At 61.4% G+C, this 57191-nt stretch carries 49 protein-coding genes, 3 tRNA genes and 2 pseudogenes (2 of these 54 only partly in view); 26 read left to right on the top strand and 28 right to left on the bottom strand.

Going from position 1 to position 57191, the window contains the following annotated elements; translation table 11 throughout:
• The 5 genes from uvrC to AHA_RS14000 form a co-directional block, all read left to right on the top strand.
• On the top strand, positions 1–1772 hold the 3' portion of the coding sequence (gene uvrC / locus AHA_RS14020; protein WP_011706578.1) for an excinuclease ABC subunit UvrC. The gene continues 79 nt to the left of window position 1, outside the view; only the last 1772 of its 1851 coding nucleotides appear in the window; the start codon falls outside the window, past its left edge; its stop codon occupies positions 1770–1772.
• Positions 1773–2075: 303 nt separating this feature from the next.
• Complete coding sequence (gene pgsA / locus AHA_RS14015; protein ID WP_011706577.1) at positions 2076–2630, top strand: CDP-diacylglycerol--glycerol-3-phosphate 3-phosphatidyltransferase; 555 nt, start codon at positions 2076–2078, stop codon at positions 2628–2630.
• 181 nt (positions 2631–2811) lie between these two features.
• Positions 2812–2887 (top strand) — tRNA-Gly (locus AHA_RS14010).
• Between the two features lie 34 nt (positions 2888–2921).
• Positions 2922–2995 (top strand) — tRNA-Cys (locus AHA_RS14005).
• Between the two features lie 41 nt (positions 2996–3036).
• Positions 3037–3123, top strand: a tRNA-Leu gene (locus AHA_RS14000).
• Between the two features lie 230 nt (positions 3124–3353).
• Here the strand turns inward: AHA_RS14000 and AHA_RS22055 are convergent.
• Positions 3354–3746, bottom strand: a complete 393-nt coding sequence (locus AHA_RS22055; RefSeq protein WP_370511043.1) for a methyl-accepting chemotaxis protein — start codon at positions 3744–3746, stop codon at positions 3354–3356.
• 132 nt (positions 3747–3878) lie between these two features.
• A pseudogene (locus AHA_RS22050) lies at positions 3879–4565 on the bottom strand (PAS domain-containing protein); the annotation flags it as partial.
• A gap of 632 nt (positions 4566–5197) precedes the next feature.
• Between AHA_RS22050 and AHA_RS13990 the strand changes: the two are divergent.
• Positions 5198–7279, top strand: a complete 2082-nt coding sequence (locus AHA_RS13990; protein ID WP_011706575.1) for a methyl-accepting chemotaxis protein — start codon at positions 5198–5200, stop codon at positions 7277–7279.
• A gap of 155 nt (positions 7280–7434) precedes the next feature.
• Here the strand turns inward: AHA_RS13990 and AHA_RS13985 are convergent, their stop codons facing one another.
• Genes AHA_RS13985 through AHA_RS13975 form a run of 3 tightly spaced genes read right to left on the bottom strand, consistent with a single transcriptional unit; the run spans position 7435 to position 12580 of the window.
• Complete coding sequence (locus AHA_RS13985; RefSeq protein ID WP_011706574.1) at positions 7435–9426, bottom strand: MtrB/PioB family decaheme-associated outer membrane protein; 1992 nt, start codon at positions 9424–9426, stop codon at positions 7435–7437.
• Positions 9427–9437: 11 nt separating this feature from the next.
• A complete protein-coding gene (locus tag AHA_RS13980) occupies positions 9438–10409 on the bottom strand; it encodes a DmsE family decaheme c-type cytochrome (RefSeq protein ID WP_011706573.1) in 972 nt (323 codons plus the stop codon).
• Positions 10410–10465: 56 nt separating this feature from the next.
• Positions 10466–12580: an OmcA/MtrC family decaheme c-type cytochrome gene (locus tag AHA_RS13975; RefSeq protein WP_164927685.1), complete on the bottom strand. Its 2115-nt coding sequence runs from the start codon at positions 12578–12580 to the stop codon at positions 10466–10468.
• 247 nt (positions 12581–12827) lie between these two features.
• On the opposite strand from AHA_RS13975, the gene pdsA reads away from it, so the two are divergent.
• From pdsA to netD, 4 genes are all read left to right on the top strand, one after another.
• Entirely contained in the window at positions 12828–13439 is a 612-nt protein-coding gene (pdsA, locus tag AHA_RS22005; protein ID WP_011706571.1) for a periplasmic diheme shuttle PdsA, read from the top strand.
• 149 nt (positions 13440–13588) lie between these two features.
• On the top strand, positions 13589–14218 hold the full coding sequence (netB, locus tag AHA_RS13965; RefSeq protein ID WP_011706570.1) for an Nrf-like electron transfer protein NetB: 630 nt from the start codon (positions 13589–13591) through the stop codon (positions 14216–14218).
• Positions 14215–14883, top strand: coding sequence for an Nrf-like electron transfer protein NetC (gene netC, locus AHA_RS13960; protein ID WP_011706569.1), 669 nt, complete (start codon positions 14215–14217; stop codon positions 14881–14883). Before netB ends, netC begins: the two co-directional genes overlap by 4 nt.
• Positions 14884–14931: 48 nt before the next feature.
• Entirely contained in the window at positions 14932–15885 is a 954-nt protein-coding gene (gene netD, locus AHA_RS13955; RefSeq protein ID WP_011706568.1) for an Nrf-like electron transfer protein NetD, read from the top strand.
• An 86-nt stretch (positions 15886–15971) separates the two neighbouring features.
• On the opposite strand, the gene lpxH is transcribed toward netD, so the two are convergent.
• From lpxH to AHA_RS13940, 3 genes are read right to left on the bottom strand one after another with little or no spacing between them, the layout of a single operon-like run.
• Positions 15972–16697, bottom strand: coding sequence for a UDP-2,3-diacylglucosamine diphosphatase (gene lpxH, locus AHA_RS13950; protein WP_011706567.1), 726 nt, complete (start codon positions 16695–16697; stop codon positions 15972–15974).
• On the bottom strand, positions 16694–17389 hold the full coding sequence (locus AHA_RS13945) for a DUF4269 domain-containing protein (protein WP_011706566.1): 696 nt from the start codon (positions 17387–17389) through the stop codon (positions 16694–16696). Before AHA_RS13945 ends, lpxH begins: the two co-directional genes overlap by 4 nt.
• Positions 17379–17876, bottom strand: a complete 498-nt coding sequence (locus AHA_RS13940; RefSeq protein WP_005302674.1) for a peptidylprolyl isomerase — start codon at positions 17874–17876, stop codon at positions 17379–17381. Before AHA_RS13940 ends, AHA_RS13945 begins: the two co-directional genes overlap by 11 nt.
• Before the next feature lie 190 nt (positions 17877–18066).
• Here AHA_RS13940 and cysS point away from each other — a divergent pair, with 190 nt between their 5' ends.
• Positions 18067–19443: a cysteine--tRNA ligase gene (gene cysS, locus AHA_RS13935; protein WP_011706565.1), complete on the top strand. Its 1377-nt coding sequence runs from the start codon at positions 18067–18069 to the stop codon at positions 19441–19443.
• A gap of 60 nt (positions 19444–19503) precedes the next feature.
• A pseudogene (locus AHA_RS13930) lies at positions 19504–19720 on the top strand (CysS/YqeB C-terminal domain-containing protein); the annotation flags it as partial.
• Positions 19721–20120: 400 nt separating this feature from the next.
• Here AHA_RS13930 and AHA_RS13925 read toward each other — a convergent pair.
• Positions 20121–21650, bottom strand: coding sequence for an HD domain-containing protein (locus AHA_RS13925; RefSeq protein ID WP_011706563.1), 1530 nt, complete (start codon positions 21648–21650; stop codon positions 20121–20123).
• A gap of 186 nt (positions 21651–21836) precedes the next feature.
• Positions 21837–22457 (bottom strand): hypothetical protein, encoded by a 621-nt coding sequence (locus AHA_RS13920; RefSeq protein ID WP_139348844.1) that lies wholly within the window; start codon positions 22455–22457, stop codon positions 21837–21839.
• Positions 22458–23606: 1149 nt separating this feature from the next.
• On the opposite strand from AHA_RS13920, the gene AHA_RS21905 reads away from it, so the two are divergent.
• Positions 23607–23801, top strand: a complete 195-nt coding sequence (locus AHA_RS21905; protein WP_237701898.1) for a hypothetical protein — start codon at positions 23607–23609, stop codon at positions 23799–23801.
• 686 nt (positions 23802–24487) lie between these two features.
• Positions 24488–25501 (top strand): GGDEF domain-containing protein, encoded by a 1014-nt coding sequence (locus AHA_RS13910; protein ID WP_011706561.1) that lies wholly within the window; start codon positions 24488–24490, stop codon positions 25499–25501.
• Positions 25502–25562: 61 nt separating this feature from the next.
• On the opposite strand, the gene AHA_RS13905 is transcribed toward AHA_RS13910, so the two are convergent.
• From AHA_RS13905 to AHA_RS13875, 7 genes are all read right to left on the bottom strand, one after another.
• Positions 25563–26309: a substrate-binding periplasmic protein gene (locus AHA_RS13905; RefSeq protein WP_011706560.1), complete on the bottom strand. Its 747-nt coding sequence runs from the start codon at positions 26307–26309 to the stop codon at positions 25563–25565.
• Between the two features lie 101 nt (positions 26310–26410).
• Complete coding sequence (locus AHA_RS13900; protein ID WP_011706559.1) at positions 26411–27157, bottom strand: substrate-binding periplasmic protein; 747 nt, start codon at positions 27155–27157, stop codon at positions 26411–26413.
• 73 nt (positions 27158–27230) lie between these two features.
• The gene (locus AHA_RS13895) at positions 27231–27728 is read right to left on the bottom strand and encodes a GDYXXLXY domain-containing protein (protein WP_011706558.1); all 498 of its coding nucleotides are present in this window, start codon (positions 27726–27728) and stop codon (positions 27231–27233) included.
• The gene (locus AHA_RS13890) at positions 27725–28732 is read right to left on the bottom strand and encodes a DUF4401 domain-containing protein (RefSeq protein ID WP_011706557.1); all 1008 of its coding nucleotides are present in this window, start codon (positions 28730–28732) and stop codon (positions 27725–27727) included. The genes AHA_RS13895 and AHA_RS13890 overlap by 4 nt, the downstream gene beginning before the upstream one ends.
• The gene (locus AHA_RS13885; RefSeq protein ID WP_024945953.1) at positions 28725–29663 is read right to left on the bottom strand and encodes a DUF2157 domain-containing protein; all 939 of its coding nucleotides are present in this window, start codon (positions 29661–29663) and stop codon (positions 28725–28727) included. Before AHA_RS13885 ends, AHA_RS13890 begins: the two co-directional genes overlap by 8 nt.
• A 202-nt stretch (positions 29664–29865) precedes the next feature.
• Positions 29866–30423, bottom strand: a complete 558-nt coding sequence (locus tag AHA_RS13880; protein WP_010633534.1) for a TMEM165/GDT1 family protein — start codon at positions 30421–30423, stop codon at positions 29866–29868.
• A 256-nt stretch (positions 30424–30679) separates the two neighbouring features.
• Positions 30680–31009: a translation initiation factor gene (locus tag AHA_RS13875; protein ID WP_043123987.1), complete on the bottom strand. Its 330-nt coding sequence runs from the start codon at positions 31007–31009 to the stop codon at positions 30680–30682.
• A 119-nt stretch (positions 31010–31128) separates the two neighbouring features.
• Here AHA_RS13875 and AHA_RS13870 point away from each other — a divergent pair, with 119 nt between their 5' ends.
• The 3 genes from AHA_RS13870 to AHA_RS13860 are packed head-to-tail and all read left to right on the top strand — an operon-like array spanning position 31129 to position 33924.
• Positions 31129–31356 (top strand): FeoA family protein, encoded by a 228-nt coding sequence (locus AHA_RS13870; RefSeq protein ID WP_005302641.1) that lies wholly within the window; start codon positions 31129–31131, stop codon positions 31354–31356.
• A gap of 55 nt (positions 31357–31411) precedes the next feature.
• The gene (feoB, locus tag AHA_RS13865) at positions 31412–33685 is read left to right on the top strand and encodes a Fe(2+) transporter permease subunit FeoB (protein WP_011706554.1); all 2274 of its coding nucleotides are present in this window, start codon (positions 31412–31414) and stop codon (positions 33683–33685) included.
• On the top strand, positions 33682–33924 hold the full coding sequence (locus tag AHA_RS13860; protein ID WP_011706553.1) for a FeoC-like transcriptional regulator: 243 nt from the start codon (positions 33682–33684) through the stop codon (positions 33922–33924). Before feoB ends, AHA_RS13860 begins: the two co-directional genes overlap by 4 nt.
• A 114-nt stretch (positions 33925–34038) precedes the next feature.
• Here AHA_RS13860 and AHA_RS13855 read toward each other — a convergent pair whose 3' ends face one another.
• From AHA_RS13855 to AHA_RS13840, 4 genes are all read right to left on the bottom strand, one after another.
• A complete protein-coding gene (locus AHA_RS13855; protein ID WP_164927684.1) occupies positions 34039–34518 on the bottom strand; it encodes a WbuC family cupin fold metalloprotein in 480 nt (159 codons plus the stop codon).
• A gap of 135 nt (positions 34519–34653) precedes the next feature.
• Complete coding sequence (gene glgC / locus AHA_RS13850; RefSeq protein ID WP_011706551.1) at positions 34654–35925, bottom strand: glucose-1-phosphate adenylyltransferase; 1272 nt, start codon at positions 35923–35925, stop codon at positions 34654–34656.
• Between the two features lie 283 nt (positions 35926–36208).
• Positions 36209–37348, bottom strand: coding sequence for a type IVa pilus ATPase TapW (tapW, locus tag AHA_RS13845; RefSeq protein WP_011706550.1), 1140 nt, complete (start codon positions 37346–37348; stop codon positions 36209–36211).
• A 60-nt stretch (positions 37349–37408) separates the two neighbouring features.
• On the bottom strand, positions 37409–37765 hold the full coding sequence (locus AHA_RS13840; protein ID WP_005302630.1) for a DMT family protein: 357 nt from the start codon (positions 37763–37765) through the stop codon (positions 37409–37411).
• 113 nt (positions 37766–37878) lie between these two features.
• On the opposite strand from AHA_RS13840, the gene AHA_RS13835 reads away from it, so the two are divergent.
• The 3 genes from AHA_RS13835 to AHA_RS13825 all read left to right on the top strand — a co-directional run bounded on the left by AHA_RS13835 (position 37879) and on the right by AHA_RS13825 (position 40490).
• Entirely contained in the window at positions 37879–38610 is a 732-nt protein-coding gene (locus AHA_RS13835) for a substrate-binding periplasmic protein (RefSeq protein WP_011706549.1), read from the top strand.
• A gap of 100 nt (positions 38611–38710) precedes the next feature.
• Positions 38711–39718 (top strand): vitamin B12 ABC transporter permease BtuC, encoded by a 1008-nt coding sequence (gene btuC / locus AHA_RS13830; protein ID WP_011706548.1) that lies wholly within the window; start codon positions 38711–38713, stop codon positions 39716–39718.
• A complete protein-coding gene (locus AHA_RS13825; protein WP_164927683.1) occupies positions 39705–40490 on the top strand; it encodes an ATP-binding cassette domain-containing protein in 786 nt (261 codons plus the stop codon). The genes btuC and AHA_RS13825 overlap by 14 nt, the downstream gene beginning before the upstream one ends.
• A 21-nt stretch (positions 40491–40511) precedes the next feature.
• Here AHA_RS13825 and aac(6') read toward each other — a convergent pair whose 3' ends face one another.
• Together aac(6') and AHA_RS13815 are read right to left on the bottom strand one after the other, a co-directional pair.
• Positions 40512–40970: an aminoglycoside 6'-N-acetyltransferase gene (gene aac(6'), locus AHA_RS13820; protein WP_011706546.1), complete on the bottom strand. Its 459-nt coding sequence runs from the start codon at positions 40968–40970 to the stop codon at positions 40512–40514.
• A 6-nt stretch (positions 40971–40976) separates the two neighbouring features.
• Positions 40977–42041 carry a 3-deoxy-7-phosphoheptulonate synthase gene (locus AHA_RS13815; RefSeq protein ID WP_011706545.1) on the bottom strand — a complete coding sequence of 355 codons (1065 nt, stop codon included), beginning with the start codon at positions 42039–42041 and terminating at the stop codon, positions 40977–40979.
• A 155-nt stretch (positions 42042–42196) separates the two neighbouring features.
• Here AHA_RS13815 and AHA_RS13810 point away from each other — a divergent pair, with 155 nt between their 5' ends.
• Positions 42197–42577: a diacylglycerol kinase gene (locus AHA_RS13810; RefSeq protein WP_011706544.1), complete on the top strand. Its 381-nt coding sequence runs from the start codon at positions 42197–42199 to the stop codon at positions 42575–42577.
• A gap of 206 nt (positions 42578–42783) precedes the next feature.
• Here the strand turns inward: AHA_RS13810 and serA are convergent, their stop codons facing one another.
• The 4 genes from serA to AHA_RS13790 form a co-directional block, all read right to left on the bottom strand.
• Entirely contained in the window at positions 42784–44016 is a 1233-nt protein-coding gene (gene serA / locus AHA_RS13805) for a phosphoglycerate dehydrogenase (protein ID WP_024946386.1), read from the bottom strand.
• A gap of 451 nt (positions 44017–44467) precedes the next feature.
• Positions 44468–45121, bottom strand: a complete 654-nt coding sequence (gene rpiA, locus AHA_RS13800; protein WP_011706540.1) for a ribose-5-phosphate isomerase RpiA — start codon at positions 45119–45121, stop codon at positions 44468–44470.
• A 185-nt stretch (positions 45122–45306) separates the two neighbouring features.
• On the bottom strand, positions 45307–45906 hold the full coding sequence (locus tag AHA_RS13795) for a 5-formyltetrahydrofolate cyclo-ligase (RefSeq protein WP_011706539.1): 600 nt from the start codon (positions 45904–45906) through the stop codon (positions 45307–45309).
• Between the two features lie 132 nt (positions 45907–46038).
• Positions 46039–47373: a Na+/H+ antiporter NhaC family protein gene (locus tag AHA_RS13790; protein ID WP_011706538.1), complete on the bottom strand. Its 1335-nt coding sequence runs from the start codon at positions 47371–47373 to the stop codon at positions 46039–46041.
• Positions 47374–47683: 310 nt separating this feature from the next.
• Between AHA_RS13790 and dapB the strand changes: the two genes are divergently transcribed.
• The 5 genes from dapB to AHA_RS13765 all read left to right on the top strand — a co-directional run bounded on the left by dapB (position 47684) and on the right by AHA_RS13765 (position 57064).
• Complete coding sequence (gene dapB / locus AHA_RS13785; protein ID WP_011706537.1) at positions 47684–48496, top strand: 4-hydroxy-tetrahydrodipicolinate reductase; 813 nt, start codon at positions 47684–47686, stop codon at positions 48494–48496.
• Between the two features lie 688 nt (positions 48497–49184).
• Positions 49185–50321 carry a glutamine-hydrolyzing carbamoyl-phosphate synthase small subunit gene (gene carA / locus AHA_RS13780; protein WP_011706536.1) on the top strand — a complete coding sequence of 379 codons (1137 nt, stop codon included), beginning with the start codon at positions 49185–49187 and terminating at the stop codon, positions 50319–50321.
• Between the two features lie 16 nt (positions 50322–50337).
• Complete coding sequence (carB, locus tag AHA_RS13775; RefSeq protein WP_011706535.1) at positions 50338–53574, top strand: carbamoyl-phosphate synthase large subunit; 3237 nt, start codon at positions 50338–50340, stop codon at positions 53572–53574.
• Positions 53575–54059: 485 nt separating this feature from the next.
• Complete coding sequence (gene leuA / locus AHA_RS13770) at positions 54060–55718, top strand: 2-isopropylmalate synthase (RefSeq protein ID WP_011706534.1); 1659 nt, start codon at positions 54060–54062, stop codon at positions 55716–55718.
• A 92-nt stretch (positions 55719–55810) separates the two neighbouring features.
• Positions 55811–57064, top strand: a complete 1254-nt coding sequence (locus AHA_RS13765; RefSeq protein WP_011706533.1) for a DUF1615 domain-containing protein — start codon at positions 55811–55813, stop codon at positions 57062–57064.
• A gap of 56 nt (positions 57065–57120) precedes the next feature.
• Here AHA_RS13765 and AHA_RS13760 read toward each other — a convergent pair whose 3' ends face one another.
• Positions 57121–57191: the final stretch of a hypothetical protein gene (locus tag AHA_RS13760; RefSeq protein WP_077392284.1), read on the bottom strand. 493 nt of this gene lie beyond the right edge of the window; 71 of the gene's 564 nt are visible here — the last part of the coding sequence; its start codon lies off the right edge, out of view — the gene reads right to left on this strand; it ends in the stop codon at positions 57121–57123.

The following is a 57191-nucleotide window of genomic DNA, read 5'->3' as shown; positions in this document are numbered from 1 at the left end:
ATGACAGCGGTGGCACCGTCATCTACGTGGGCAAGGCCAAGGATCTGAAAAAACGGCTCGCCTCCTACTTTCGGGCCAACGTCGACAGCATCAAGACCCGCACCCTGGTGCGCCAGATCGCCGACGTGCAGGTGACAGTCACCCACACCGAGACCGAGGCGCTGATCCTCGAGCACAACCTCATCAAGCAGTACCAGCCTCGCTACAACGTGCTGCTGCGCGACGACAAGTCCTACCCCTGGATCATCATCACCGCCCACCAGCACCCGCGCATCGGCGTCCATCGCGGTGCCCGCAAGGTGAAGGGGGAGTACTTCGGCCCGTACCCCTCCGGCGGTGCGGTGCGCGAGAGCCTGCACCTGATGCAGAAGATCTTCCCGGTGCGCCAGTGCGAGGATGCGGTCTATGCCAACCGCAGCCGCCCGTGTTTGCTCTACCAGCTTAAGCGCTGCGCCGGCCCCTGCGTGGCCGGGCTGGTGAGCGAGGCCGAGTATGCCCAGCAGGTGGAGCTGGCCAAGCTGTTTCTGGCGGGCAAGAACCAGCAGGTGATAGGCGAGCTGGTGGGCAAGATGGAGTCCGCCAGCGGCGATCTGCGCTTCGAGGAGGCGGCCCGCTACCGGGATCAGATCCAGGCGCTGCGCCGGGTCACCGAGCAGCAGTCGGTGAGCGGCAACGTACTGGACGAGCTCGACGTGGTGGGGGTGGCCTTCGAGCAGGGGACTGCCTGCATCCACGTGCTCTTCATCCGCCAGGGCAAGGTGCTGGGCTCGCGCAGCTACTTCCCGAAAGTGCCGGCAGATACCCAGCTCGACGAGGTGGTGCAATCCTTCCTGCTGCAGTTCTATCTGTCGGGACAGGGGGGGCGGCAGATCCCGAGCGAGGTGCTGCTGGACGTGGCGCTCGAAGACGAGAACGTCATCGCCGAGACCCTGAGCCAGACCGCCGGTTACAAGGTGCGGGTGGTGAGCCGTACCCGCGCCGAGCGGGCCCGCTTCATCAAGCTCGCCTCCATCAACGCCCAGACCGCGCTGCGCTCGCGGCTCGCCCACAAGAGCACCACCACCGCCCGCTACGACCAGCTGGAGGAGCTGCTGGAGCTGGAGCGCCCCATCGCCCGCATGGAGTGCTTCGATATCTCCCACACCATGGGTGAGCGCACCGTGGCCTCCTGTGTGGTGTTCAACCGGGAGGGGCCGCTCTCATCGGAGTATCGCCGCTTCAACATCGACGGCATCACCGGCGGCGATGACTACGCCGCCATGGAGCAGGCGCTGGAGCGGCGCTTTGGCAAGCAGCAGGAGCCGGACAAGGTGCCGGACGTGCTGTTTATCGACGGCGGTCTCGGCCAGCTGCGCCGTGCCGAGGAGATCCTGGCCCGCCAGCTGGAGTTTCTGGGGGGCAAATATCCGCTGCTGGTGGGCATCGCCAAGGGGGTGACCCGCAAGGCGGGGCTGGAGACCCTGATCCTGGGGGAGAGCCACGAAGAGCTGCATTTACCGGCAGATATGCCCGCCTTGCACCTGATTCAGCACATTCGCGATGAATCCCACCGTTTTGCCATCACTGGCCACCGCGCCAGACGGGCGAAAGCCCGCACCACCAGTACCCTGGAGGACATTCCGGGGGTGGGGCCGAAACGGCGGCAGGCGCTGCTCAAGTACTTAGGCGGGCTGCAGGAGGTGAAAAAAGCCGGGGTGGAGGAGCTCGCCAAGGTGCCCGGCATCAGCCAGGAGCTGGCCCAGTCCATCCACGACGCCCTGCACTCGCTCTAGCCATTGGTAGCCGAGACGGGGTGAATACGCCTCGTGTTGCCCCTGTTTGCCCTGACGGCGAACAGGGGCTGTCGCCCAAGGAATCGGCAAGGGGCGAGTTGAGTCACATCATTCACTCTGGGTTCATTCACTTCGGGGATCCCGGCACACAAGAGCCGTGACGCAGGGGGGCCGTAAATGCCATAATGGCCCGCATCCTGAGGTTGTTGATGGATTCATAGACCAAGGCGGGCGCCTGTCCGGTTGCATCCGTGATCGGCTTGGGGCTACCATGTAGCGGCATACAAGAAGTGGCTGAAAATAATGACAAATATTCCTAATCTGCTGACGTTTTTTCGGATCTTGCTCATCCCCGTCTTCGTCATCCTATTCTACCTTCCCTATCAGTGGTCCTATCTGGCGGCGGCCATCGTCTTCATCCTGGCGGCGGCGACCGACTGGTTTGACGGCTACCTTGCCCGCAAGCTGAATCAGTCCACTGCCTTCGGCGCCTTCCTCGATCCGGTGGCCGACAAGATCATGGTGGCGGCGGCGCTGGTGGTCATCGTCGAGCACTACAACACCATCTGGGTGACCATTCCTGCCATGACCATGATTGGCCGCGAGATCATCATCTCCGCCCTGCGCGAGTGGATGGCCGAGCTGGGCAAGCGCTCCTCGGTGGCAGTCAGCTGGATTGGCAAGTGGAAGACCATGATCCAGATGGTGTCGCTCACCGGTCTCATCTGGCAGTACGACATCTGGATGGTGTGGCTAGCCTATGTGCTGCTCTATGTGGCCACCGTGCTCACCTTCTGGTCCATGTTCCAGTACATGAAGGCCGCCTGGGGCGATCTGACCTACCACTCCCGCTTCTAGTCTGCGTTTGTACTAAGCATCGTTTCCCCGCACTTGGGGCAGGGAAACGGTCGTGAACGTTGAAAATGCAGGAAAAGGGCAAAAAACACCCGAACGATCAGGGTATTAAACATTTTTGGTTGACTGGGCGAGGAACATCGCTAGAATGCGTCCTCGTAGTCAGGCAGTCAGCCAGACCATTGCGGGAATAGCTCAGTTGGTAGAGCACGACCTTGCCAAGGTCGGGGTCGCGAGTTCGAGTCTCGTTTCCCGCTCCAAATTCAGACAATAGAGAGTTTCTCTCTTTTGCATGGCGCGTTAGCAAAGCGGTTATGCAGCGGATTGCAAATCCGTTTAGTCCGGTTCGACTCCGGAACGTGCCTCCATATTGACAAGCCCGCGGCGCGAGCTTGATACCGATTACGGTGCCCGAGTGGTGAAATCGGTAGACACAAGGGATTTAAAATCCCTCGACGTTCGCGTCGTGCCGGTTCGATTCCGGCCTCGGGCACCATTAAAATCAAAGACTTACAAAGGCCGCTAGCAATAGCGGCCTTTTTGTTTTTGGTCAATGTCCACATTTTGTCCACGCAGTTTTATTCCGGTAGCTCGTCGAGTTTCACCTCGAGCTGCAGGCGGTTGGTGCAGCCCTGGTTGGTGAGGTCGTGCACCACCTGGGTGAGTAGCCAGTCTGCCTTGTCTACCAGAGGGGTTGAGCTCCTAAGGTGACCCTTGTTGCTTTCTCTAGAGTTCCGAGATGATGGTCGACACTTCTTCGGCGCCATTCCTTATCTCTTGCATCACTTTCGCGACGTCGTCGATCTGCCTTTGTCCATGGATGGCGCCATCAGCCGCGGACTGGATCTGTTCGCTGACCTGATGGGTGAGCTGCTGGTTTTGGCTGACCACGCTTGCGATCTCGTTGGTGGATTGAGAGGTTCTTGCCGCCAGTTGACGGACTTCATCGGCCACGACGGCAAAGCCTCTGCCTTGTTCACCGGCTCGCGCGGCTTCGATGGCGGCGTTGAGTGCCAGCAGATTGGTCTGATCTGCAATGCTGCTGATGGTGGAAACGATGGCGGTGATATTTTGAGATTGGGCATGCAGCTTGCTCATCAGCGTACTGGCATTTTCCATCTGGGTGACGATGTTGTCCGAGGTGGAGACGACGGTGGTCAGCATGTCCTCACCCTTGATGGCGGAAGCCTTGGTGGTGACGGAGGTTTCGTTGGCTACTTTGGCCACATTTTGCACGGCCTGATCTTTTTTGATTTGCGAGGTGATGTTGGAGGCAAATTTGATGACCTTGATCACCTTGCCATGGCTGCCCCGCACTGCGTTGTAGGTCGCTTCCAGCCAGATTTCATGACCTTGCTTGTCAAAGCGCTGAAAGCGCCCTGATTTGAAGGTTCCCTGAGCCAGTTCCTGCCAGAAATCGGGGTGTTCCCGATAAAACAACTCATCACAGAACATGCGATGCTGACGACCTTTTATCTCATCGAGTCGATAGCCCATGGTGTCGAGAAAATTGCGGTTGGCGTTGATGATGACGCCGCTTGGCTCAAACTCGATGACCGCAAGGGAGCGATCCAGCGCTTCGAATATCGCTTTCTGCGTCATGAGCTGATCATGTTGCAAGGTCACGTCGGAGGCGATTTTAACGACTTTGCTGACCTTGCCATCCTGGCTGACCGGGAAGTAGGTTGCTTCCAGCCAGATTTCCTGGCCGTGTTTGCCGACCCTTTGAAACGTGCCGTGCTGGTTGTGGCCATTGGCCAGCTTCCTCCAGAATTCCCGGTAGGAGGGGGAGTCTGAGTCCTCTTTTCGACAGAAGATGGCATGGTGCTGCCCCACGATCTCCTTGAGGCTGTAGCCGACGGTACTCAGAAACAGCGGGCTGGCATCGAGGATATGGCCCTCGGGAGTGAATTCTATCATGGGGAGATGGGCATGCATGGCGTGGTTCAGCGCCTCGCTCTGCAAGGCTCTTGCTCTCTCTGCAACCAGCTCTTGTTTCAGTTTCGTGTTGAACATAAGCACTCCCCAGCCAGGTCGAAATTGTGCAATGAGCCTATTTAACTTTATCCACTCTTTTTGTGTGGTTTAGACTCTGCTTATGAGTGTAATGCATGCCGACTACTTAACTCAGATTCCCTCCATACAAAAACTAGGCCTAATACGCCATGGTGCGCCAACGGATGGTCTTGACCCCTGAGCTGGGTACCTGCCAATAGTGTGTTGATCATCAATATGGCCGGGCGTTGGCGGTGGCTCACCCCAGACCGGGAAGCCGCGTCCGTGAGCCGGGCATGGTAAAGGGAGTTGGGTCGATCAGGGCAAGGCGTAATGGTCCGAGGGGGTGGCTCGGGCAGAAAATACCGCTTTTATTGCAGTTTGCATCGCATTTTGCGCGCCTTGAGCGGACCTTGTGGCAAGTTGCTCGCTTTGGGGGGCGGGAGAGGGGGCAAACCAGGTCGTTTTTCCTGGCTTGGGTTTTGCTTGGGTCGACAAAACGGATCGGCTCTTTGCAGCTGAATGCCTTGCTGCGATGGCCCAATGACGCTCTGCTACCAGGATGAGGTGATGCCATGGCTACTGCACAAGGACTCTTGCAGGACACCGCCTTCGACCATACCGAGGCACATGCGGTGTCGCATGCGCCCCGAGGAAGGCATTCGGTCAAACGGATGATGATCCTGGGGGGGATCCTGGTGGCGGTGCCGCTGATCGTGGCATCCATCGTCTCCTTGTGGAGCAGCCAGGCCCAGCTGCGTGCACAGGATAAGGTCGAGCGCTTCAATCAGGCTCACCTCATCTTCAAGGAGACGCGCTATGACCTGGTGCAGATCCAGCAGTTCATCACAGATGCGGCGGTGACCGGCAACACGGAAGAGGGCCTCGCCGAGGCGGCCACGTTCCGCGATACCGCCTTGCAGAATCTCGATACCCTGATGCGCAGCCTGCCGGACTTGAGCGACGAACTGCTGCCGATGCAGGAGACGGTCAAGGGGCTGTATGAGAAAGGGGCGACCATGGTGGATACCTACAGTCGCCAGGGTCAGGCGGCGGGCAACCTGATGATGAGCAGCCAGGGTGGCTTTGATCACATGGTGATAAGCATCAACGAGCGGCTTGAGCGCATCAATCATCAGCTGGACAGCCAGGTCACCCGTGCCGTCGCCAGCCGCGACGAGGCCAAGGAGCTGGCCCTGCTGATGGGGCTGGTGGCCGGACTGGTCTCCCTGCTGTTCGTGGTGCTGGCCTATTTCATCCAGTACCGTCACCTGATGCGCACCCTGGGCGGCGAGCCGGATTATGCCGCGCGGGTGGCGGCCGAGATTGCGGCGGGCAACCTCACCGTCACCATCCAGACCCGTTCGGCAGACAATCACAGCGTGCTCGGGGCCATGCGGCTGATGGCGGCGCAGCTCAGCCGCCACATGCGCCAGATAGACCTGCGGACCCGGCAGCTGGCCCAGTCCTCCTATCAGATCTCCGATATCTCGAGAACCATCACCGACGCTTCCCAGCTGGAACAGCACCACTCGACGGAAGTGACCCGCGCCAGCAACGACCTCTCCTGCGCGGCCGAGGCGGTTTCCGGCCTGGCAAGCCAGGTGGGGCAGCAGGCCGAGCTTGCCTATCAGAGCGCCCATCGCAGCACCCGGGTGATGAGTGAAAACATCGAAGAGATGCGCCACGCCGTGACCGAGGCGCAGCAGGCGGAGCAGAAGACCCGCCAGCTGAGCGAGGCGAGCCAGCGCATTCAGGTGATCACCCAGTCCATCACCGCCATCACCGAGCAGACCAACCTGCTGGCTCTCAACGCCGCCATCGAGGCGGCCCGGGCCGGGGAGTATGGCCGCGGCTTTGCGGTGGTGGCCGACGAGGTGCGCAAGCTGGCCAACAATGCCGGTCAGGCCACCAAGGAGATAAACGAGATCGTCACGACCCTGAGCCGGCTCATCGGCGAGAACGAGTCCTCGGTGAAGAGCGTCATCGCCCGTACTCACCTGACCATGGACAAGGCGCACGAGGCGAGCCAGTCCATCAACGGCCTGATGACGGAGATCGAGCGCAGCGTCGGCGCGGCGGATCAGATCCGCGGCACCAGCGACGAGCAGATGGGCAAGCTCTCCTCGCTCAATGCCCATCTGCACGATCTGCTGCATGCGCTCGCGGAAAACACCGAGAAGGTGCAGACCACCGGGATCATCAGCCGCACCCTCTACCAGGAGTCGAGCCAGCTGCGCGACATCATGGAGCAGTTCCGCTTCGAGGCCGAGAGCGGGGCGGATCGCAGCGAGCATGAGCTGCGCCGGGCGCCGCGCATGTACCAGCACATGATGGTGAAGGTACAGGCCGGGGGCGGGTTCCACGAGTCGATCACCGAGGATTTCAGCGTCACCGGCCTGCGGCTGCGCACGGTGCAGCCCCTGGCTCTGGACAAGCGCGCCGAGGTGGAGCTCAAGATCTACACCCCCAAGCCCTCCATCGATCTGTATCGCAACCAGACGCCGCTGGCGATCAAGGCCAGGGTGATGTGGTCCCGTCAGGCGGAAGAGGGCGAGGTATACGGGCTGGAGTTCATCGAGGTGGCACCGCAGGCGCGCAGCCAGCTGGAGGCCTGCTTCAAGCACTATGCGCTGGAGCCGACCTATACCGGCTGATGCCGTGCCGAGCCCGACTGGTGGATGGCGACAGGGTGCTGAGGGCAATTTAGAGAACAAAGACGAGATGATGAAAGAGGGGAGCCTGGGCTCCCCTCTTTATTGTTGGGCTGACAACACAGGGTGTCTGCCCTTATCGGTGTGCAATCGTGCCTTTAGAACTTGTAGAGCCAGGAGACGGCGGTGAAGTAGCCGTTGTAGTCCTGGTTCAGGTTGCCAAGGTTGCGCTCTTCGCCGGTGTAGAGGTAATCCACATCCTGGAAGTATTCGTAACGCACATCCCAGCGCAGCGAATGCTGCTTGGTGAGCTGATAGAGGGCGTAGCCTTCCAGCCGGTGCTGCTTGCTGGTTAGATCCGGGTAGTCATAGCCCTTGCTGGCGTCGGTTTTGCCGCGGCCATAGGCGAAGCTGTAATCGAGCCCGAGCTCGAGATCCCGGTCAAACGCCTTCTTCTGGGTGAGCCCGAGCCCGAGGGTGGTGATCTCGTCGCGCACCTCCGTGCTGTAGGGATCCCAGTCCGGTGCGCCTGTGTAGGCGTGGTTCTGGCTGGAGGTGATCCACTGCAGGTTGCTGAACAGGTGGCCGCTCAGGTTGTCGTCGAACTGCTGGTTGAGGGTCAGGTCGATGCCATAATCCTTGCCCTCGCTGCGCCCTATGTCCGGCTCCTTGTAATCATCTCTTGCCCACCACCCTTCGAGGCGGGCATCCATCCCCTCGCTGAACTGATAGCCGAGATCCCCCCTGAGCTCGACCCTGTCCCTGTCCGCCAGATAGAACTGGCGCAGGGTCGGGCTGCCGTTGCCACCGGCGCTGTCGTGGCGCCAGTCCGAGCCGTCGCGGGTGCTCCAGGCGAGCTTGCCGCCCAGTTGCAGCGCCCCGGCCGGGCGGTAACGCCCCTTGAGGAACAGGGTGTGCTCGTCGGTATCCTGCCGGTCGGCCTGTTCGCGCTGATCGGCCTTGTACTGATAGCCGGTGGTGAGCTTGACCGAGCGGCTGAGCCGGTAGTCGGCCGCCAGATCCGCCTTGCTGCGGGTGCGATCGCTCTTGCCGCGCAGCTTGCCGACCACCGCGTATTCATCGGACTTGTCCTTGCGGTCCCGATACTCGCCGCCGGCGCGCAGGGTGAGATCCCGGCCAAAGCGGCCTACCCACTTGGCATCGGCCTGCAGGGTGCTTACCTCGCCGTGGAAGTCATCCTGGGTGATGGGGGCGTTGCGAAACGCGGTCAGGCTGCCGTTGGAGGTGGCCTGGCTGGTGAGCACGCGGCCGGTCAGGCTCTGCCGATCCCAGTTGTACTGGCCGGAAAGGCTCAGCTGGTGGAAGTTGTTGTCCGGCTCGTAGGCGCGCTCGTTGGCGTAAGGATCGGCGACGCTGCCATAGTAGAGCGCCGTATCATCGGTACGGTAGAGGGAGCCGTTGTAGGCGAGATCGACCAGCCAGCCTTCTCCCAGGTAACTGACGCCGCTCTTGACCAGGGTGGTCGAGCTGCCGTCGACGGGCTTGGGCAAAAGGCCTGGCCCGCTACCGATGCCGGGCACGCTCGACTGGTAGTAGGCGAGGGTGGCCTCTTTTTTCTCATGAGAAAAATCGGCGTAGGGGCGCCACGGGCTCTTCGGGGTATAGGCGAGCCCGGCGGTCAGCTTCTTGCGCACCACCTCCTTGTCGAACTCGGCCAGCGACCCCTGGGTCAGCGGGCTCTCGCCCGGCTGATAGACGCTGCGGCCGTGGCTGTTCCAGTAGAAGGGGGACTCCGAGTAACCCAGCCGGGCGCGCATGCCGTCGTAGTGGCCCTGTTCGGTCGCCAGGCTGAAGCGCTCCATGCCGAGGTTTTTCACCTCCAGGCTGCCGTAGCGGGAGCCTTCCCCCCGGTATTGCAGGTCGGCGTTGAAGATGCCGAGCATGCCGCTGTCCTGCTGGCTGGGAACCCAGTTGCGAAAGCGGGTGGCGCCATCGTCGTTGGCATAGCCGGCACCCAGCCCCACCTCGCCAAACCAGCCCTCATCGCGCTCGCAGGACTTGCAGCTCCAGCGTTCGGTCTTGGCCGGTTTGCTCTGCTGCAGGGCGTAATCCCCGACTGCCAGCGGCTCCTCGGCCGCCTGGGCCGAGCAGACCGCCAGCAGGGAGAGCCAAAGTGTTGAGTATTTCATGACTTCTCTCCTCAGCGCCGCAGTGATTGACCGTTGGGATGGTTGGTCCCGTGGATCTGGTTATGACAGTTCAGGCAACTGCCGCCACGCACCTTGAGATCCCCCTCGGGGATGGAGACGTTGGCATGGGGCACGCTGTGGCACTCCTGGCACAGCTGGGGCACCCGCTTGTTGAGCAGCGCCTGGTTGATGGAGCCGTGCGGGCTGTGGCAGAGAGAGCAATCCTCGGTCACCGGTTCGTGTTCCCACAGGAAGGGGCCCCGTTTCTCGGCGTGGCACTCGTAGCAGCTCTCGTTGAGGCTGGGCTGCTTGAGGCTGGCCTCGTTCTGCGACTGGTGCGGGTTGTGACAGCTGGAGCAGGGCAGCTCGCCATTGAGAATGGGGTGGCTGGTGCGCTTGTGCAGATCGGCTTTTTGCTGGGCGTGGCAGCTGGTACAGGTCTCCACCTGCAGCTTGCTGTCCATCACCGGATCCTTGGCCTGGTGCAGGCTGTGGCAGCTGGTACAGGAGACATCCTCCACCGCGTGAGCACTGGCATGCCAGCCCATCCGCTGGGTATCGGTGTGGCAGGAGAGACAGACGCTGTTCTGCTTCTCCACCGGCACCGGCGAGTCGGGGCCGAAGGTGATCATGGGCTCCCGCTGCTGCCCCTTGCGGGGATTGCGCGGGTGGTTGCCGGCGGGGCCGTGGCAGGCTTCACACTGCTTGTCGGCCATCGGCCCGTTCTGGTTGCCGAGGTTGCCGTGCACATTGTGGAAAATGCCGGTGGCGGGCTTGCGCGAGTCGGCATCGTGGCACTTGAGGCAGGTATCGGCCCCCTTGGGGGAGTATTTGCCCTGGTCGAATTTCTGGTCGAGGGTGGCCTCGACCTGCAGGCGCGGATCGGCATCGGCCGCCGGCTGGGCATCGCTCTTGGCCCAGACCGGCAGGCAACCGAGTGCCAGCAAACCCGCCAGGAGCCACTGCGGGGTGATTCTTTTCATATCGTGTCCTTCAACGGCAAAGGGCCGGGGGGAGGCATCCCCCCGGCCTGGTGGTCTCAACGGAAGTCATACACCTTGTGAACCTTGTCGACGCCCTGCTCCTGCCCGACGGCATGGCAGGACGCGCACTGTTCAACTCCGGTGGCGGCCTCTATCGTCTCTGCACCAAAAATGGCGCCGTTGTTCTTCATGTGGGTGGCCCACTCATCCCCGGCGACCGGGCTGTCCGGCTTGACCAGTCCCAGCGGCGACTTGAGGTGGCAGCTGGCGCAGACCACCAGGGTCGGACTGAAGAACTTGGGCTGCTTGTTGTCCGCCGTGGTCGCCACCAGCGAGGGTCGTTCGTTCTGCTGGTTGGGCAGGTTGTACTGACCCTTGGTGTGGCAGGACTCGCAGTTGTTCAGCTTGCCCGGGAAGGTGGCATCACCGCTGCGATGGGAGCCGAAGGCGTGGAAGGAGTGCACGTGGTACTTCAGATCCCCCGGCACACCCGCATAGAAGGAGGTGCGGGTGGCGTTGTGACAGCTGGTGCACTGGGCGAAGTCCTTGGAGGCGTGAGCCGAGCCCGCGTTGCCCTCGGTGTGGACTGCCAGATCCTTGTGACAGCCGTTGCAGGAGGCCAGATCCGCGCCTGCCTTGAGCACATAGCTGCCGTCGACCCCGCCCTCGACCCGGAAGTAGGCCTTGACCGGGTTGATGGCCACGTAGGAGAGGGCGCTGGCGGTGCTGCTGCAGGGGAGCAGATCCCCGGCGGCGAAGGCGCCGTTGCGATCTGCCTTGCGGGCCACGCACACCTGCAGTTCGGCGACCGTGGCCGCCAGGGTGCCGGTCACCTCGTTACCCACCTCTTTGCGGCACAGGAAGCTGCCGCCGCCCTGGCTTTCGCACTTGGTGAAGTCAATCTTGTTGCCGGCGACGAAGGTCTGCGGGTTGGTGTAGCCCAGCTCGAAGCCGCTGCCCTGATCCCAGTTGACCAGCACGTAGGGAGCCTTGGCCAGATCGCCGTACTTGATGTACTTGAGCACCCCGTCCATGGTCTCGACCGGCGTGCCGTTGGCGGTCACGGTCAGCTCGACCTCGATGTTGGGCGCGGCGTAGCGCACGTCGTCAAACTTGAACACCAGCTTGTCGCGACCGGCGGCCTCGTTGGCGAGGTAGCCCATGTGCACGCTGCTGGGGGACTTGGTGTTGCCGGGCGTTTCGGCGTGGCACTGGGTACAGAGGGTGCCGCTGTTGATCTTGCCGTTGATGTGGCTGACGTAGCCGGTCGCCGTGGTGGAGTCCGCGTGGCAGGCGCCGCAGGGTTTCTCCTGGGCGTGCTGCCAGTTGTTGGCATCCGGGGTGGTCGGGGTGACGCCCTTGTGGCAGGTGTCGCAGTTGCGCGGATCCTGCGGGAAGTGGCTCACCAGCTTGGTGGCGGTCGCATCCAGGTTGCCATGCAGCTTGTGCACCAGGGTGGTCAGATCGCCCCGTCCGCTGCCGGGCACGCTCTCGTTGTGGCAGGTGACGCAGAGCTTGGGATCGGCCCGGTTGCTGTGGTGGATCGGCTGCTTCATGTGGCAGCTGTCGCAGCTCTGCTGCTCCAGGATGTCGCGGGTCAGCAGTGGCGGCGTGCCGGCCGGTACCCAGTCCAGCACGTAGTCGGTGACCGGAATGCCGTTGCTGCCGCCAAAGTAGATGCCGAGGCGGTGGGTCGCTGCCTCATCCCAGCGGATCAAGCCGTTGTTGTCCTGCGAATCGCTCGGATAAGGGTCGCGCACCGTGGTGGCATTGAAGGAGAAGGTGTAGCGGTACTGGCCATTGCCAAGCGCTTCCAGCTTGCCGCCGTTCTCGCCGGTGGGCCGGTTGTTCTTGGTGCTGTAGATGAAGCTCTTCCAGATGACAGGGTCTTCCCGTTTGGCGTCGCGGCCGGGGATCACCTTGGCCAGGGTGAAGGAGGGAAGGGTGGTTCCCAGCTCATAACCCTTGCCTTGCTTGTCGGTTACTTTGAATTGCACCGAGAGCTGACCGCTCTCGCCAAGTTGTGGGGTGGAGGCCGAGATCACCAGCGAATCTGGGGTTCCCGGAGGGGGGGGAGGTGGATCCGTCTGGTCATTGCCATCACCGCCGCCCCCACAGGAGGAGAGGGTGAACACCATTGCTGCAGCCACCAATACTTTCCAGTATTTCATTGTTTTATCCTTTTTTATCGGACTTATTGTTCCATATATGAGCCAGCTCAAAAAATTCCCAAAAAGATACCACTTAAGGGTCAAAAGAGGACTAAATACGGTATAAATCATTTCCATCTTAATTGTAAGGTTTATATATTAGACGGCGTTGATCTAAGTCTCAAAAACGGATCGAAAATCAACCTTGAGTATAAAAATGTCTGTTTTTACTGGGGTTTATAGACCTTTTCTGGAAGAGGGATAAGAAATGAAACGCAGTGTGAAGCTGGAAATACTGGGACTGTCGTTGCTTTTGGGCTCTATTGGCACCGCACATGCCAGCCTGGACTCATTGGTGGATACATGTAACTCATGTCATGGAAATCAGGGGATCAGCACCCAGAACGATATTCCGACTATTGCAGGGCTGGCAGAATCAAATCTTGCCGAGCAGATGCGCACCTACCTGGACGGCCGGCCGGCCAAGACCGTTAATCATGTCACCGGTGATACCAGCAAGAAGGGGAACATGACCGACATTGTTAAGGGCCTTAGCGACGAGCAGATCGACGAGTTGGCGGTGCACTATGCCGAGCTGCCCTACAAGCCGATGAAGCAGCCGTTCGATGCGGCGCTGGCCAAGGCGGGGCAGAAACTGCACGACGACTCCGGCTGCAAGAAGTGCCACTCCGAAGGCGGTTCGGTGGCCGAAGACGAGGCCTCCATCCTTGCCGGCCAGCCCAAGGGCTACCTGCTGACCTCCCTGCAGGAGTTCAAGGCCGGCAAGCGCAGCAACGACGAGAAGATGAACAAGGCCATCATCGCCATGAGCGATGCCGACCTCAAGGCGCTGGCCGAGTACTACGCAAGCCAGCAGTAACGTCGCTGCCCCTCCCGTTGACGCAGCCACCCCGCTTCTGGCGGGGTGTGGTCTCGTGTTCATGACCGTCAAAGGAGCTGTCACCAGCTCCTTTTTGTTGCCAGGCGGGCAGACGGCACCCGGCGGGTGCCACCGTTTCGGAGTTTCCTATGAAAAAGATCATCAAGTGGCTGCTGCTCGCCTCTCTCGCCCTGGGGGCGGGTCAGCTGGCGCTGGCCAGTGCGCAGGCAGCGGATGCGACGCCAACCGCGCCGAGTGCCACATCCAGTGCCGAGCAGGCAGCGCAACCCACCCTGGCCGAACGGCAGGCCAAGGCGGAAAAAAAGAAAGCCGCCGCCAAAAAAGCCGCAGCCCGTTTCGCCAAGTGCGAGAAGTGCCACGACGGGGAGGAGGGGATGCACGGCAAGCATGGCCAGGTCACCAACCCCAACACGGGGGAGCAGGTCACCTGCACCAACTGCCACGGCAATGCGTCGGCCGATCACCGTAAACAGCGCGGCGGCATGGTCGACGTGATGCGCTTTGGCAATGACGCCTTCCCGCTGAGCCAGCAGAACGGCGTCTGCATGAGCTGCCATGAGCCGGATGACTTGCGCAAGGCCCTCTGGGCCCACGACGTGCACGCCACCCGGGTCAGCTGCACCAGCTGTCACCAGCTGCACCCGGCCAAGGAGCCCATGGTGGGGATCCCCGAGAAGTCGCGCATCAAGCTGTGTGTCGACTGCCACCGCAAGCAGCACGAGGCCGGCCTGGGTGGCGCCGTCAAGGAGGGCGCATGAGCACGACCCGCCGCGACTTCATGGTGGGCATGAGCGCCGGCGCCCTGATCCTGTTGACGGGGGCCCCGCGCGCCCTGGCCAACAGCATGACCATCAAGGGCGTGCGCTACGGCATGATCCACGACGAGACAGCCTGTATCGGCTGCACCGCCTGCATGGACGCCTGCCGCGAGGTGAACCAGGTGCCGGCAGGGGTAGCCCGCCTGCAGATCCTGCGCAGCGGCCCGGTGGGGGAGTATCCGGCGCAGGAGTACCGCTTCTTTCGCAAATCCTGCCAGCACTGCGACAACGCCCCCTGCGTGCACGTCTGCCCGACCGGTGCCTCTCACATCCGGGCGGAGGATGGCATCGTCGACATCAACCCCGACCTCTGCGTCGGTTGTCGCTATTGCCTGGCCGCCTGCCCCTATCAGGTGCGCTTCATCAACCCGGTTACCCGCGTTGCCGACAAGTGCGACTTCTGCCGCAAGACCAATCTGGCGGCGGGCAAGCAACCCGCCTGCGTCGAAGCCTGCCCGACCAAGGCGCTGGTGTTCGGCAATCTGGACGATCCCAACAGCCCCATCGCCAAACGGCTGGTGCAGGAGACCACCTATCGCTACAAGCAGTTCCTCGGTACCTCGCCCAAGATGTACCGGGTGCCGAAAGGGGAGGTGAAGTCATGATCCCATCTCATGTGTATGACGCAGACCGGCTGGCGGGAGGGAGGCACCATGTGGCATGAAGCGTTTCACTTCGACTCGCTGGTGTGGGATGGCCCCATCGCCATCTACCTGTTCCTGCTCGGTATCTCGGCAGGCTCGGCCACCCTCTCGGTGCTGCTGCGCCGGCAGGGGGCCGGCAGCGAAAGCGGTATCATCAAGGCGACCGCCATTCTGGCGCCGGTGAGCGTTGTGTTGGGGCTGCTTATCCTCATCTTTCACCTGGCCCGTCCCTGGACCTTCTGGAAGCTGATGTTCCACTACCAGTTCGACTCCGTGATGTCGATGGGGGTCATGCTGTTCCAGGTCTACATGGCGGTGCTGTTTGCCTGGCTGGCGGTGGTGTTCAGAGCCGAGATCGAGGCCCTGCGCCGACGGCTGCTGGTGGACAAGCTCGCCTTTGTAGACGGCCTCATCGGCTGGCTCGCCCGCCTCGAGCGGCTGCTGGCGCCGCTGCTGTTGCTGCTGGCCGTGCTGCTGGGGGCCTACACCGGCTTTTTGCTCTCCGCCCTCAAGACCTACCCCATGCTCAACAACCCGATCCTGCCGGCGCTGTTTCTGGTCTCCGGCATCAGCTCGGGGGTGGCCTCCACCATCTTGCTGGCGGTCACCCTGTTTCGGGAGGATGGCCACAGCCGCGGGGTGAGCTTCGTGCACCGCTTCGAGCGGCCCATCGTCGCCATCGAGCTGTTCCTGCTGCTCTGCTTCTTCACCGGGCTCTACTTTGGTGGCGGCCAGCGGGAAGCGGCCATGTGGGCGGCCATCGGCGGCGGTTTCTGGTCCCAGGTGTTCTGGTTCGGGGTCATCGGGCTGGGGATCCTGCTGCCCCAGCTGCTGGGGCGGGTGGGCAGTCCGGCCAAGGCTCATCAACCGGCCCGGCTGGCGCTTATCTGCAGCCTGAGCCTGGTGGGGATATTGCTGCTGCGCTACTTCATCCTCTACGCGGGGCAGATGACGGTGATGTAGCCGTTGTGCGAGTAGATAGCAGGCAAATCGCAGGCAAACAAAAGGCGGGATCTTCCCGCCTTTTTTATTGCTGCTAACCGACTAATTCAGATCAGCGCGTGCTGCTCGAGGCGCTGCTCGCCGGGGCGGCAGATCAGCACCGAGCCCTGCTCGAACCAGTCCCCCAGCACGATGCGCCGGGCAGGCGCGCCATCGAGTTGGAAGTCGTGGATGGCCGGTCTGTGGGTGTGGCCGTGGATCATCATCCGGCAGTCGTGCTGGCGCAGCATCTGGTCCACCGCCGCCGGGGTCACGTCCATGATGGTCTGGCTCTTGTGGGCATTTTCCATCTGGCTCTGGCCGCGCATCTTGTGGGCGATGGCCTGGCGGCGCGCGAGCGGCAGGCGCAGGAACAGCCAGCGCAGCCATTTGAGCTGGGTGATGCGGCGAAACTTCTGGTAGCCCTCATCCAGGGTGCAGAGCAGATCGCCGTGGCTCAGCACCACCCGCTCGCCGTAGAGCTCGATGACGCACGGATCCCCCAGCAATGTCATGCCGGCGCGCTTGGCAAAGGCCTGGCCCAGCAAGAAGTCGCGGTTGCCATGAATGAAGTAGAGGGGCACCCCCTGCTGGCTCAGGGCCGCAAAGGCGTCGGCCACCTCGCCGTGGAGGGGATTGGGATCATCGTCGCCAATCCAGAATTCAAACAGATCGCCCAACACGTAGAGGGCATCGGCGCCGGGGGCGTCGTGCGCCAGAAAGCGCACCAAGGCGGCGGTCATGTCGGGCCGCTGGGCACACAGGTGAATGTCGCTGATAAAGAGGGTGCTCATGAGAAAGTGCGCTGGGCCCTGTTGAGGTGGCTGGAAGTAGAGGTAGAAAGGGGGCTCATCGCCCCCGGCTGCCACGCCAGTGGGGCAAGCTCGCCGCCCTCCAGGGTGAGCAGCGCGGCATACGGGTCGCCGGCAAGGCCCAGCAAGTGGCACATGGCGGCCTCTCCTTTGAGCCCTTCCTCGAGGCGCAGGCGCAGCACTTGGTGATAAAACGTTGCACCGAACTGCTCAAGCAGGGCGGTCATCAGGCTGAGGTGGCGCCAGCCGTTGAGGCGCTCGAGGGGATCCGGGGTGAGGTAGAGCTCAAGGGGCCAAGGGTGGCCATCGGCGCCGGTGACGGTCTGCTCGGCGAGCCAGATGTCAGCGCCCTTTTGCGCAACCTGCCAGCCTTGGGCGGCTAGCGCCGCGGCAAACGCGGCCGGGTCCGGGTGGCGGCAGACGATGTCGAGATCGCTGCCGGGCCTGTCGAGCCCGATGGCGACCGTGCTCACCAGCGCCAGATCGCTGCACTGGGCTGCCAGCGCATCCCACACCCCGGCGGTGAGCAGGGCATGGGCCGAGCGTTGGCGCGGGTTGCCGTGGGCCAGGTAATCGAGACGGCGCCAGTCGATGGGGCCGGCCTTCGCAGATGGAAAAACTGCGGCCGGGGCCGCAGTCAGTTCATCTCGCAGAAGGCAGAGATCACTCGGCAAGGGTCACCTTGGTGATCACCACGTCTTCGGTCGGCACGTCCTGGTGGATGCGGCCGTAGTTGCCGGTCTTGACGCCCTTGATCTTGTTGACCACGTCCATGCCGGCGGTCACTTCACCGAACACGCAGTAGCCGAAGCCCTGGGTGGTGGCGGATTTGAAGTCGAGGAAGTCGTTGTTGTTCACGTTGATGAAGAACTGGGCGCTGGCAGAGTGCGGCTCCATGGTGCGGGCCATGGCGATGGTGCCGACCTTGTTGGACAGGCCGTTGGCCGCTTCGTTCTTGATGGGGGCGCGGGTGTCTTTCTCTTCGAAGCCCGGGGCATAGCCGCCGCCCTGGATCATGAAGCCGTCGATGACGCGGTGGAAGATGGTGTTGTCGTAGTGACCGTCACGGCAGTATTGCAGGAAGTTGGCCACGGTTTCCGGGGCTTTTTCAGCGTTCAGGGTGAGGGTGATGTCGCCGTGATTGGTGTGCAGAGTGACCATGATATGTCCTTTCATTTGATGCGGGCGACGAGGTGCCCGCAGGTGTATGGCATAAAGTGGTGGCAATTCTAGCCCATCAGGGCCCTGCGGCATAGATGGTGCGCCTGATCCGGCACGTTTTCTGCCTCGTTTTCTACGCGCGATGCGGGTAGAATGGCAGGCCATTTTACTCACAGGCAGTGGTCATAAGATGCTGAAGATATACAACACACTCACTCGTCAAAAAGAAGAATTCAAACCTATCCACCCGGGCAAGGTGGGCATGTATGTGTGTGGCGTCACTATCTACGATCACTGTCATATCGGCCATGGCCGCACCTTCGTCGCCTTCGACGTCGTGGCCCGTTACCTGCGCTACAGCGGCTATCAGCTCAACTACGTGCGCAACGTCACGGACGTGGACGACAAGATCATCAAGCGTGCCGCCGAAACCGGCGTCACCTGTGACGATCTGACCGCGCGCCTGATCGGCGACATGCACGCCGACTTCGATGCCCTCGGCATGGTGCGCCCGGACGTCGAGCCGCGCGCCACCCAGCACATCGGCGAGATCATCGAGCTGGTGCAATCCCTGCTGGATAAAGAGCACGCCTACGTGGCGGACAACGGCGACGTGATGTTCATCGTCGACTCCTACGCCGACTACGGCAAGCTCTCCGGCCAGGATCTGGAGCAACTGCAGGCCGGCGCCCGCGTTGACGTGGTGGATGCCAAGCGCAATCCGCTCGACTTCGTGCTGTGGAAGATGTCCAAGCCGGGCGAGCCGACCTGGGACAGCCCCTGGGGCCCGGGCCGTCCTGGCTGGCACATCGAGTGCTCCGCCATGAACTCCAAGCACCTTGGCAACCACTTCGACATCCACGGCGGCGGCTCCGATCTGCAGTTCCCGCACCACGAGAACGAGATTGCCCAGTCCTGCTGCGCCCACGGTGGCGACTACGTCAACACCTGGATGCACAGCGGCATGGTGATGGTGGATAAAGAGAAGATGTCCAAATCCCTTGGCAACTTCTTCACCATCCGTGACGTGCTGGCCCACTACGATGCCGAAACTGTCCGTTACTTCCTGATGTCTGGCCACTACCGCAGCCAGCTCAACTACTCGGAAGATAACCTGAAGCAGGCCCGCGCCGCGCTGGAGCGTATGTACACCGCCCTGCGCGATCTGCCGGCTGCTGCTGCGGCCGGTGGCGACGAGCAGGTGGCTCGCTTCAAGGAAGCAATGGACGATGACTTCAACACCCCGGAAGCCTACTCCGCCCTGTTCGACCTGGTGCGCGAGATCAACCGCCAGAAGGGTGAAGACATGGCCGTTGCTGCCGCGCTGGGCGCCCGCCTGCGTGAGCTGGGTGCCGTGCTCGGCATCCTGCAGCAAGACCCCGAAGCCTTCTTGAAGGGTGACGAAGCGGATGAAGAGGTTGCCGAAATCGAGCAACTGATCGCCCAGCGCAATCAGGCCCGTGCCGACAAGAACTGGGCTGCTGCCGATGCCGCCCGCAACCGTCTCACCGAGATGGGCATTGTGCTGGAAGACAGCGCCGGCAAGACCAGCTGGCGCCGTGCCTAAGGCCGGTGGCGCTGCTCGCGCCAACAGGTTGAGCTAATAAAAAACCGCAGCCTTAGGGCTGCGGTTTTCGGCATACTGCAGCAAGACCCGGACGCCTTCCTCAAGGGCAATGAGGCCGATGACGAAGTGGCCGAGATAGAGCAACTGATCGTCCAGCGCAACCAGGCCCGCGCCGACAAGAACTGGGCCGCCGACGCCGCCGCCCGCAACCGTCTCACCGAGATGGGAATAGGTGCTGGAAGACAGCACCGGCAAGACCAGCCGGCGCCGTGCCTAAGGCCGGTGGCCTTGTTGGTGCCAACCGGTTGAGCCAATAAAAAAACCGCAGCCCTGGGGCTGCGGTTTTTTTATGCCTTTTCCCTTTATGCCTCGGTTGCCTCCGCTCTGATCCCCTCTCCCCTTGTGGGAGAGGGGCAGGGTGAGGGGCGCTAGCGTCATTCCTCGGCAAACCGCCCTTATCCCTGATGGCGCTCCTGACCCGTTTAGCTCGACTCGGCGGTTTGCAGGGGGAAACAATACCGTGCCCGCCCGTGGTATCAGTTTTAATATTGACAGCCTATCCCACTGCAAGGAAATTGAAGTGCACTGTACTGGCTAAATAACGTTCTTGTTTAGGTGCGGACTGTTTGGCAGATAGAAATTAAAAACCGCATCCCTTGGGCTGCGGTTTTTATATGTTATAACTCGAAATGTTCATGTGCAATATTATTCTTCAGCATTTCAATTTCTGATATTAAATCATTCGATACATAACCTTCGTATTCTTTATATATAAATATTCTAATTAAATATTTAATTGACTGATACTTGTCGAGTTTGTCACCACTTTCGGATAGCTTTTTAATATCATAGCTTCCATGTAAATTTTTCCTTAGAAGTTTTATTTCTGTCTTATCTATATCTTTGAATGCATTGTCAGTCATTATGTCTATAGAAAAATGATATTTAGGGATAGTCTTTGAAATTAATTCAAGTAAATCACACTTGAGTTTTGATACGAATTCTTTCTTTGTGATGTCTGTTATTTTTAAGTTTTTCGGGTATATTTTAGATTCGTATTTTTTTGACCAAGGATTTCTATTTATAATATCGTTGAGTATTTTTTTGCCAAGTTCATGGTGTTTACTTTCCTCAACGAAGCTTGGCAGCTGTTCATTTAAAAAAAAGTCATCTGAATTATCTAAATAAAAGGCCTCTAGTTGTTCCAACTTACTCTCTGGGTTAGCCGCATCTGGTTCCTCAAGTTTAAATAGGCTCAAAGTCTCTCCAGATGTACTTTCTTTTGATATTTCACAAACATTGCCTAACATTGCTGAAAATGCTCTATTTGTTTTGTGGTAATAAACTTGCCCAAATAGACTTGATCTAGCATTTATAAACTCAACAATAGAGTCAATTCCACTTTCTTTATATGCCAAAAACACTTTGTTATTATCTATAACAGGTACAATAGACATAAAGAGCCTATTGTAATCATAGATACCACATTTCACACCGGAAAAATAACTGTCCCTTAGAAGATAATCCATTCGGTCAGCATCAATAGGGCAGGATGATATTATAGATGTAAATAGAGGGAGGATGTCTAAGCTTTTATCACCAAAACTTACTATAATTCTATTATTTTTATATTTGCTCTCGATTATACTAATAACATTGTTAATATCTATTAAGTTGCGTAACTCATCATTCAAGCTATTATAAATAATTTTTATGAAGATCGCAGACATATGCTCATGGTCAATGGTGGCACCACTGGAAATAATCTTGAAAATATCACTAAAGTCCTGTCCAAGATGTTCTGATAAATCCTCTTTTTTGCACATAAATGAATCAAACTGATGAGACATTGGACCATGGCCAAGATCATGTAATAGAGCTGCCAATCTCAGCTCCCGAATATTCTTTAAAGGAAGGTCCTCAATATTATTAAAAATTCTACCATCACTATACTTATTTTGATATCTATATGAATTTAAATTTAAATTCTTTAATATTTCATATGATAGATGCATAACGCCGAGAGAGTGTTCAAACCTACTATGCATTGCTGAAGGAAAAACTTTATATAAAAAAGTATTCTGCTTTATATTTCTTAGCCTCTGAAATAGAGGGTGATCAATGAATTTTATTTCCAATTCGCTTAAGCGGATTATGCCATGAATTGGGTCTAATATTTTACCAAGTAATTCTTTATCAAATTGCATATATAAGTCCCTTTATTTTCATCGTGGGTTGGAAATGTGAGCAATGTTAATGTTGTTGGCTAATGGGGAATGTTTTTTGTTAAGATTGACTTTTATATAAACTTACATAAAATTAACAATTGGTGTGGGATTATTAAAAACTTTATCTATCAAGCTATATATTAATTGTTTTTAAGAGAAGTGGCATTAATCCATGGGATTCATTTTTTGTATTAGTTTTTTCACTCTATTGGCAGACATTATTGGAAATGTTTGAGTGAGCATGAATAATGCTGTAGTGATAAAAATAAACCCTAGTCCTATTTGTGAAAACAGCTCTATCCATGTAATAGATCTATCTGTTGGTAATACCATGAGAAATAACCCTGAAAATATCAGAGCAATTCCAAAAAATAGATTGAAGACGAATAATGAATATTCAATAAAACTAATTTCTACGACAATCCTTTTGTTTTTATAAAAAATATGAGGCAGCCCTCTTTTAAAGTGAGCAAACGATATCTCTCCATGGCTTTTCTTATGTAGATTAATTAATGATTCTCGCATTTCTTTTTCTAATCGCATTCCGGTAGTTATTTTGAAATGCTCTGCAGCAAGTTCATTTTCTAAATGAGACTTAGTCGAACCTACGATTTGAGGACATTGTATAGCGGCTTCTAGCTTTATTATTCTAGCTTTTTGTCTCTCCTCAAAGAAACTAAATAGAGTTCGCAAATTAAAAATAATCGCAACGGCTACGACTGTTAAAGCTACCCATACATTACCTTTTTCTACAGCCTCAATAAGTTTGTTAACAATATCGCTCATATAGTTGAATCCATTATAAAGTTGAAGTGGTTAAAGTGTGCTCACATTTAAGGTTGAGTTAGGAGGAATAGTCACTATTTTTTCCTTGGTATATGTGAGAGCAGCATTCTGCTGTGCTCACACGTTACTTTTTAACCTATGCAATCAAGTTGATGTGACTTGCTGTATAGATACGACAAAATTGCTTTGCTATGAGGTGGGCTAAGAGAAAATTCAGAAATAATTATTCTTCCATTCATTGCCCCAAATATGCAACAGACGGTTGTTAACTAACCTCGGGGCTACGGGTTGGTTCTGGCCCCCTGTTGTTTGCCGAGGCGAGACCGTTTGTCCAAGCCGCGAGGCAGGACGCCGAGCGAGCGCCGATGGGCCATGGGCCAAACCGGAATTAGACGAGCAACGCTCGGCCCGGTTTGGCGCAAGGACATGGATGTCCGCAGCGGACTTTGACCGACGCCAGGGATGGCGAAGGTCAAAGCCCATCGGCGCGTGCCGTTGGACAAATGGGTGAGCCGAGGGAACCCGACGCAGGAGGGCGAACAAGTGGGTGAATAGACCTTTGGTGACTTTTGGTCTTTCCAAAGTCACTCGCCAAGCCGCGCAGCGGCGGTGAAACCCCGTCGAGGAAGGAGTCCTCGTGTCCTACATGGCTGAGCCGTGCCATTTAGACGGCGATATTTAGCCCAAGCAAAGACGTTACCGAACCCCTCACCCTAGCCCTCTCCCGCAAGGGGAGAGGGGACCGTTCCCCGGTGCAATGCGCTTCGCTTATTGGCACCCTACCTGTCTCCCACATGGGCAGAGGGGATCATTTACCCCGGTGCAATGCGTTTCGCTTATTGGCACCCTACCTCTCTCCCGCAAGAGGGGAGGGGATGGTTACCGCGGACGATTACGCTGCGCTAATCGACCCTACAGGCTTATTGCACCCTGCGCCTAATCCCGTGGTGGGAAAGGCGACCCTCCCGCTGCTTGGTGCGCCATCCTCTGGAATGCTAGGATGCCCAACCGTCCTTTATCCAACCCTTATCAGTTATGGCAAACCGGCTCGTTGGCAGTAAAAACAGGATCACTCGGGCAGGGCGCTGGCTCGCAACCCGTGGCGCTGCGCTTTTTGCCGAACTCTCGGAGTTTCAGCAGCGCATCTGGGTGGTCAGCATAGTGAACGACACCTACACGGATACCTTTATCGTCAACGAAGGCAGCTTCGAGGAGCCCATGCAGTGGATGCGGCGCAAGCAGTACAACGCCGACATGCTGCAGCGGGTCGATGCCATGCAGCGCTCCCAGGTGATCCAGGTCGAGCTGGGTGACGTCCGCCATCGCCTGATGCGGGTCAAATAACCCGGAGAGCGCCGAGTCGTATCGGGTGTTGGGCCAAACAGGGCGGCGGGCTCACAGTCCGCGCGCTATCCGCCAGAGACGCTGCCGCCCCTGACTGTCGCCGCCACCTTGCGCCCTTGACCATCCATGAATACTCGGGGCCAACAGGGGCCGATGGTCATCTTACGGAACCCGCTTCGGCGGGGCCATCCAAATCCATGAAATTAGTGATGCAACTATCAGAATTAAATGGTTTTTCTCCTTTGCTGCAAAGTGGCAACCGGCGATTGACCCGCGGCCGGGGTGTGATGGAAGATGAGCGCCGCGTCTGGCTGATAAGCAGACAAGCAGGATAAGCAGAGAGCCGGGCAGAGACAGAGCAGCGGGACAGCGCCATCCACAAAGGCGATGAGCACCTGGGGCCAGCATGGGCCCAGCCCTCGACGGCATTCACAGCGAAGCCGCCGTAGCCAATAACGCCGCACGACAGGCGCTGCTGCCCTCAATAGGGGGCGCTCACCACGGCTCAGGTCGGGCCGCCCCGCGTTGGCTGCAAACGGAGCGCGTTGCCGGACAATCGAGGGTCGTTCGACGACAAAGGCCGCCAAAACCGCAAAATTTGTGCCACGGCGGGGGCACGCGGCTTGTGAATGGCCCCCGGGGTTGGCTATCGTTTCAGGAATAGACATGCAAGCAGGGAGGTGTGCATGGACAGAATATTGCAGGCGTTGTCGCTGCAAGTGACCGGGGCGCGGGATCTGGAGAGCCTGACCCGCCCGCTGCTGGAGATGCTCGAGACGGTCACCGGGCTTGAATCCACCTATCTGACCGAAATCGACCTTGGTCACGACACCCAACATATCCGCTTTGCCCGCAACAGCGCCGACCTGCAGATCCCCGAGGGGGCCTCGGTGGCCTGGGGCGATGCCCTCTGCCGACGGGCCCTCGACGAGGGGCGCTTCTACACCGAGGATGTGGCGAGCTGCTGGGGGGATTCCCAGGCGGCGCGGGCCCTCGGCATTCGCACCTACCTGAGCTGTCCGGTGCAGACCCCTTCGGGCTCTCTTTATGGCACCCTGTGCGCCGCCAGTGCCGAGCAAAAGCCGCTGACGGCGGGCTCGGATCACCTGATCGCCTTCTTTGCCCGCTTGATCGCCGAGCAGGTGGAGCGCGAACAGCTGCTGCAGCAGTTGCAGCAGGCCAACCACGAGCTGTCACGCCAGGCGCTGAGCGACCCGCTGACCGGGCTGCCCAACCGGCGGGCGCTGATGCACGAGCTCAACCGGCTGTTTTCACTGGCGGAGCGGGTCGAGCATCCGCTGCTGCTCGGCTTCATCGATCTCGACGGCTTCAAGGCCATCAACGATACCCACGGCCACGACACCGGCGACCTGCTGCTGCAACGGGTCGCCGCAGCGCTGTCAACCGTGCTGCGCGGCAGCGATCTGCTGGCGCGGGTGGGGGGCGACGAGTTCGTGGCGGTGGGGATGGGGCCGCAGTGCGGCGAAGAGACGCGGGAGGCGGCGGTGCAGGGCTTTCAGCGCCGGTTGTTCGAGGCGAGCCTGGTGCCTCTCGAGGTGCCCGCCGGCCTGCTGCACTACCCCGGTGCCAGCGTGGGGGTGGTGGCCATCGATCCGGCCAGCAGCACGGTGGACGAGGCGCTGAGGCTGGCCGATGCCTGCATGTACGAGGTCAAGCGCCAGCGCCGTCGGCCGAGCTGACTGCGCAGGCGAGACAGACAAGCAAAAGGGGCCCCGGCGGGCCCCTTTTTCATGCCGCCCCTCAGCGGGCGGGGAAGTACTTGGCCTGGATCTGCTGGAACTCGCTGCTGGCCAGCACCTGGGTCAGGCCGCTCTGGAACTCCTTGACCAGCTCGTCGCTCACCGGGTGACTGAAGGCGAAGCAGAACTGCTCCGAGCTCAGCATCCAGAACACCTTGAACTGGGCGGGATCCAGCTGCTGGGAGGCGATCAGATCCAGCATGGTGGTCTTGTTGGTAGAGATGAGATCGACCCGGCCCGAGGTGAGCATCTTGAGTGCCTGGGGCAGGCGGTTGGCGGTCATGATCTTCTGCTCGTCAAAGCCGTTGTTGAGCAGCAGCTGCTCCCCCACGTCGGCCCGCACCGCCCCTATGTTGTACTTTTCGGCATCTTCCAGCTTGGCGATGTTGACCGGGCTCTTGGCCAGCCCCATCAGCACGATCTCGGCATAGCCGATGGGGCAGGCCCATTTGAACAGCGGATCCCGCGCCTCGGTGCGGGCGGTGGAGAAGAGCACCACGTTGGGTTTCTGGGTCAGCAAGTAATAACCCCGCGCCCAGGGCATGATGGTGATGGGTTGCTGCGGGGTGTTGGTCTTCTGCCAGACCTGCTGCAGCAGCTCGACGGCGAGCCCGGTGGGGGCGCCGGATTCGTTGGAGAAGTTGTAGGGTTTGTACTCTTCGGTGAGGTAGTGCAGCTTGCCAAGCTCCGGGCTGGCCTGGGCGAGGGTGACAAACGCGAGTGCGGCGAATCCAATCCATTTTTTCATGTTGGCCATCCTGGTGGGGTGTAGCGTCATTCTCAAGTGTTATCAAAGCCCGCCAAATCGCCACTCGCCGTGCACTGGCGGTGAGAGGTAGCGGGCCTTGCTCAGGGGGCGGGCAGGTATTTGAGCCGCAGCCCCTGATATTCCGAAGAGGCGAGCGCCTGGGTGAGGGCACGCTGGAACTGCTTGATGACGCCGTCATCCACCTGGCGACTGAAGGCGTAGCAGAGCTCCTCGGCATCCAGCACGAAGGCGACCGTGAAGTCATTGGCATCGAGCTGCAGCGCCTTGATGGCGTCATAGCCTGCCAGCTTGCCGGTGGCCAGCAGATCGGCGCGGCCCGACACCAGCATCTTCAGCGCCTGGCTCAGCCGGTTGGCGGAGATGATGCGGCTCTCGTCCATGCCGCGGTTGAGCAGCAGCTGTTCGGAGGCATCGGCGCGCACGGCGCTGATGCGGTAGTCGTTGATCTGCTCGACCGCGCTGAGGGTGAGGGGGCGGCGCTTGTGGGCCAGCAGCACGTACTCGGAGTAGCCGATGGGGCACACCCACTTGAACAGGGGGTCGCGGGTGTCGGTGCGGGCGGTGGAGAAGAGCACCACGTTGGGTTTCTGGGTCAGCAGGTAGTAACCCCGCGCCCAGGGCAGGATGCGAATGGGCTGGGCGGGGGTCTGGGTGCGCTGCCAGATCAGCTGCAGCAGCTCCACCGCCAGCCCGCCGGGCTGACCGGTCTGGTCGGTGAAGTTGTAGGGGGGATAATCCTCGGTCAGGTACTCCAGCTTGCCGAGCTCGGCCTGCGCCGTGCCAAGGCATGACAACAGCAGCAGGCAACCGCAAAACCTTATCCTCATGGGCATTCCTTGGCGTAGCGCGGGCGATCCATCTTGCCCTAGTGTGGGCAAAAAAGCCTGATATTGCCAGTAGTTACCAGCGCGCTCTGGTATTTCCCACCGGTTTCAACTGCTCATCGCGAAGCCCCACCAAGAGCGCCTTGCCGCTCTCCTGCAGACGAAACTCGCCGTAGCGCGCCGCCTCGTACTGCTCGCCGGTGCCCTCTTCGAAGAAGTAGGCATCGGGGCCGATGAGCCACTGGCCGTCGCTGCGGCGCACCTGCAGCCGCCGCTCATCGCGGGCCAGCTGATCCGGCTTGCCCCCTTCCACCCAGCTGGCGACCTGCTGCTCGTCGAGGCGGATCACCAGGGTGTCGGCGGGGGCTTCATCTTGCTGCCGGTTGCCAAGCTGGCGGACCAGCTCGTAGTTGAGGCGCATGTAATCCCCCTGCATCAGGGAGCGCGGGTCGACCGGGGCGAGGCGCAGCAGCACCACCTCGCCGCTGCTCATGGCGCGTTCGTAGCGCCAGACGGTGACATTGATGGCCGCCAGGATGGCGAGGCCGGTCAGCAGCAGGGCGAGTCGTCTCATGAGGGGCTCCGCAGGCTCAGCCGTTTGAGCAGCTGGCGGGCGCCGAGCAGCAGGGCGCCCGAGCCCAGCAGCAGCCAGGATTTGGTCATCAGGGTCAGCCCCAGATCGTAGTAATAGAGGGAGCCAAAGCCGACCAGCAGCAGGCCGGCCAGGGTCATCAGGCCGACGCTGCCGGCATAAAAGCCGAGCACCAGCACCAGGGCGCCGGCCCCCATGCCGGGGATGAGGGCGCTGATCAGCACCAGCGGCAGCCCGTACAGCAGCGGCAGTTTCAGCCGGACCATGAGCCCCAGCAACAGGGCGGCGCAGAGCAGCGGGTTGAGCCAGAGCGGCAGGCGGGAGTGGCCCAGCTCGTCGAGCATGCTGGCGCCGCCGTCCCACAGCGGGTGGTGCAGACGCCCCAGCACCAGCAGGGAGAGCGCCAGCCCCAGGGTGAGGGATTCATAGAGTTGATGGCGCAGTGGATCGCGCTCGGCCTGCAGCCAGCAGAGGGCCACCGCCGTCATCACCAGCGGCAGGGCCAGCAGTTGCAGGCCGAGGCAGGCGAGGCCAAGGGTGAGCAGGATGGCGGCGGCGAAGCTGTGAAACAGCCGGATCAACCAGTGCTCGAACAGGGCGGCGATGGCCAGTGACAGCAGGGCGAGGCCGAACCAGAGCGGAGCCGAGTGCAGATCCAGCCGATCGAGCAGGCCGTAGAGCAGCCAGGCGTCGCCAGCCAGCGCCAGCGCCAGCACGAACTGATCCCACAGATCGCTGCGGGTGGCGAAGCGGTTGAGGCAAAAGGCGATGACCATCAGCACGACGCCCATCAGCAGGGCGCTGTCGGCATCCCGGGTGAGCTGGGAGAACGACATGAACAGGAAGAACAGCAGGAACAGGGCGGCAATCCAGCCCACCATGCCGAGCAGAAAGCGGCTCGACCAGTGGGGCTGGTCGTCACGGGGGGCATCCCCTTCCACCAGCCGGGCCCGTTGCAGTCGCTGCCAGGGGGTCAGATCACTCATGGGGCCTCCGTTGTTGTTGCAGCCAGCGGCTGGCCGCCACCGACAGGCCGATGGCGATGAGGCAGAGCAGCAGGAAGCCATCCACGTCCGGCTCCATCCATTTGCCGAGCGCGGTCAGCAGCACCACGATGAGGCTCAGGCAGCCCATGGCGAGCCCGGCGATGAATCTGTGGTGCCAGCGCAGGTAGGCTGCCGCCAGCCAGCCGAGCCAGGCCGGCCAGACCCAGGGGGAGGCGACATCGAACAGCGCCAGCAGGGTGAGCAGGGTGACGCCGAACCCGGCGGCCAGCCCCGCCAGCCAGGAGGGCATCAGCCGGTAGTGAGCGGGCACCAGCAGCAATATGCCCCAGAGGGCGGCGTTGAACAGGGTCAGGCACCAGCCGAGGGCCTCCTCGTTGAAGGCGAAGAAGAAGTTGAACAGGCCGAGCCGCCAGTAGAGCACCAGCGCCAGCTGGCCGAGCAGCCAGCTCAAGGTCCACAGCAGCGGGCTCTGGCCGAGCGCCGCCAGCGGCAGCAGCATCAGCGCCCAGGTGGCGAACAGCTGCCAGGGATCGGCACCGGTCTGGTAGGTCTGCCCCACCAGCGCCAGCAGGGCGCCGATGTTGAGGGCGATGGCGAGCAGCAGCGCCTGGCGCTGGCTGTCGGCGAGGGGCTTGCGCCACAGCAACAGCAGCATGGCGAGCAGCGGCAGCTCCAGCAGCGCGAGGCGTGAGAGGCGGCCCAGCTCCTGCCAGTTGAAGGCGACGAAGAACACCAGGCCGGCGCCGAGACACAGGCTGCCAAGCCAGAGCAGCAGCCGATCGAACAGCCACTGCCAGCGGGCAGGGCCGGGGGGCAGCTCGCACAGGGCGAGGGCGGCGGGCAGGCTGGCCCGCTCGAGGCGTCCACGCCTGACCCAGTCGAGCAACGTCTGTCTTGAAGTGAAGTGCATGGGATGCTCCATCAGGTTTGCCGCATTATGCCACGGCCATGGCGCCGATTGGCAGCCCCCGTCTGCGGGCGCGACCAGCCCGGCAAGCGGATGCAAAAAGCCCCGCCAAAGGGCGGGGCTTGCTTGCAAGGACACGACATGGGCGCGGGAGCGGCGTCGGCAAGTGCTCACCCTTGCCTCGCCACCTTCTGATCCGGCCGGGTCAGGCGAACAGCAGGGTGCTCACCCCGAGGCCCACGAACAGGATGGCGCAGGCGATGCGGATCCCCTTGAGCGGCAGGCGATCGGCCCCCAGCTTGCCAAGCAGCACCACCGGCACGTTGGCCAGCATCATGCCGAGGGTGGTGCCGGTGATGACCTGGGTCAGCGAGTCATATTTGGCCGCCAGCAGCACGGTGGCGATCTGGGTCTTGTCGCCGATCTCGGCGATGAAGAACAGCACGAAGGTGGCCATGAAGGGGCCGTATTTGTCGAGCGGGCTCTCCTCGTCGTCCATCTTGTCCGGCACCAGGATCCAGGCGGCCATGGCAATGAAGGCACCGGCCACCAGGTAGGTCATCACCTTGGGATCGAGCCAGCGGCTGATGAACTCGCCAAGCCAGGCGGCGCCGGCGTGGTTGAGCAGGGTGGCTGCCAGCATGCCGGCGATGATGGGCCAGGGCTTGCGAAAACGACAGATGAGCAACAGCGCCAGCAGCTGGGTCTTGTCGCCGATTTCGGCGATGGCCACGCTGAGGGTTGAGGTTAACAAGGCTTCCATAAAAATGACCGGGGGACGGAATTGTTATACCTGAGACAAGCCTGCGCCATCCGTCCCCGGTATTGGCACTGGCCCGTCAAAGGTCTTGTCAAATCCGCGGCTGGCGTGGATCACCCTGACCATGGTGAGTTGGCACCAAGTATGTTGATCAGGGTCGCGAACCGGTTTGGGGCCGGCTGGCGAGACTACTCCCCCTCGATGGGAGCGGGCATTCTAGGGAAAAAGCGAAAGTGACGCAAGCCGGGCAGCGCGGGGATCAGCCGCCCACCAGCTTGACGCTGAAACCGGCCTTCTCGAGCTCGGCCTTGATCAGATCCCGTTTGTCCCCCTGGATCTCGATCACCCCCTCTTTCAGGCCGCCGCCGGTGCCGCACTTTTTCTTGAGCAGGGTGGCGAGGCTCTTTTGCTGTTCGGCCGGGACGCCGTGGATGGTGATGACCCCGGCGCCCTTGCGCCCCTTGGTTTCGCGGCGGATGCGCACCACCCCGTCGGTGGGGAAGGGGGAGGCAGATTGCGGCTGGCTCTGTTCTTTGATGATGCCGCCGTCCGTGCTGTAAACCAGGCGGCTGTTGTTGTCGTGACTCATGGCAGTTATTTGTGGGTTAGCTAAGCGGAGTTTGATTTTACTCAAATAAGCGTTGAAAACACGGATTATAATGCCCCAAGTAAAAGAGAATTATTATTGTTTAACTTCAGGAGTCAGTCATGGTACTCGCGCAGTTGTCACCGGGACAGAGTGCTCGCATCAAGAACATGAATCAATTAACCCGTCCCCTGCGGCGCAAGCTGATGGTGATGGGCTTGTTGCCCCAGACTGAAGTCATCTATTTGCGCGCGGCCCCGCTCGGGGATCCGCTGCAGATCCAGTGTCAGGGGATCTGCCTCTCCATGCAAAAAAGCCTTGCCCAGCAAATCGAGGTCGAGCCGGTATGAAACACACCTCACAAAACAATCGTCTTGGTCAAAGCACTATCGAGGTTGAACCGGTATGAACTACTCCCTGGTAACCGTCGGCAATCCCAATAGCGGCAAGACCTCCCTGTTCAATGCCCTGACCGGGGCCCGCCAGCAGGTGGGCAACTGGAGCGGTGTCACTGTCGACAAGAAGATGGGCGAATTCAGCGCCCAGGGTCACGACTACAAACTGATGGACCTGCCCGGCATCTACAGCCTGGCCAACCAGGAGGGGAGCCTGGACGAGCAGATCGCCAGCCGCTTCGTGGAGGGCCAGCAGCCGGATCTGCTGCTCAACGTCATCGACGCCGCCAACCTGGAGCGCTCCCTCTACCTCACGCTGCAACTGCGCGAGCTGGGGCTGCCCATGGTGGTGGTGCTCAACAAGATGGACATCCTGCAAAAGCGGCGCATCACCATCGACGAGAGCAAGCTCGCCAACACCCTCGGCTGCCCGGTGGTGGCCCTCTCGGCCCACAACCGCCAGCAGGTCGCCGCCTTCAAGAACCAGATCCAGCAGTTCATCGGCCAACCGCAGCCGGCGCTGTTGCTGGACTACGGCCATGAGCTTGAAAAAGATCTGGCGGAGCTCGAGACCCTGCTCGCCCCGCACCACCTCACCACCCGTGGTCGCGCCCTGCGCCTGCTGGAAGAGGATGCGGTGATGCAGGAGACCCTGCTGCCCGGCCAGCAGGCCGCAGCCGCCAACGTGGTGGCTCGCGCTCACCACGGGCAGGATGTGGACCTGCAACTGGCGGACATCCGTTACGGCCACATCCACCAGTGGGCCGCCCAGGCGTGCCAGCAGAAGGGCAAGCTCACTGCGGCCCAGAGCGAGCGGCTCGATCGGGTGCTGCTCAACCGCTGGTTCGGCATCCCCTTCTTCCTGCTGGTGATGTACCTGATGTTCATGTTCGCCATCAAGGTGGGCAGCGCCTTCATCGACTTCTTCGACATCATGGGCGGCGCCCTGTTTGTCGATGGCGTCCACCACCTGCTGGGGCTGATCCATGCGCCGGACTGGCTGGGGGCCATCCTGGCGGACGGCTTTGGCGTCGGCTTGCAGACCGTCGCCACCTTCATCCCGGTGATCGGCTGCCTCTACCTGTTCCTGGCGGTGCTGGAGAGCTCCGGCTACCTGGCCCGCGCGGCTTTCGTGGTGGATGCCCTGATGCGCCGCCTCGGCCTGCCGGGCAAGGCGTTCGTCCCCATGCTGATGGGCTTTGGCTGCACCGTGCCCTCGGTGATGGCGACCCGCACCCTCAACTCCGAGCGTGAACGGCTGATGACCTCGGCCATGGCCCCCTTCATGTCGTGCGGTGCCCGCCTGCCGGTCTACGCCCTGTTCGCGGTGGCTTTCTTCCCCGAATCCGGCCAGAACCTGGTGTTCGGTCTCTACCTCATCGGCATCCTGGTGGCGGTGCTCACCGGCCTGTTGCTGCGCAGCACCCTGCTGCCGGGCAAGAGTGACTCCATGCTGATGGAGATGCCGGACTACGAGTGGCCGCGCCCGGTCAACGTCGGCATCAAGACCTGGCAGAAGCTCAAATCCTTCGTCTTTGGCGCCGGTAAAACCATCGTGCTGGTGGTCGCCGTGCTGAGCGTGCTCAACTCGCTCGGCACCGACGGCAGCTTCGGCCACCAAGACCAAGAAAGCTCGGTGTTGAGCAAAATCAGCCAGGCGGTGACCCCGGTGCTGCACCCCATCGGCGTGCGCGATGACAACTGGCAGGCCACGGTCGGCATCGTCACCGGCATCTTCGCCAAAGAGGCGGTGGTCGGTACCCTCAACAGCCTCTACGCCGGCAGCGGCGACGGGGAAGAGGAGGCGAGCGAGTTCTCTCTGGTAAGCAGCTTCCAGGAGGCGATCGCCGCGGTCGCCACCAATCTGGCCGACATCGACCCGACCGACCCCATGGGGCTGGCGGTGGGCAACCTGGATGACCAGAAAGCTGCCGCCGAGGCGCAGGAGGTGGACGTCTCCACCTATGGCAACATGCAGAGCCACTTCGACGGGGCGGCCGGTGCCTTCGCCTACCTCTTGTTCGTGCTGCTCTACATGCCCTGCGCCGCCGCCATGGGCGCCCTGGTGCGGGAAACCGGTCGCCAGTGGGCCCTGCTGACCGCCGCCTGGTGCAACTACATGGCCTTCATGTGCGCCACCGTCTTCTATCAGCTGGCCACCTTTGCCGCGCACCCCGAGCAGAGCCTGTTCTGGGTGGCGAGCTACGGCGGCTCCCTGCTGCTGCTCTGGTGGGCCGGCCGTCGCCATGGCGACATCGTCGCCCGCAAGGTGGTGACCCTGTGATCCTGCGTGAGCTGGGGGAGTACCTCGCCGCGCAGCAGAAGGTGAGCCGGCGCGAGCTGGCCCGCCACTTCCACACCTCGGAAGATGCGGTGGAGGCCATGCTCGGCGTCTGGATGCGCAAGGGGCGGGTCGCCAAGCGGGAGACTCAGGTGTGCGGTGGCTCCTGCTGCGGCAAGAGCCAGGAGGTGATGTTCGAATGGTGCGAGCCGGGCCAGATTGGTCTGGTGCAGAAGGGCTGAACCAGCTCATCTGCTCGTGTTCGATACCCCGCATTCAGATATAAAAAAGACCCGCCGCTGGCGGGTCTTTTTATTGGCGCGTGTTGGCTGTGTTCGCGTAAGGGTGGAGGCAGATCAGCGCCCCGGCCAGCGCTGGCCCACTTCGGCGTGGCGATACCAGGCCATCAGCGCCTGCTGGCCGGCGACGTCGTCCACCGCCGGTGACCAGGGGGCGAAGTCCTCTTCCCGAAAGGGGGCGTAGGGGCCGTGTTTGACCTCGAAGATGACGGCGCCGGGATCCAGAGAGAGCACCGCATGCCAGCTGGCGACCGGGGTTTCCAGCACCGAGGTCTCTTCCCCCAGCACGGCGCGAGCAATGACGGTGCCCTCGTCATCGAAGTTGAGCACCACGAAGCGGCCTTGCAGCGAGGTGAGCAGCTCCCAGGTCTGCAGGTGGCGATGGGGGCGGATATAGGTGCCCGGCTCCATGGCGATGGCCAGGCGCTGGATGGGGTCGGCCAGCTCCTGATGCAGGTTGTGGTTCATGCGCAGGCGCGGGGAGTGGGCGGCCTCGTCGGCGAGGCTGGCAAGGCGGGCAACATCCAGTTTTTTCATATGCGATTCCATGGTGAGACGAAGGCTGGGCCGAGCGCAGAGTAGCATGCCCGGCAACCGGTCAGGCAAGGGGCGAGCGGTAAGCAAATGTAAAAAGGGAGCCTCTATGACTCCCTCTGCTATGACTGTTCGGCATCACAATCTGGCCAGCATCTCCTTGGTGACCAGCACTATGCCCTGCTCGGAGCGGTAGAAGCGGCGGGCATCCTCGCAGGCGTTTTCCCCCACCACCAGCCCTTCCGGCAGCTTGCAGCCCTTGTCGATCACCACCCGGCGCAGCCGGCAGCCCGGGCCTATCTCGACCCCGGGGAAGATCACCGCCTGATCCAGGGTGCAGAAGGAGTCGACCCGCACATTGGTAAACAGCACCGAGCTCACGATGAAGGAGCCGCTGACGATGGTGCCGCCGGCAAACATGGAGTTGATGGTCATGCCGTGCTGGCCGTTTCTGTCCTGCACGAACTTGGCGGGCGGGGTCATGTTCTGGCTGGTCCAGATGGGCCAGTCCTGATCGTAGATGTCGAGCTCCGGGGTGACGGAGGCAAGATCCATGTTGGCCTCCCAGAACGAATCCACCGTGCCCACATCGCGCCAGTAGGGGCGCTTTTGCGGGCAGCAGCCGACGCAGGACATGCTGAACGGGTGGGCATAGGCGGTGCCCTCTTGCACCACCCGCGGGATCACGTCCATGCCGAAATCGTGGTGGGAGGCCGGGTTGGCGAGATCCTCTTCCAGCAACTGGTAGAGGTAGTCGGCCTCGAAGATGTAGACCCCCATGGAGGCCAGCGCGGTGTCGGGCTTGCCCGGCATGGCGGGCGGGTTGGCGGGCTTCTCGACGAAGGCGTTGATCTTGCGATCCCCATCCACCGCCATCACCCCGAAGGCGCTCGCCTCATCCCTCGGCACCTCGATGCAGGCCACCGTCACCCTGGCCCCCATGTTGACGTGATCGAGCAGCATGGCGGCGTAATCCATCTTGTAGATGTGATCCCCCGCCAGCACCACCACATATTTGGGGCCGTGATCGCGAATGATGTCCAGATTCTGGTAGACCGCGTCGGCGGTGCCGCGATACCAGTTGACCTCGTCCACCCGTTGCTGGGCGGGCAGCAAGTCGATGAACTCGTTCATCTGGTAGCGCAGAAAAGACCAGCCGGACTGGAGGTGGCGCAGCAGGCTGTGGGATTTGTATTGGGTGACCACCCCGACCCGGCGAATGCCGGAGTTGATGCAGTTGGAGAGTACGAAGTCGATGATGCGGAACTTGCCGCCGAAATGCACTGCCGGTTTCGCCCTGTTGTCCGTCAACTGTTTGAGGCGACTGCCCCGCCCTCCTGCGAGAACCAAGGCCATGGTCTCGTTCAGCAACTGTCTGGACTGTGCTGTATTGGCAGGTTGTAACAACATTGAATACCCCTTTATTGATAGAACTCCTTGATACTGCCTCCTTTGAAGCCAGTATGAAAGTGCTTTCACTCACACTTCTCACACGGTTTTTCGGTGAAGTGATGGTTTTGTCATTTGTGATGACAAAATCTGTCGCAGATGGCGCGATAGTTCACCAGATGTCACGGCGGCGCTGGGCTGGCGGGGAGGGCGGTGGCCTTGAAGGGCGGCCAGATGCGGGCGTTTTTTGTGCAAACACCCGCCGAAGCGGGTGTTTGCAGGTGCCGTCAGGGGGCGGACGAGGTCAGAACAGATCGTCTTTCTCGTCCTTGGTGGGCTCGAGGCTCCAGCCGGTGGCATCGCTGCTGCTGGCGATCTGGCCCTTCTCCTTCCACAGCTTGATCTTGAGGCGCAGGTTGTTGGCCGAGTCGGCGTTCTTCACCGCCTCCTCCTCGTCGATCACTCCCTCCACCACCAGATCGAACAGGGCGCTGTCGAAGGTGACCATGCCGAGGGCCTTGGATTTTTCCATCACCTCCTTGAGGCCGCCAAATTCGCCGCGTTTGATCATGTCGCGAATGGTGTGGGTGCCCAGCATGATCTCCACCGCCGCCCGGCGGCCACCGTCGCTGGTTTTGACCAGCCGCTGGGAGACAAAGGCCTTGAGGTTGTTGCCCAGATCGTTGAGCAGCTGGGGCCGGCGCTCTTCCGGGAAGAAGTTGATGATGCGATCCAGCGCCTGGTTGGCGTTGTTGGCGTGCAGGGTGGAGATGGCCAGGTGGCCGGTCTCGGAGAAGGCCAGCGCATGCTCCATGGTCTCGCGATCGCGGATCTCGCCGATGAGGATGACGTCCGGCGCCTGGCGCAGGGTGTTTTTGAGGGCAGCGTGGAAGCTGCGGGTGTCCACCCCCACCTCGCGCTGGTTGATGATGCTCTTGCGGTGACGGTGCACGAACTCCACCGGATCCTCGATGGTGATGATGTGGCCGCCGCTGTTGCGGTTGCGGTGATCGATGAGTGCCGCGAGCGAGGTGGACTTGCCCGAGCCGGTACCGCCGACGAACAGCACCAGGCCGCGCTTCTCCATGATGGTGTCGAGCAGCACGGGGGGCAGTTTCAGATCCTCGAAGCGGGGGATCTCGGTCTTGATGTTGCGCGCCACCAGCGACACTTCGTTGCGCTGCTTGAAGATGTTGATCCGAAAGCGGCCGATCTGGGGCAGCGAGATGGCGAGGTTCATCTCCAGCTCCCGCTCGAACTGCTGCTTTTGCTCGCCGTCCATGATGGCGTCGGCTATTCTGGCCACCTCGCCGGGCTCGAGCGGCGTCTCACTGAGCGGACGCAGGCCGCCGTTGAACTTGGCGCAAGGGGGGGCGCCGGTCGACAGATAGAGGTCGGAGCCATCCTGCTTGGCCAGGATCTGTAGCATGTCTCGCAATTCCATTGGTTTTGCCTCGTCTATCAAGCAGATGCAATTACATCGAATGTCATTGAGTGTACAGCGTCAGGCGCCGGTGAGTTTCTCGCGAAAGACAAAAAACACCGCGCCCAGGATGCACAGGCCGGCCCACAGGTAATCCCATTTCAGATCCTCTTTCAGATAGAAGATGGAGAAGGGGACGAACACGGTGAGGGTGATCACCTCCTGCAGGATCTTGAGCTGGCCGACGGAGAGCACAGTATGGCCGATGCGGTTGGCAGGTACCTGCAGCAGGTATTCGAACAGCGCTATGCCCCAGCTCACCAGGGCGGCGATGATCCAGGGTTTGTGATTCATGCTCTTGAGGTGGGCATACCAGGCGAAGGTCATGAAGACGTTGCTGCACAGCAGCAGGCCGATGCTGGTAAAGATAGGGTTCATTAGGTTCTCCTTTAAAATCAATCGCATTTTATCTCCGAACCACGGGTTTTCATAAGTGGGGCGGCAGGGTATTTTTAATCCATCAAGGATGAAGTCACAGAGGGTTGTACGGGATGGGCAAGACAAGCTTGGGTGTGCTTGGTCTGCTGTTTGCCTGCCTGGTGCATGGGGCGCCGACCCTGACGGTGGCCACCGATGTCTGGCCGCCGTTTCGGATCGTGCAGCCGGACGGCCGCTTCGGCGGACTGGACATGGACATCTTGCAGCAGTTGCAGCGCCGCAGCGGCATCCGCTTCGAGGTGAAACGGGTGCCCTGGGGACGGGCGCTCAAGCAGATGCAGACCGGCCAGGTGGACCTGATGATCGGCTTGGCGATGACGGCAGAGCGGGCAGCCTTCATCGATTATCTGCAGCCGGCCTACTATCAGTGCCGGCCGGCCTTCTACGGCAAGGCTGCGGCGGTATCGACCCTGCGCACCTACTCCGATCTGCAGGGCAAGAAGGTGGGCTATGTGCTCAATTCGGCCTATTTTGCCCCCTTTGATGCAGACAACCGGCTCGACAAGCACGGGGTGCCCACCGAGGATCAGCTGCTGCGCATGGTGCAGCGCGGCCACCTGCCGCTGATGATCGGCACCGACTGCCAGGTGGACTACGCCCTGAGCCAGGACAACGAGGCCGGTCTGCTCAAGGCAGCCTATCAGCCGCCGCAACCTGTGGTGCTCTATCTGGGCATGAGCAAGCACTCCCCCCATCAGGCGCTGCAGCAACCGCTGGCACTGGCGCTGCAGGAGCTGGTGGCTAGCGGCGAGATTGCCGCCCTCGCCAAGCCTTACCAGCCTTGACCTCGGGTAGTAACACGCTGTTATCATGCGTTTTTCATGACTCGCGCCAGCTGCTCGACAGGCTCTGGCGCCGGCTCGTTCTCACCTTCGGAGAGCCTCTGTGTATCTCTCTTTGCTCGCCCGCCAGCAGCGCTGGCAGCGGCGCTGGTTGCTCGGCCTGCTGCTGCTGACCCTGGCGCTGTTTCTCTGCTCCCTCGCCTGGGGCGAATTCGTCTTGTTGCCCTGGCAGCCACTGGGGGATCTCGAGCAGCGCATCCTGCTGGAGCTGCGCCTGCCGCGCGCCCTGCTGGCCCTGCTGGCGGGGGCGGCGCTCGCCTGCGGTGGCGCCGTGCTGCAGGTGATGCTGCACAACCCGGTGGCCGAACCCGGCCTGCTCGGCGTCTCGAGCGGGGCGGGATTGGCCGCCATGGTGGCGATGGCGGTGGCCAAGGCCCTCGGCGTTTATCTGCCGGGCTGGGGGTTGTCACTGGCGGCCTTCGGCGGTGCCCTGCTGGTGACCATGCTGATCATTCGGCTGGCGCGCCGGGCCCGGCTTGGTCACGCCCGGCTGCTGCTGTTCGGGGTCGCCATTGGCATCCTCACCAATGCCGCCATGACCTGGCTGATGTACTTTGCCGATGACGGCTCCCTGCGTGAATTCATGTTCTGGATGATGGGCAGCCTGGCCTACGGCAGCCAGCAACTGGCCTGGTGGTGGCTGCTGTTCCCGCTGGCTCTCGGCTGGCTCGGCTGGCAGGGCAAGGCGCTGCAGCAACTGCTGCTGGGAGAGACCCAGGCCCGCCTGATGGGGCTCGATGTGGACAAGATGCGGGTGCGGCTGGTACTGGCGGTGTGCCTGCTCACCGGCATGGCGGTAGCGCTGTGCGGGGTCATCGGCTTCGTCGGGCTGGTGGTGCCCCATCTGCTGCGCCTGTGCGGCGGCAGCGATCAGCGCTTCCTGCTGCCCGCCTCGGCGCTGGGGGGCGGCGCCCTGCTGCTGGCGGCCGATCTCATCGCCCGCTCCGCCTTGCGGGCGGGGGAGCTGCCCATCGGGGTCATCACCGCCTCGGTCGGCGCCCCGCTCTTCATCTATCTGTTGTTGAGGCAAGATGCCCATGCCAGCACCTGATCACCTCGGGGGTCAGCCCCCCTTGCTGGCGGCCAGCTCCCTGGCCGTCGCCAACCGGCTCGCCCCCCTCGACCTTGCCTGGCAGGGGGGCCAGCTGGTGGCCCTGCTTGGCCCCAACGGCAGCGGCAAGTCGACCCTGCTCGGCGCCCTGGCCGGCCTCTTGCAGGGGCAAGGGGAGGTGCGCATCGGCGGGGAGTCGCTGGCGGACTTGAGCTGGCCGGCGCTGGCGCAGCGGCGCGCCATGCTGCCCCAGCGCCAGCCCCAGCTGTTCCATATTCCGGTATTCCAGGTGCTGAGCCTGGGGCTCGATGAGGCTCAACCTGCGGCCAGACAGAACGAGGCCATTCAGGCGCTGTGTCAGGCGCTGGAGCTGGAAGCCTTGCTGGCGCGGGACTTCAGCCAGCTGTCGGGCGGGGAGCAGCAGCGGGTGCTGATCGCCCGCACCCTGCTGCAGGTGTGGCCGAGCCTCAACCCGGGCGGGCGAGTATTGCTGCTGGACGAACCGCTGGCGGGGCTGGATCTGCATCATCAGCTGGCGCTGCTGCGGCTGCTCAAGCAGCTGGCCGGGCAGGGGTTGCTGGTGGTGCTCGCCATCCACGACATCAACCTGGCCATCGATTGGGCCGATCGCCTGCTCTGTCTGCAACAGGGGCGGGTGGTGCGGGAGGGGGGCGTCGAGCTGGTGGACGAGGCGCTGCTGGCGCAGGTGTTTCAGATAAAGACCGATCGCATCGAGGCGGGCGGCCGGGTCTGGTTTATGCCGAGCCTGTGAGAGACAAGCAAGGCCCTGGCGTCAGCCGAGGGCCTTTTTGAAGAAGACGACCCGCTCCGTTTCGGCAAAGCCGAGCCGCTGGTGCAACTGCTGGGAGGCAAGGTTGTCGATGGCGGCATCGGAGGCCAGCTCGCGGCAACCCAGCTCGCGGCCCCACTGGGCCACCCGGGCAATCAAGGCCTGGGCCAACCCGCGCCGGCGCGAAGCCGGCTGCACATAGACCCCTTCCAGATAGACCACCGGGCTGCTCTCGCAGCCGTTCACGTAATCGTGGCGCAGGGCAGCATCGGCAAAGGCCACCGCCTGGCTCTGCGCATCCAGCACCAGAAAGGCGTTGAGATGGGCTGCGGCCAGCAGTTCGGCCCCTTCCTGCAGATGGGCCGCCATTTCGTGGTGCGGCCACAGCTGCTGGCGCAGGGTTGCCCACTGCGCCAGCAGCGTCTCGTCGAGAGGCACTATCCGCCAGTCGGCGTTCGTCATCCGCACTCAGCCCTGCTGCTTGGCAAGGCGCACCTGGGCGGCCTCGGCCAGCATGGCCAGCAGGGTTTCGGTGTCGCTCCACGACAGACAGGCATCGGTGATGCTCTGGCCGAAGGTGACGGCGCAGCCGTTCTCCACATCCTGCCGCCCTTCCACCAGGAAGCTCTCGGCCATGATGCCGGCGATGCCGGTGCGGCCGCGGCGCAGCTGATCGCAGATGTCCTGCGCCACCAGCAGCTGGCGACGGTGATCCTTCATGCTGTTGCCGTGGCTGAAATCCACCACCAGCCGCTCGGGCAGGCCGACGTCGGCCAGCGCTTCGCACGCTTCATCGATGCTGGCGGTGTCGTAGTTGGGGCGGTGGCCGCCACGCAGGATCACATGGCCATAGGGGTTGCCGGCGGTGCGGTAGATGGTCATCTTGCCGTCCTTGTCCGGGGAGTAGAAGATGTGGCTGTGACGGGCGGCACGCACCGCATCGATGGCGATGCGGGTGTTGCCGTCGGTGCCGTTCTTGAAGCCGACCGGGCAGGAGAGAGCGGAGGCCATCTCGCGGTGCACCTGGGATTCGGTGGTGCGCGCGCCGATGGCACCCCAGGTGATGAGATCGCTGATGTACTGGCCGGTCACCATGTCGAGGAACTCGGTGGCGGTGGGCATGCCGAGGGCGTTGATGTCCACCAGCAGCTTGCGGGCCAGTTTCAGCCCTTCGTTGACGTCGAAGCTGCCATCGAGGCGCGGATCATTGATGAGGCCTTTCCAGCCGACGATGGTGCGCGGCTTCTCGAAATAGGTGCGCATCACGATGCACAGGCTCTCTTTATACTGCTCGCGCAGGGCATTGAGGCGCAGGGCGTACTCGTGGGCGGCGGCCGGATCGTGAATGGAGCAGGGACCGACGATGACCAGCAGGCGCTGATCCTCACCGGCCAGGATCGCTTCCACTTCGCGGCGGGCATCCAGCAGATTCTGGGCAACGGTGTCGCTTAACGGGAAGGCGTGCGCCAGTTCGCTGGGAGTGATCAGGGACTCCAGGCGACGGGTGCGCAATTCATCGGTGTGAATGGACATACGACTCGATTCTCGAAATGGGTGGCGTGGGCAGTAGCAATGACTGAGTGCCGAAGAGGCAAAGGGATAAAATAAAGCAAAAAACCCCTGATGGAAACCTCGAGGGGCTCTGATAGGATGTGAGCCCCAAAACGATTCCAAATGAGGTAGATAGCGTGGCAAAGCCAGGGGCAACCGGGGTCACCCGCATCATCAATGCAACCGGTTACAGCATGAAGGGGCTCAAGTCAGCCTGGATCAACGAGGCGGCCTTCCGGCAGGAGCTGATGCTGATCCTGCTGTTGATGCCGCTGGCGTTCTGGATCGGCGATACCCTCGAGCAAATCCTGCTGCTGGTCTGTATCAGCTGGCTGGTGGTGATCGTCGAGGTGCTCAACTCCGCGGTCGAGGCGGTGGTCGATCGCATCGGCTCCGAACATCATGAGCTCTCCGGTCGCGCCAAGGATCTGGGCTCCGCCGCCGTCTTTATCGCGCTGGCCCTGAACGCCCTGGTGTGGGGCGCGCTGGTTGGCCGCAACCTGCTGGGTTGGTGGTAAGTCAGGCCGCATTTTCTCTCGCGTCATTGCTCTCTCCATTTGGGAGATGACTGAGCGAGGGAGGTCTCTTCTCCCCTCATCCCCACCCCTTCTCCCGCGAGGGGAGAAGGGGCAAAAGAGCAACGATGCGGATGTGCGCTTAGCATCGCAGCATAAAAAAGCCCGTCATCACGACGGGCTTTTTGCTGGACGGCTCTGCAGGCCAATCAGTGCAGGATACGGGCACGGATGGTGCCGCCGATCTCCTTGAGCTTGGCCAGCGCCTTCTCGCTGTGTTCGGTCTCCACGTCGATCACCACGTAGCCGATGTGGCTGCTGGTCTGCAGGTATTGACCGGCGATGTTGATCCCCTCGTCGGCGAAGATCTGGTTGATCTGGTTCATCACGCCGGGCTGGTTGCGGTGAATGTGCAGCAGGCGGCTGGAACCCTTGTGGCCGGGCAGGGAGACCTCGGGGAAGTTGACGGCGGAGAGGGTGGAGCCGTTGTCGGAGTATTTGACCAGCTTGTTGGCCACTTCCAGCCCGATGTTCTCCTGGGCTTCCTGGGTGGAGCCGCCGATGTGGGGGGTCAGGATCACGTTGTCCAGCCCGCGCAGCGGGGTGAGGAACTCCTCGTCATTGGACTTGGGTTCGCTGGGGAAGACGTCGATGGCGGCGCCGGAGATGTGGCCGCTCTTGATGACGTCGGCCAGGGCATCGATGTCCACCACGGTACCGCGGGAGGCGTTGATGAAGATGGCGCCCGGTTTCATCATGCGCAGTTGCTCGGCACCGATCAGATCCTTGGTGGAGGCGGTCTCAGGCACGTGCAGGCTGATGACGTCGGACATGTTGAGCAGTTCGACCATGCTCGGTACCTGGATGGCGTTGCCCAAGGAGAGCTTGTTCTCGATGTCGTAGTAGTAGACCTTCATGCCGATGCTCTCGGCGATGATGCCGAGCTGGGTGCCGATGTGGCCGTAGCCGATGATGCCGAGCTTCTTGCCACGGGCTTCCACCGAACGGTTGGCCAGCTTTTCCCACACACCGCGATGGCACTTGGCGTTCTTCTCCGGGATGCCGCGCAGCAGCAGCAGGATCTCGCCCAGCACCAGTTCGGCCACCGAGCGGGTGTTGGAGAAGGGGGCGTTGAACACCGGGATGCCGCGCAGATGGGCGGCGTCGAGCTCGACCTGGTTGGTGCCGATGCAGAAGCAGCCGATGGCCACCAGCTTGTTGGCGGCATCCAGCACCTTCTCGGTGATCTGGGTGCGCGAGCGCAGCCCCACGAAATGCACGTCACGAATGCGCTCGATCAGATCTTCTTCGGAGAGAGAGGTCTTCAGATACTCCACACTGGTGTAACCTGCGGCACGAAAGGTTTCCACCGTGTTGGGGTGAACCCCCTCCAGCAGCAGTACCTTGATTTTATCCTTGTCCAGTGAAAACTTGGCAGTCATGACGATCCCTCTATGTTTGCAAAAGTGAGTGCAGATATGGTGTGTGAAGAAAACCGTAAAGTAGCAAAAACGTTTGGGAGAGGGAATATTTGTGACGAAAGTCAAATTCTTTGAAGTTTTCAACGATAGTTGTAAACGAGGGTTTGCAACTCATTGAGCAACCAATAAAAACGGCGCCATGGGGCGCCGTCTTGCATCCGAAGGGGGATTACTGGATAACCACGCCTTCCAGGGTGCCGATCAGCACCACGTCTGCCCCGCGGTGGGCAAACAGACCGTGGGTGACGGTGCCGACCATGATGCCATTGAGCTGCGTCTTGGCAGGCACCTTATTGGGTGATGACCCCGTCAGGAGTACCAATCAGCACCACGTCTGCCCCGCGGTGGGCGAACAGGCCGTTGGTGACGGTGCCGACCATGATGCCGTTGAGCTGCCTCTTGGCAGGCAACTTTATTGGGTGATGACCCCGTCGGGAGTACCAATCAGCACTACATCTGCCCCACGGTGGGCGAACAGGCCGTTGGTGACGGTGCCGACGATGGCATTGAGCTGCACTTCCAGCCCCTTGGCATCGGTGATGGCCATGCCTTTCACATCCAGGATGTGGTTGCCGTTGTCGGTGACCACCCCTTCACGCCAGACCGGGTTGCCGCCGAGCTTTCTGATCTCGCGGGCCACGTATTCGCGGGCCATGGGAATCACTTCCACCGGCAGCGGGAAGGTGCCGAGCACGTCGACCGTCTTGGTGTTGTCGATGATGCAGATGAACTTGTCGGCCACGGCGGCGACGATCTTCTCGCGGGTGAGGGCTGCGCCGCCGCCCTTGATCATGTCGCGGGTGCCGTTGATCTCGTCGGCACCGTCCACGTAGACGGAGAGGGCGTCGATCTCGTTGAGGTCATACACTGTGATGCCGAAGCCCTTGAGGCGTTCGGTGGAGGCCACGGAGCTGGATACCGCCCCCTTGATCTCGTCCTTCATGGTCGCCAGTGCATCGATGAAGTGGTTGACGGTAGAGCCGGTGCCTACCCCGACGATGGTGCCGGGAACCACATACTTGAGCGCAGCCCAACCGGCCGCCTTCTTCATTTCATCTTGAGTCATGATCGATCCTTTGGAAAAAAGCGGCCGCATTATATCCAAGCCGCCTCCCCAGAGCGACCACCCAGCTCACGTTCCGGGCCAAAAACCTGCAAGATGTAAATCGTTTGCCTGTTTATTGCGCCATGTCATTGCACCATGGCTGTGGCAGCAGGGCGTGACGATTGCGGCAGAGGGGGCCGATGGTCCTAGCCGGGAAAGTGCCAGCAGCGGCTGGGGGTGATGATCTGGGGCAGCGGCACGTCCCACTCCTCCTGCGGCACCGCGTCCACCTGCTGGCAGTCGTGGGCGAGCCCCAGCGGCTTGGGGCCGAGCCGATGTTCATGCCAGCAGGCGAGGGTGCGATCGTAGTAGCCGCCGCCCATGCCGAGCCGGTTGCCCGCCGCATCGAACGCCACCAGCGGGGTGCAAATCAGATCGAGGGTGCTGTGGGGCACCACCTGCTGCATGTCGAGCTCCGGCTCGGCGATGCCGTAACGGTTGCGGGTCATGGGGCTGGTGGCGGTGTAGCGCAAGAAGAGCAGGTGGCCCGGGGTGAAGGGGTGCAGCACCGGCAGGTAGACCTCTTTTTGCTGGGCCCACAGCCAGTGGATGGCGGGCAGGGGGTTGAGCTCGCCGTCGTTGGCCAGATAGAGGGCGATGCGTTTGGCCGCCAGGATCTCGGGATGCTGCTTGAACTGGGCAACCAGCTGCTGGGCCGCCTGCTGCTGCTCGGCCTGGGTCAGGCTCTTTCTGCGCTGGCGGATGAGCTGACGCAGGGATTGTCTTTCAGGCTGGGTATCCGGCATGGGGGCTCCTCTGATGAACGGGCGGGGGGCGACGAGCGGATCGCGCTGACAGGCGATCACCTTAACAAGGCCGCGCCGGGTTGAACAGCGCGGCTCGGCCGCCGGATCCTCGGGAACCCGGCGGCCGCACTATCAGGCGTGGGCGGCTTTGCGCATCTGGTGCTTGACGAACACTGCCACCAGGGCGGCCAGCGCCAGCGCCATGGGGTAGAAGCTCATGCTCACCACCGCCAGCGGCGAGAGGGCGAAGATGGAGCCCAGCAGCAGTGCCTGGGCACCCCAGGGGATGAGCCCCTGCACCACGCAGGAGAAGATGTCGAGCATGGAGGCGGCGCGGCGCGGGGTGACCCCGTGGTGATCCGCCAGCTCCTTGGCCACCTTGCTGGCGACTATGATGGCCACCGTGTTGTTGGCGGTGCAGAGGTTGGTGAGGCTCACCACCCCGGCGATGCCGAGCTCGGCCGCCTTCTCGTTCTGCTCGCCGTCATGCTGACGGGTGAAGCGGGCGATGAGGGCGCTGATGCGGCAGCTTATCCAGGCCAGCCCCCCCTGGCGCTCCATCAGGGCGCCGAGGCCGCCGATCAGCATGGAGAGCAGGAAGATCTCCTGCATGCCGGTGAAGCCCTGATAGATGTCCTTGCTGAACTGGCCGAGGGGGTAATCCCCCAGCAGGCCGACCCCGCCGGCCGCCAGAATGCCGAGCCCCAGCACCATGAAGACGTTCATGCCGGAGAGGGCCAGCACCAGGATCAGCAGGTAGGGCATCACCTTGAGCAGCTCGACATGGGCCTCGGTGGCAGGGGCATCCCCGACCGACCCCAGGGTCAGATAGAGCAGGATCACCCCGATGGCGGCCGGGGCGGCAATCTTGAAGTTCTCGCGAAACTTGTCCTTCATCTCGCAGCCCTGGCTGCGGGTGGCCGCAATGGTGGTGTCGGAAATGATGGAGAGGTTGTCGCCAAACATGGCGCCGGAGAGGATGGTGCCCGCCATCAGCACCGGATCGATGCCGGCAGCCTGGGCCACACCGAGCGCCACCGGTGCCACGGCGCCAATGGTGCCCATGGAAGTACCCATGGCGGTGGCGATGAAGGCGGAGATGAGGAACAGCCCCGGCAGCAGGAACCAGCCGGGGATGAGGGAGAGGCCGAGCGCGACCGTGGCATCCACCCCGCCGGTGGCCTTGGCCACGGTGGCGAAGGCGCCCGCCAGCAGATAGATGAGGCACATCGCCATGATGTTGCTGTCACCGACCCCCTTGAAGAAGGTCTCGAGGTTCTTGTTGAACCCCTCCTTGCCCAGCACCAGCGCCAGCATGACGGCGGGGAGGGCGGCGACGGGGGCGGGCAGCTGATAGAAGGCGAACTCGACCCCCTGCAGGGTCAGCCAGGTGCCGGTACCGATAAAGAGAGCAAGAAAGACCAGCAGAGGCAGCAGGGCTCTGGCGCTGGGTTGAGTCTGGATCATGTGTTCCTCGATGGTTGAACATGACCTCCCTGTCTCAGCCAGCCCGCAGTGGGGTGAGCGTGGCGGGCATCCTGCCGCTATGGGGCGTCTACAGTAGTGAGTCGCGCCCGCCGGGTCAAGATAGCCGTCCAGATGGATACTGCTTTTTGTCTGGTGATTTTGCTTAATTGATTAAATCCGTCAAATATTCGGATTTAAGGAGATATATTGTTGAATTTTCGGGTGGCTAATGGCGGCCACGGCGGGCTTTTCAAAGCGGGCGCAGGCTGGTAAAACGGTCTCTTTCCTTAATAGAGATGAGAGGGTGGAGATGGACAATCCGATCCGTGTGGCCGTGATGGGCTGTAATGGTCGTATGGGCAAGGTGCTGCTGGAGGCGATCAGCCATGCCGAGGGTGTGGTGGTCGGGGCGGCGCTGGAGCGACCGGGCTCCGCCGTGATCGGGCTGGATGCCGGCGAACTCAACGGGCTGGGTCGGCTCGGTGTCATCATCAGCGACAGCCTGGACAAGGTACGGGACGAGTTTGATCTCATCATCGACTTCACCCGCCCCGAGGTGACCCTGGCCAACCTGGCCTTCGCCCGGGCTCACCACAAGCAGATGGTGATCGGCACCACCGGCTTTGACGACGCGGGCAAGGCGGCACTCAAGGCTGCCGCCGGCGAGATCGGCATCGTCTTCGCCTCCAACTACTCGGTCGGCGTCAACCTGGTGTTCAAGCTGCTGGAGCAGGCCGCCAAGGTGATGGGGGATTACACCGACATCGAGATCATCGAGGGGCACCACAGACACAAGGTGGATGCACCGTCCGGCACCGCGCTCTCCATGGGCGAGGTGGTGGCCAAGACGCTCGGACGTGACTTGAAAGAGTGCGCCGTCTACGGCCGCGAGGGGATCACCGGCGAGCGGGATCGCAACACCATCGGCTTTGCCACCATTCGCGCCGGCGATCTGGTGGGGGAGCACACCGTCATGTTCGCCGACATCGGCGAGCGGGTGGAGATCAGCCACAAGGCCTCCAGCCGCCTCACCTTCGCCAACGGTGCGGTGCGCGCCGGCAAGTGGCTCAAGGGGCAGGGCGCCGGCCTCTATGACATGCAGGACGTGCTCGGCCTCAAGTAATCACATCAGCTGACCCCCGGGTCCCCGTGGTGCGCACGAAGGGGCTGCCCGCCCCGTTCGTCTGTTAAAAACCCCGCTCATGCGGGGTTTTTTATTGGTGATTTTGTATAAATGCCGCTTATGCAGCGATTTTCATGCGAAGTAGCATAAATCCTTCCTCTCTGCTGCTGCGCCGGATCTGCCATTGCACAAATGTCATCGGCTGGTAACGAAATTGGGCCTCAATAGCCCCTGTCAGGGCATTTTTTTACATCCATCAAAACAGACTAAAAATTCAAACACAGAAAAACGTTTTCCATTTTTAAAGGCCACTCATCCTCCCTAAAAAAGCTGTTTGTAGGCGTTGAGATTTTTTATATGAAACTTCATTGTATTGTTTTTTAAGGATTAAAAATTGGTTTTTGTATCAATGGCTGCCTCTTTGTCTGGATTGGCAGCAACTTTTGCCTTTTCTTTTCAGGGTGGGGGTTGCAAAGCGATTGAGTGCATAGATAATGGGTAATGTTGCTTGTTTATTGAATTTAGATGCATTTCGGATGAGAAAAGACGTTGAAATGCGATCGTTTTTAAGTAGAATGCGCCCAATTTGCCAGAAATCTGCCGGGTTCGAGTCCTGTCCAAGGCCGGAACCGAGCCCGCAACACCCAGGTAAATTGCTGAATTTAAAGCTAAATAACTGGAGGTTGTCTTGAATCACACTGCATTGCTAGTGCTGGAAGATGGAACTGTGTTCAAAGGCGTGTCGATAGGCGCCGAGGGATGTTCCGTTGGTGAAGTGGTTTTCAATACGTCGATGACGGGCTATCAGGAAATCCTCACCGATCCCTCTTATTCCCGTCAGATAGTCACCCTCACTTACCCCCATATAGGCAACACCGGCACCAACAGCGAAGATGAAGAGTCCAGTCAAATCCACGCGCAGGGATTGATCATCCGGGACCTTCCGATACTTGCCTCCAATTTCCGCAATCAGCAATCCCTCTCCGAATACCTCAAGTCTCACAACATCGTTGGCATCGCCGACATCGACACCCGCAAACTGACCCGCATCCTGCGCGAGAAAGGCGCCCAGGCCGGCTGCATTCTGGCGGGCAAGCAGATAGATGAAGGGTTTGCCCTCGAACAGGCCCGCGCCTTCCCCGGTCTGAAGGGGATGGACCTGGCCAAAGAGGTGACGGTTGGCGAGGCGTACAACTGGACCGAGGGCAGCTGGCAGCTCGGCAAGGGGCACGTCACCCCGGCTGCCGACCAGCTCAAATACCACGTGGTGGCCTACGATTTTGGCGTCAAGCGCAACATCCTGCGCATGCTGGTGGACCGCGGCTGCCGCCTGACCGTGGTGCCGGCCAAGACCCCGGCTGCCGAGGTACTGGCGCTGAACCCCGATGGCATCTTCCTCTCCAACGGCCCCGGTGACCCCGAGCCGTGTGACTACGCCATCGAGGCCATCGAGGCCTTCCTCAAGACCAATATCCCGGTGTTCGGCATCTGCCTGGGTCACCAGCTGCTGGGTCTGGCCTCCGGCGCCAAGACCATCAAGATGAAGTTCGGCCACCACGGTGCCAACCACCCGGTGAAGAGCCTGGACGACAACACCGTCATGATCACCGCCCAGAACCACGGTTTTGCGGTGGACGAGCAGACCCTGCCGGATTGCCTGCGCGCGACCCACATCTCCCTGTTCGACGGGTCACTGCAGGGCATCCATCGCACCGACCGGCCGGCCTTCAGCTTCCAGGGTCACCCCGAAGCGAGCCCGGGCCCGCACGACTGTGCCGGTCTGTTCGACCACTTTATTGAATTGATCAAGCAGTATCGCGCTTAAGAGGAAAAGAGAAGCCATGCCAAAACGTAACGACCTACAGAGCATCCTGATCCTCGGCGCCGGCCCCATCGTCATCGGTCAGGCCTGCGAATTCGACTACTCCGGCGCCCAGGCCTGCAAGGCCCTGCGCGAGGAGGGCTACCGCGTCATTCTGGTGAACTCCAACCCGGCCACCATCATGACCGACCCGGAGATGGCCGACGCCACCTACATCGAGCCCATCACCTGGGAAGTGGTGCGCGAGATCATCAAGAAAGAGCGTCCGGACGCCATCCTGCCCACCATGGGTGGCCAGACCGCACTCAACTGCGCGCTGGATCTGGAAAAGCACGGCGTGCTGGCCGAGTTCGGGGTGGAGATGATCGGTGCCACCGCCGATGCCATCGACAAGGCCGAAGACCGCTCCCGCTTTGACAAGGCGATGCGCAGCATCGGCCTGGAGTGCCCGCGCGCCGGCATCGCCCACAACATGGAAGAGGCCTGGGGCGTGCAACAGATGGTGGGCTTCCCCTGCATCATCCGTCCCTCCTTTACCATGGGCGGCTCCGGCGGCGGCATCGCCTACAACCCGGAAGAGTTCGTCGAGATCTGCGAGCGCGGTCTGGACCTGTCGCCGACCAAGGAGCTGCTCATCGACGAGTCGCTGATCGGCTGGAAAGAGTATGAGATGGAGGTGGTGCGGGATCGCAACGACAACTGCATCATCGTCTGCGCCATCGAGAACTTCGACCCCATGGGCATTCACACCGGTGACTCCATCACGGTCGCGCCAGCCCAGACGCTGACCGACAAGGAGTACCAGCTGATGCGCAACGCCTCCATGGCGGTGCTGCGCGAGATCGGCGTCGAGACCGGTGGCTCCAACGTCCAGTTCGGCATCAACCCGAAAGATGGGCGCATGGTCATCATCGAGATGAACCCGCGGGTGTCGCGCTCCTCTGCGCTCGCCTCCAAGGCGACCGGCTTCCCCATCGCCAAGATCGCCGCCAAGCTTGCCATCGGTTACACCCTCGACGAGCTGATGAACGACATCACCGGCGGTCGCACCCCGGCCTCCTTCGAGCCGGCCATTGACTACGTGGTCACCAAGGTGCCGCGCTTCAACTTCGAGAAGTTCGCCGGCGCCAACGACCGTCTGACCACCCAGATGAAGTCCGTCGGCGAAGTGATGGCCATCGGTCGCAACTTCCAGGAGTCCCTGCACAAGGCGCTGCGCGGCCTCGAGACCGGCAAGACCGGCTTCGACCCCATGGTTGACCTGAACGCTCCTGACTCCCTGACCCGCATCCGCCACGAGCTGCAGGATGCCGGCGCCGAGCGTATCTTCTACATCGCCGACGCCTTCCGCGCCGGTCTCTCCATGGACGGCGTGTTCAAGCTGACCAAGATTGACCCCTGGTTCCTGGTGCAGATTGAAGAGCTGGTCAAACTCGAAGAGCAGGTGAAAGAGCGCGGCATGGCCGGCCTCGATGCCGACTTCCTGCGCGCCCTCAAGCGCAAGGGCTTTGCCGACGCCCGTCTGGCCAAGATCCTCGGCGTGGCCGAAGGGGAAGTGCGCAAGCTGCGTGCCCGCCACAACATCTTCCCGGTCTACAAGCGGGTCGATACCTGCGCCGCCGAGTTCGCCACCAACACCGCCTACATGTACTCCAGCTATGACGAGGAGTGCGAGGCCAACCCCACCAACCGTGACAAGATCATGGTCATCGGTGGCGGCCCGAACCGCATCGGTCAGGGCATCGAGTTTGACTACTGCTGCGTGCACGCGGCGCTGGCCCTGCGCGAAGACGGTTACGAGACCATCATGGTCAACTGCAACCCGGAGACCGTCTCCACCGACTACGACACCTCCGACCGTCTCTACTTCGAACCGGTCACCCTGGAAGATGTGCTGGAAATCGTGCGGGTCGAAAACCCCAAGGGCGTCATCGTCCAGTACGGCGGCCAGACTCCGCTCAAGCTGGCCCGTGCGCTGGAAGCCAACGGCGTGCCGGTCATCGGCACCAGCCCGGATGCCATCGACCGCGCCGAAGATCGCGAACGCTTCCAGTCTGCCGTCGAGCGCCTCGGCCTCAAGCAGCCGGAAAACGGCACCGTTACCGCACTGGAGCAGGCGGTGCTGACCGCCGAGCGCATTACCTACCCGCTGGTGGTCCGCCCCTCCTACGTACTGGGTGGCCGCGCCATGGAGATCGTCTATGACGAGCAGGACCTGCGCCGCTACTTCGCCGAGGCGGTGAGCGTCTCCAACGAGTCGCCAGTACTGCTGGATCGCTTCCTGGACGACGCCACCGAGGTGGACGTGGACGCCATCTGCGACGGCACCGATGTGGTCATCGGCGGCATCATGGAGCACATCGAGCAGGCCGGCATCCACTCCGGTGACTCCGCCTGCTCCCTGCCACCCTACACCTTGTCCAAGGCCATTCAGGACGAGATGCGCGAGCAGGTGCGCAAACTGGCGCTGGAGCTTGGCGTGGTCGGTCTGATGAACGTGCAGTTCGCGGTGAAAGACAACGAGATCTACCTCATCGAGGTGAACCCCCGTGCCGCTCGTACCGTGCCGTTCGTCTCCAAGGCCACCGGTGCCCCGCTGGCCAAGATCGCCGCCCGCGTCATGGCCGGTCAGAGCCTGAAGGAACAGGGCTTTACCACCGAAATCATCCCACCCTACTACTCGGTGAAGGAAGTGGTACTGCCGTTCGCCAAGTTCCCGGGTGTCGATCCGCTGCTGGGGCCAGAAATGCGTTCCACTGGTGAAGTGATGGGCGTGGGCAGCAGCTTTGCCGAGGCCTATGCCAAGGCGCAGCTGGGTGCCGGTCACCAGGTGCCGCGCGAAGGGCGTGCCTTGCTCTCCGTTCGCCACAGCGACAAGGAGCGGGTGGTGAACCTGGCCGCCAAGCTGCTGGAGCTGGGCTATGACCTCGACGCCACCCACGGCACCGCCGTGACCTTGGGGGAGGCGAGCATCAACCCGCGTCTGGTCAACAAGGTGCACGAGGGGCGCCCGCACATTCTGGATCGCATCAAGAATGGCGAGTACACCTACATCGTCAACACCGCCGAGGGTCGCCAGGCCATCCAGGACTCCAAGCAGCTGCGTCGCGGCGCCCTGCAGCACAAGGTGGCCTACACCACCACGCTGCACGCCGCCTTTGCCACCTGCATGGCCATCAGCGTGGATGCCACCGCCAACGTCAACTCGGTGCAGGAGCTGCACCAGAAGGTGGAAAGCCAGCTGAAAAGCCGCTAAGACCGCGTGTTGAAGGAGGGACGCCTCCTTCGTGACCCGATAAAACCCCGCCAGCGATGGCGGGGTTTTTTATTGGCAAAGAGATCGGATGCCTATGGCAGCGGGTGTCACCGAGCAACGTGCTCTGGGTGATATTCGCCATCGTGAGACAGAAAGCATCGCAATGATTGCGCAATAGATATATTTGACAGCCTTCTTTGCAATCTCTCGCCCGCGTCGCCTCTCTATACTGGTTTCTCGTCACAGGATTTATCGACCTAGGTCGTCTGCGCCTGCCAACGCAGGGGCGAGCAGATCGGGCCCGCAACCTTATCGGGTTGTGCGGCCGGCCCCCACTTACCGGAAGGGGCCACAGGAAACCGGGCGTGGGGCTACCGCCGCACGACCGGCCAGGGCCAGCGTTACCGCGCCAACCCGCTTCCCCTCCTTGTCCCCGTCAATCAGCCCAGCCGTACCGCCAGGGCATCTGCCAAGGGAATCAGAATATGAGCTTCGATCATCGCAAATACCGCCGTGCCCCCGTCATCAATCTGGCGGATCGCCAGTGGCCCAACCGGGTGCTGGAGCGGGCGCCGCTCTGGTGCGCCGTGGATCTGCGCGACGGCAACCAGGCGCTGGTCGAGCCGATGACGGTGGCGCAGAAGCTGCAGATGTGGGCGCTGATGGTGCACATCGGCTTCAAGCACATCGAGGTGGGCTTTCCGGCCGCCTCTCAGCCCGATTTTGACTTCGTGCGCGAGCTTATCGATCGCAATCTCATTCCGGACGACGTCACCATCCAGGTGTTGGTACAGGCGCGCGAAGATCTGATAGCCCGCACCTTCGAGGCCCTCAAGGGGGCCAAGCGGGCCATCGTCCACGTCTACAACTCGGTCAACCCGACCCAGCGCAACTATGTGTTCAACTCAGGGCGCGAAGGGGTCAAGGCCATCGCCGTGCAGGGGGCGCGTTGGGTGCGGGAGTATGCGGCCCGCAATTCGGGCACCGAGTGGAGTTTTCAGTACTCGCCGGAGAGTTTCAGCTGCACCGAGGTGGAGTTCGCCGTCGAGGTGTGTGACGCGGTGATCGACCAGTGGCGCCCGGCGGCCCGCCCGATGATCCTGAACCTGCCCGCCACCGTGGAGGTGAGCACCCCCAACGTGTTTGCCGATCAGGTGGAGTGGTTCTGCCGCCACCTCAAGGCGCGCCCCGAGGTGAGTATCTCCATCCATACCCACAACGATCGGGGCTGCGGGGTGGCCGCCGCCGAGTTGGCGGTGTTGGCGGGGGCGGATCGCATCGAGGGCACCCTGCTCGGCAACGGTGAGCGCACCGGCAACATGGACATCGTCACCATGGCCATGAACCTCTACAGCCAGGGGATCGACCCCGAGCTCAACCTGGCGGACATGGATGCCATCGTCGCCACCGTGGGAGCCTGCACCCAGATTGCCCTGCACCCGCGCCACCCCTATGCCGGCGAGCTGGTCTACACGGCGTTTTCCGGCAGCCACCAGGACGCCATCCGCAAATCCCTGGCGGCGGAGAAGCCGGATCACTACTGGGACGTGGCTTACCTGCCCATCGATCCTGCCGATCTCGGTCGCAGCTACGAGGCGGTGATCCGCATCAACAGCCAGTCCGGCAAGGGGGGCGTTACCTACCTGCTGGAGCGCGATCTTGGTCTGCAACTGCCGCGTTGGCTGCAAATTGACTTCAGCCGCCGGGTACAAGCCGAGGCTGAGGCGAGCAGCAGCGAGATAAGTCCGGAGCAGATCCGCTCCCTGTTCGAGCGTCACTATCTCGAACCCGCCCACGGCTATCGCATCGGTCGCTTCCAGCTCGGTCGCGACAGCCAGGAGAGCCTGCGCCTCGAACTGCAGACCCCGACCGGCTCGCTGCAGTTGAGCGGTGAAGGGGAGGGGGCCATCACGGCGCTGGTCAACGGCTGGCAGCGTCAGACCGGGATGCACATCGACGTGCTGGATTACTCCGAGCATGCCTTAAGCGCCGGCACCGAGTCCCGCGCCGCCGCCTACGTGCTGCTGAGTGTCGACGGGACCCGCACCTGCGGGGTGGCCATCGGCCGCGATGTGGTCAGCGCCTCCCTGCAGGCGGTGATCAATGGCGCCGCCCAGATAGAGGCGCTGCGCCAGAGCGCCTGATCCCGGCGCCGTATCGACCCTTGGGGGCCCTCGTCACGCAGGCGGGGGCCCTTGTCATTGATGGCTTCTGCTCCCCGTCTCAATCCTCTACAATGCCCTGCCTGTCTGCGTCCGGATACCCTTTGCGGGGGCCGGGACGCCTCATCCACCGGGAAGCATTCATGTCTCATCTCATCGTCTGTCGTCATTATCTGGCCCCGCTGCTGGCCCCCTTGCTGCTGGCCGCCTGTGCCAGTGAACCCGTCAGTCAGGGCGATGCCAGCAAGCCTGGCAGCGCTGCCGTCACCGGGCCGGCCATCGCCAGGCCCGCCCCGCTGCCCAAAGCCCAGGTCCCCCGGGCGCCCGCCAGCATGCAGTCGCGCATCGTGCGGCTGCTGCCGGCCCGCACCGTGGATCGCAACGGCTGGGCCCAGGATATCGTCACCGCCCTCGCCAAACAGGATCTGGCGGTGACCGACGAGAACGTCTGCTCCGTGCTGGCGGTGGCGGAGCAGGAGTCCACCTTTCAGGCCGACCCCGTGGTGCCGGGCCTTGGCAAGATCGCCTGGAAGGAGATCAACGCCCGCGCCGGCAAGCTGCTGATCCCCGAGTTCGTGGTGCGCACCGCGCTCTCCATCAACTCGCCCACCGGCAAAACTTACGCCGAGCGCATCGACAAGTTGCGCACCGAGCGGGAGATGAGCGAGATCTTCGAGGACATGATAGGGGAGGTGCCCATGGGCAAGACCCTGTTCGGCAACATGAACCCGGTACGCACCGGCGGCCCCATGCAGGTGAGCATCGCCTTTGCCGAGGCCAACAGCGACGGCTATCCCTATCCGATCAAGGAGTCCATTCGCCACGAGGTGTTCAGTCGCCGTGGCGGCATCTGGTTCGGCACCCGTCACCTGCTCAACTACCCGGCCCAGTATCCGGATCACCTCTACCGCTATGCCGACTTCAATGCCGGCTGGTATGCGAGTCGCAACGCCGCCTTCCAGGCGGCGGTGAGCCGGTTGAGCGGCAAGCCGCTGGCGCTGGATGGGGATCTCATTCGCTACGACTCCGAGCTGCCGGGCAAGACCGAACTGGCGGTGCATACCATCGCCGGCCAGCTCAGCATGAGCACGCAGGCCATCCACCAGAGCCTGAAGCTCGGCGACACCAGCGAGTTTGCCCAAAGCGATCTCTATCACAGGGTCTTCGTGCTGGCCGATCGCAAGGCGGGCAGCCGGCTGCCCCGCGCCGTGCTGCCGGGGATCTCGCTCAAGAGCCCCAAGATCACCCGCAACCTCACCACCGCCTGGTTTGCCAAGCGAGTGCAGTGGCGCCAGCAAACCTGCCTGAAGCGGCTGGGGTCGCTGTAACTGCAATAACAAAGGCGGCCAATGGGCCGCCTTTGTTTTATGTAGATATCATGGCGTCAAGTTAACTGTTTAACCGCAACCAGTATCTTGTAATTGTTTTTCCACTCTCCTTCGACAGGAAGATCAG

The sequence above is a fragment of the Aeromonas hydrophila subsp. hydrophila ATCC 7966 genome (assembly GCF_000014805.1).
GTDB lineage: Bacteria > Pseudomonadota > Gammaproteobacteria > Enterobacterales > Aeromonadaceae > Aeromonas > Aeromonas hydrophila.
The sequence above is the reverse complement of the archived record's forward strand: the minus strand, read 5'-3'. Positions and strand labels throughout refer to the sequence as shown.

Bases quoted from the DNA above. Each gene is read 5' to 3' on its own strand.
- pgsA (WP_011706577.1), top strand. From the start codon at position 2,076: ATGACAAATATTCCTAATCTGCTGACGTTTTTTCGGATCTTGCTCATC.
- AHA_RS22055 (WP_370511043.1), bottom strand. From the start codon at position 3,746: ATGGAAAATGCCAGTACGCTGATGAGCAAGCTGCATGCCCAATCTCAA.
- AHA_RS13990 (WP_011706575.1), top strand. From the start codon at position 5,198: ATGGCTACTGCACAAGGACTCTTGCAGGACACCGCCTTCGACCATACC.
- AHA_RS13985 (WP_011706574.1), bottom strand. From the start codon at position 9,426: ATGAAATACTCAACACTTTGGCTCTCCCTGCTGGCGGTCTGCTCGGCC.
- AHA_RS13980 (WP_011706573.1), bottom strand. From the start codon at position 10,409: ATGAAAAGAATCACCCCGCAGTGGCTCCTGGCGGGTTTGCTGGCACTC.
- AHA_RS13975 (WP_164927685.1), bottom strand. From the start codon at position 12,580: ATGAAATACTGGAAAGTATTGGTGGCTGCAGCAATGGTGTTCACCCTC.
- pdsA (WP_011706571.1), top strand. From the start codon at position 12,828: ATGAAACGCAGTGTGAAGCTGGAAATACTGGGACTGTCGTTGCTTTTG.
- netB (WP_011706570.1), top strand. From the start codon at position 13,589: ATGAAAAAGATCATCAAGTGGCTGCTGCTCGCCTCTCTCGCCCTGGGG.
- netC (WP_011706569.1), top strand. From the start codon at position 14,215: ATGAGCACGACCCGCCGCGACTTCATGGTGGGCATGAGCGCCGGCGCC.
- netD (WP_011706568.1), top strand. From the start codon at position 14,932: ATGTGGCATGAAGCGTTTCACTTCGACTCGCTGGTGTGGGATGGCCCC.
- lpxH (WP_011706567.1), bottom strand. From the start codon at position 16,697: ATGAGCACCCTCTTTATCAGCGACATTCACCTGTGTGCCCAGCGGCCC.
- AHA_RS13940 (WP_005302674.1), bottom strand. From the start codon at position 17,876: ATGGTCACTCTGCACACCAATCACGGCGACATCACCCTCACCCTGAAC.
- cysS (WP_011706565.1), top strand. From the start codon at position 18,067: ATGCTGAAGATATACAACACACTCACTCGTCAAAAAGAAGAATTCAAA.
- AHA_RS13925 (WP_011706563.1), bottom strand. From the start codon at position 21,650: ATGCAATTTGATAAAGAATTACTTGGTAAAATATTAGACCCAATTCAT.
- AHA_RS13920 (WP_139348844.1), bottom strand. From the start codon at position 22,457: ATGAGCGATATTGTTAACAAACTTATTGAGGCTGTAGAAAAAGGTAAT.
- AHA_RS13910 (WP_011706561.1), top strand. From the start codon at position 24,488: ATGGACAGAATATTGCAGGCGTTGTCGCTGCAAGTGACCGGGGCGCGG.
- AHA_RS13905 (WP_011706560.1), bottom strand. From the start codon at position 26,309: ATGAAAAAATGGATTGGATTCGCCGCACTCGCGTTTGTCACCCTCGCC.
- AHA_RS13900 (WP_011706559.1), bottom strand. From the start codon at position 27,157: ATGAGGATAAGGTTTTGCGGTTGCCTGCTGCTGTTGTCATGCCTTGGC.
- AHA_RS13895 (WP_011706558.1), bottom strand. From the start codon at position 27,728: ATGAGACGACTCGCCCTGCTGCTGACCGGCCTCGCCATCCTGGCGGCC.
- AHA_RS13890 (WP_011706557.1), bottom strand. From the start codon at position 28,732: ATGAGTGATCTGACCCCCTGGCAGCGACTGCAACGGGCCCGGCTGGTG.
- AHA_RS13885 (WP_024945953.1), bottom strand. From the start codon at position 29,663: ATGCACTTCACTTCAAGACAGACGTTGCTCGACTGGGTCAGGCGTGGA.
- AHA_RS13880 (WP_010633534.1), bottom strand. From the start codon at position 30,423: ATGGAAGCCTTGTTAACCTCAACCCTCAGCGTGGCCATCGCCGAAATC.
- AHA_RS13875 (WP_043123987.1), bottom strand. From the start codon at position 31,009: ATGAGTCACGACAACAACAGCCGCCTGGTTTACAGCACGGACGGCGGC.
- AHA_RS13870 (WP_005302641.1), top strand. From the start codon at position 31,129: ATGGTACTCGCGCAGTTGTCACCGGGACAGAGTGCTCGCATCAAGAAC.
- feoB (WP_011706554.1), top strand. From the start codon at position 31,412: ATGAACTACTCCCTGGTAACCGTCGGCAATCCCAATAGCGGCAAGACC.
- AHA_RS13855 (WP_164927684.1), bottom strand. From the start codon at position 34,518: ATGAAAAAACTGGATGTTGCCCGCCTTGCCAGCCTCGCCGACGAGGCC.
- glgC (WP_011706551.1), bottom strand. From the start codon at position 35,925: ATGTTGTTACAACCTGCCAATACAGCACAGTCCAGACAGTTGCTGAAC.
- tapW (WP_011706550.1), bottom strand. From the start codon at position 37,348: ATGGAATTGCGAGACATGCTACAGATCCTGGCCAAGCAGGATGGCTCC.
- AHA_RS13840 (WP_005302630.1), bottom strand. From the start codon at position 37,765: ATGAACCCTATCTTTACCAGCATCGGCCTGCTGCTGTGCAGCAACGTC.
- AHA_RS13835 (WP_011706549.1), top strand. From the start codon at position 37,879: ATGGGCAAGACAAGCTTGGGTGTGCTTGGTCTGCTGTTTGCCTGCCTG.
- AHA_RS13825 (WP_164927683.1), top strand. From the start codon at position 39,705: ATGCCAGCACCTGATCACCTCGGGGGTCAGCCCCCCTTGCTGGCGGCC.
- AHA_RS13815 (WP_011706545.1), bottom strand. From the start codon at position 42,041: ATGTCCATTCACACCGATGAATTGCGCACCCGTCGCCTGGAGTCCCTG.
- serA (WP_024946386.1), bottom strand. From the start codon at position 44,016: ATGACTGCCAAGTTTTCACTGGACAAGGATAAAATCAAGGTACTGCTG.
- rpiA (WP_011706540.1), bottom strand. From the start codon at position 45,121: ATGACTCAAGATGAAATGAAGAAGGCGGCCGGTTGGGCTGCGCTCAAG.
- AHA_RS13795 (WP_011706539.1), bottom strand. From the start codon at position 45,906: ATGCCGGATACCCAGCCTGAAAGACAATCCCTGCGTCAGCTCATCCGC.
- AHA_RS13790 (WP_011706538.1), bottom strand. From the start codon at position 47,373: ATGATCCAGACTCAACCCAGCGCCAGAGCCCTGCTGCCTCTGCTGGTC.
- dapB (WP_011706537.1), top strand. From the start codon at position 47,684: ATGGACAATCCGATCCGTGTGGCCGTGATGGGCTGTAATGGTCGTATG.
- carB (WP_011706535.1), top strand. From the start codon at position 50,338: ATGCCAAAACGTAACGACCTACAGAGCATCCTGATCCTCGGCGCCGGC.
- leuA (WP_011706534.1), top strand. From the start codon at position 54,060: ATGAGCTTCGATCATCGCAAATACCGCCGTGCCCCCGTCATCAATCTG.
- AHA_RS13765 (WP_011706533.1), top strand. From the start codon at position 55,811: ATGCCCTGCCTGTCTGCGTCCGGATACCCTTTGCGGGGGCCGGGACGC.